Origin of the sequence: Leisingera sp. S232 (assembly GCF_049800895.1) — a bacterium.
In the GTDB taxonomy this organism is placed as follows: Bacteria; Pseudomonadota; Alphaproteobacteria; order Rhodobacterales; family Rhodobacteraceae; genus Leisingera.
Genome location: NZ_JBNAFX010000036.1, coordinates 1 through 46,143, shown reverse-complemented (window position 1 = coordinate 46,143; position 46,143 = coordinate 1). Strand labels below are relative to the sequence as shown.

Here is a 46,143-nt window from a genome sequence, read left to right as displayed (position 1 = left end):
CCCGCCGCCAAGGCGCGCAACGAGATACTGCGCGCTTCGCAACGCTTCGGCAGGGCGCTGTGGAAACGATGGAGTGGTTATCACATCCGAAGTCGCGTGGAGGCCAAAATGCTATGCCTCAAGGCATTCGGCGAACGCATCATGGCGAGGGACCCAGACAGACAAACCGCCGAAATCCACATCCGCATCGCTCTCATGAACCGATTCTCGGCCCTCGGCACCGCCGAGATCGTGTGTGATGGATGAATCCGCCGCGGAAAGGGGAAGCTCGTCCTCAAAACGAGTTGCGCAACAACGCCCGTTTGATGATAATTTGTTCCCTTTATGTTCTTCCGCAAGATGCGGAATGGAGAGGAGGACAGCAAACAGAAACACAAACGCCCCAGAGAAACACAGGTGGGGCAGAAAGAGGCAGACATGACCAAAACACCCCCAGAGTTTAACCCAGAAACGGCCCCGCCAAGGCTTGAGATTGATTGGGAAGCCTATCTGCCGTTCTTCGAGGATGAAGATATTTCGGAAGAGCATAAGCACGAGCTGATAGAGGCTCTATGGACCATCATGGTCAGCTTTGTTGATCTCGGTTTTGGCATTCACCCCATCCAGCAGGCCTGTGGAAAAGACGTGTCACTTGCTGAATTGCCCGCCTCTGATGTGTTAAACTGGGACAGAACCACCAAACATTTTGAACAAGCCGTAGCTCCGCAATCCGGCGGACCAGAGGAAAGGAGTCTTTGATGGAAGCAAAACAACAAGCAGTCATTTATTGCCGCGTCTCAAGCGTGGCGCAGTTGAAGAAGGGCGACGGTCTGGCCTCGCAAGAAAGCCGCTGCCGTGAATATGCCCGCTACAAGGGCTATGACATTCTTGAGATTTTCAATGACAACAAATCGGGTGGCGATGCTTCGCGTCCTGCCATGATGGCCCTGCTTGAATTCCTCTCGAGCCAGAAAGAAACCTGTGTTGTCATCATCGACGACATCAATCGTTTTGCGCGGGATGTTGTTGGCCACTGGCAACTGCGCGCCATGCTCGCTGAAGCAGGGGGCAAGCTGGAAAGCCCCTCCATCGAGTTTGGTGATGACAGCGATTCAATTCTGGTCGAGAACCTGCTGGCTTCGGTCTCACAGCATCAACGCCAGAAGAACGGCGAGCAGACCAAGAACCGTATGCGCGGTCGGGCGCTCACGGCTATTGGGTGTTCCGCGCTCCCATCGGCTATAAGTACGAACGCGTCTCGGGCCACGGCAACATGCTGGTACGCGACGAACCCATGGCCTCTATCATTCAAGAAGCGCTTGAGGGGTTTGCCACAGGCCGTTTTGAAACGCAGGCTGAAGTGAAGCGCTTCCTCGAATCCAAACCGATCTTCCCCAAGGATTTTCAAGACGGCACCATCCGATATGAGCGCGTGATACGGCTGCTGACCCGTATCCACTTCGCAGGCTATATCGAAATCCCTGAATGGGATGTCTCGCTGCGCAAGGGGCATCATGAAGGCCTGATTTCTCTTGAGACTCATGAATTGATTCAGCAACGGATCAAGGACGGGGCTAGAGCGCCCGCTCGCAAGGATATCAACGCAGATTTCCCTCTGCGGGGTTTTGTCTGCTGCGATGACTGCAATACGCTGCTGACGGCCTGCTGGTCCACCAGCAAGTCAGGTAAGAAACACCCGTATTATCTGTGCCATGCCAAGGGATGCCCCAGCTATCGCAAGTCGATCCGCCGCGATGTGCTGGAAGGAGAATTCGACACGCTTCTACATGATCTCACACCGTCTCAAAGCATGTTCGCGCTGGCCAAGAAGATGTTCAAGGATGCGTGGGGCCAGCGGTCCCATCAGATGGAGGCGGACAAACGTGTGATCCGTTCGGAACGCAGCAAACTGCAAAAACAAATCGACGGGTTGCTGGACCGCATCGTCGAAGCGGACAGCCCATCTATCATCACAGCCTATGAAAAACGGATTGAGAAAATGGAGCGTGAGAAGCTGATACTGGATGAAAAACTGTCAAAACAGCGCCCTAAGGCGCATACCTTTGAGCAATTGTTCGAACACGCCTGTGAATTCCTCTCAAGCCCTTGGAAGCTTTGGGAAAGCGGCGATCTGCTGGCGCGCAAAAAGGTGTTGAGATTGGCCTTTGCGGAGCGGATTTCGTATTCGCGCGCGGAAGGACTTCGAACACCAAAAACTACCTTACCATTCAAGGTGTTAGAGTGTCTTTATGGTCTAGAAAGTAAAATGGCGGAGAGACAGGGATTCGAACCCTGGAGACGGTCTCCCGCCTACACACTTTCCAGGCGTGCGCCTTCGACCACTCGGCCACCTCTCCGTTGAGGGGGCTTTTGAAGGATCGGCGGGGGAAATGCAAGAGCCGAAACTGCAAAAACTTCACTTCCCCCCGAAAACTTTTTCAGGGCTCCAAATGCAGGTAGACCCGGCGGTTCTGTTTGCCCTTTTTCTCAACCTTTCCAAGGCGGATGCGGCCGATTTCACCGGTGTGCCGGACATGGGTGCCGCCGCAGGGCTGCAGGTCGACCTGTTCGTCCGCAGTGCCGATCCGCACCAGCCGCACCTGACCTGCGCCACGCGGTGGCGACACCGACATGGTTTTGACCAGCTGCGGGTTGGCATCCAGTTCCGCGTCGGTGATCCAGTCCTCGGAAACCGCAAGGTCGCGGTCGATCAGCGCCTGCAGCTGGTCCTGCAGCGCCTGTTTATCGTCCGGCGCCTCGGGCATGTTGAAATCAAGCCGCCCCTTTTGCGCACCGATGGAACCACCGGTCACTTCCAGCGGAATGACAACAGACAGAAGGTGCAGCGCCGTGTGAACGCGCATGTGGCCGTAGCGGCGCTCCCAGTCGAGGGTTTGGGTCACCGTGGTTCCCACGGCAGGCAGGGTCTCGCCTTCATGCGGCAGCAGAATGACCGCGCCCTCTTCGCCCTTGACCGTGGTTGCAATGGAACATTGGCCATCCCCCCACAACAGCTGGCCGCTGTCACCGGGTTGGCCGCCGCCGGTGGCATAGAACAAGGTCCGGTCCAGAACGATCCCACCCTGATCGGAATGGGCCAGGACCTGTGCTTCGGTCATCCGTGCATAGGCGTCCTTGCGGAACAGCAGCTCACTTGTCGGCATCACCTTCTCCTCCTGCATCCTGCATATCGCCCAGATCCGGCTTCATCGGTGCCGCCGTGGGCTGCGGCGCCTGTTTGGCAGCTTCAGGTGTGCCGCTGGCCAGCGCCTCTGGATTGCGGATCCAGATATCGCGCTGTGCAAACGGGATCTCGATCCCTTCTTCCCCGAACCGGCGGGCGATTTCATAGTTCATGTCGGATTTCACCGACAGAACCCAGTTCACATCCCGCAGGATGGCGCGGATTTCGAAATCCAAGGAGTCGGCGCCAAAGCCCTGGAACACCACATAAGGCGCCGGGTTAAGCAGCACCATCGGATGCGCCTTGGCGATATCCAGCAGGATCGCTTCGATTTTGCGCGGGTCAGTGCCATAGGCAACACCCACCGGCACAATCACCCGGCCCACGGTATTGCCACGGGTATAGTTGGTGACGGTCCCGCTGATCAGGTCAGAGTTCGGCACAATGACGTCGGAGCGGTCGAAGGTCTCGATCCGGGTCGAGCGCACCGAGATATCGCGCACATAGCCCATCAGACCGCCGACCTCGATCCAGTCGCCCTTGGAGATCGGGCGTTCAATCAACAGGATGATGCCGGAAACAAAGTTCGACACGATGGTTTGCAGGCCGAAACCGATGCCCACCGACAGCGCACCGGCAACAATGGCCAGCGACGACAGGTTCAGCCCGGCAGTGGAGATGGCGATGACCGCAGACAGGAAGATACCAACATAGCCGAGGCCTGCGGTAATTGCGTTCTGACCACCTGGGTCAATCTTGGTCTTGGGCAGCAGCGAGTTGCGCAACGAGCCCTGCACCAGCCTGGTCAGCGTATAGCCGATGGCAAACACCACAGCAAAGCTGAGGAAGGCAGTGGGCGAAATGCGGGCATCGCCGATCTGGAAGCCTTCAAGGAACTTCGACCACAGCTCTGTCAGATCGGCGATCCGGGCCCCCCAGATCAGCGCCAGCATCGGTATCGCAAGCGCCACCAGTACAAAACCGATCAGCACGGAAAACAGCGAATCCCTGGCGGCAGAACCGGCGCCAGACAGCCAGCCATACACATCACCCAGAAAACGCTGGAACACCATCAGGGCCGCCAGCAGCGCGAGCGTCGACACCGCAGGGTAGATCAGCGCCTCGGCCGCATTCACATAGCCAAGCACCGCCAGAACGGGTGAAACGAACCCCAGCAGATAAGTGGCCCGGCGCACCAGTGTCATGAGGCGATTGGCGCCGACTGAGATGGCGCCGTCCTCCTCAGCAGTGGTACTGGTCTGTTTCTGCCGCTGCTTGACGCCAATCCGGTGCAGCCGCAGCAGCACCAATGCCGCCGCTGTGATCAACGGGAAACTGGCAACCGCATGGGCCTCGGCCGGGATGCTTTCGATCACGTCCAGCTGTCGGAGCGCATCCTGCAGCACCAGAATGACAGCCAGGATATCGACCATCAGCCGGGTTTCATTCAGGCGCCCTTCCTGAACCGGCACCAGATCGTTTTCGATCCGGCTGGAAAACAGCTGGTTGCCCAGCCAATGAAAAGACAGGATCAGCAGCGCCCACCCCGGCACATAGTCCAGCAAAAGGGTGCCCCGGATACCAAGGATGCCGGATAGCTCGACAGCAGCAGTCAGGCAAATGATGCCAATGAACGGCAGCACGACTTCAAGCAGCGAGACAACAAAACTCCAGACCCCGCGTCCGCTGCTGCCAAATCTGCGCAGATAATTGCCCGCCGCGCGCGCCCAGGACCGGCCACGCAAAATAAGAAGCGCAGCAATAGCCAGGAGGATCAGCAATACCGGCAGTTCGTGCCTGATACGTTCGGCCGTGGCCTGACTGGACAGCTTGTTGGCGGTTTCATTCCACAGCAGGCTGCCTGACCGGTTCAATGCGCGCAGAGCACCTGACCAGTTTTCCGGGTTCACCGGAGACGGACCGCGCTCCAGCAGAATCCGGGTCCGGCGCTCGCGAATGATTGTGTCGATTTCCGAGATCAGCCCGTCGGCACGGCTGTAAGCCTCTTCTGAAACGATGCGGGGAACCTTGAGATCGTTCAGCTGCTGTTCCAGCGAGGCACGCAGGTTCGCAATGTCTTCCGGCTCGCTTTCGCCGTCGCCCGGTGCAGGACCAAGGGCCGACAGCTGCCCTTCCAGCGTTATGATGCGGTCGCCGTTGCCGGTCCGCGCATCCAGAAAGTTCTGCCTGTAGGTGGTGAGTTCGACACGCAGCGTTTCCAGAGCGGCGCTGGAGGCGCGTTTGGCGTCAATGACCTCCTCGGCGCGGGCCGCGGTCTTGAGCCAGTCCTGATAGTAGGCCCGAGCGTCAGCGTTGAGCTGGGCAAGAGCAGGCAACGCGAGGCCGGCCACAAAGGCCAGCCCCAGCAAAACGGTCCGCAAAGCGGTCAGTATGGGTGTCATACGTCCTCAAAAACACCTGGGATCGACGCAGGTGTGTGGGTCATCCACTCTGGCACCGGCAGGTTCTTTTCACGCAGGAAATCAGGGTTGAAAAGTTTGGACTGGTAGCGGGTGCCATAGTCGCACAACACGGTCACAATGGTCTTGCCCGGGCCCATGTCCTTGGCCATCCGCACGGCACCGGCGATGTTGATCGCGCTGGAGCCGCCCAGCACCAGGCCTTCGTCATGCAGCAGGTCAAAGACATAAGGCACCGCCTCGGCATCCTGCACCTGATAGCTGAAGTCCGGGGTGAAGCCTTCGAGGTTCTTGGTGATCCGGCCCTGACCGATGCCTTCGGTGATGGAGCCGCCTTCGGAGGCCAGTTCGCCCGTGGTGTAGTAGGAAAACAGCGCCGCCCCCATCGGGTCGGCCAGCGCGATTTTCACCCCCTTGGGCTGCAGTGCCTCAGCCACACCGGCAAGGGTGCCGCCAGAGCCGACAGCGCAGACAAAACCGTCCACCTTGCCGCCGGTCTGTTCCCAGATTTCCGGGCCGGTGGTTTCCACATGGGACTGACGGTTGGCGACATTGTCGAACTGGTTGGCCCAGATGGCGCCATTGGGCTCGGTCTTGGCCAGTTTCTCCGCCAAACGCTGCGAATAGCGCACATAGTTGTTGGGGTTGCGGTATGGGGCCGCCGGAACCTGGACCAGCTGGGCGCCGGCCAGGCGCAGCATGTCCTTCTTTTCCTCGGACTGGGTTTCCGGGATCACAATCACCGTCTTGAACCCCATTGACGCGCCGACCAGCGCCAGGCCGATGCCGGTGTTGCCGGCCGTGCCTTCAACAATGGTGCCGCCCGGCTTCAGCGCGCCGCTGGCAATGGCATCCTTGATGATGTAAAGCGCGGCGCGATCCTTGACTGACTGGCCCGGGTTCATGAATTCCGCCTTGCCCAGGATCTCGCAGCCGGTCTCTTCGCTGACCCGGTTCAGGCGGATAAGAGGTGTTTGGCCGATGGCATCAGCCAGATCGCGTGCAATGCGCATGGTATCCCTTTCGATCGTTCCCCCAAGGTGTAGCCAAGCGATCCGGTGATCACAAGGCGGGAAGCGGGTCAGCTGCTGTCTTTGCGAATCCGTTCACGGTGCCGTGACAGCCACAGTGCCGCAGTGACCAGCGGCATGTCCTGATAGGTCTGCGCATCAATGCCCGCCATCAGCTCATCATAGCTGAGAATGCAGCTGCGGATATCTTCGCCTTCACCCGCAACGCCGCCACCGATGCCAACATCGGAAAGATCCGTTATGCCAATGAAAATATGTATATATTCCGCCAGGGCACCGCTGGACGGATAGCCGCGCGCCACAGTTTCCAGGCGCTGAATGGTGACGCCGGCCTCTTCGACCGCCTCGCGCCGGGCGGTTTCCTCTGCGGTTTCTCCGGGGTCGATCACACCGGCAACCGGTTCCCACATCCACGGATGCGCATCCCCCATGATGAACGGTGGTGCGCGGAATTGTTCCACCAGCAGCACCTGATCGCGGACAGGGTCGTAAGGCAGCACAACCGACGCATGCCCCGCCATAGCGGCAGACCGGTTCATCACCGGGCTCATACTGCCGTCAAACCGGCGGAACTGCAGATCCATCTCCTCCATTGCAAAGAAGTTCAGATGCGCCCGATTGTGACTATGGACAATCACATCTTTGGACAGATCGTGCACACCGTCCCCGGGCCGGGCCTGCCCTGCCAGCCATGCGGCGGCGCGGCGGCGCACGGAGGGAAAGCAACGGGCCACATCTTCCGCTGTCATCCGTCCGTGATAGGCCATCACCTCCTCAGCGGCGCGCAGGGACAGCGCCCCCCATTTGTCCGCCCAAGCGTTCAAGTCCCAAGGCTCGGCTGTCTGCCACAGGCCGGGTTCCGGAAAATAAACTTCGGCACCGGCTGCACTGCCATCCTCCAGCTGCACGGAAACCGGTTTCAGCGCATAGCCAAAGCCGCCTTCATAAAAATTCAGCGCGTCCAGATCTGTGGGTGACAAATTCTGTACCAGAACGCCATCCGCCGTGGCGCCCTGGCGCTCTTCGATCGCGGGAAACGGCTGCCCTGAAACCTGATACACACCGTGGCCGGGCAATTTGGCGGGCAGCACATTCAGCGCATCGCCGCTGCGGCCCAGAACCAGTTCAAGCAAAGGAACATGGCGCAGCGTGCCAAAGAAAAATAGATCAGCCACGGGATATAACCTGTTGTTAAGAAGTGTTTTAGCGCCAGCGGCGGGAGGCGTTTTCAGTGGCAAGGCCAGCAAGCACACCGCCAACGACCAGCGGCACCAGCACCGTCGGAACCGCGATAACAAAGAAATAGTCCAGCGCAATCACAAAAATCTGCGACAGCGCCTCAAACGGGCCATCGTAGCGGTGCCGCATGGCAAGCCGGAACATTTCCCAGGTGCCTTGGATGAACAAAGCCCACAGCACCATCACTGCCATCCCGGTCAGACCATTGTTGATGGCAGGAACCAAACCGCCGCCTGCCCGCCGCCCCATAAAGATCCAGCCGCACAGCAGCCCCAGCACCACGTTCACATGCACAAAGTAGCCAAAATCCGTGCCTTCAGGCATCTGTGGCATAACCAGAAAAGACACGATCAACGCCAGCAAGGCCAAGCACAATGCTGCAGTCAGTCGGGCTCCAGTGGGCATATTTTTCTATTTCCGTGGCGCAGTTCAATTACCGATGCGCAACTGTAATCTGCGTCACATCGCAATTTCCAGTCTTAAAGGCAGCTGCGCAGGAAGTGAGGTAAAAGTTCCACATCTTGTGAAATCGCTCATCAAATCCGAGCCCGGAAATCTGGTCCCAGCGGGCATTGAAGGTCTCGTGCCAGCGCCTGAGCGTCAGATCGTAGCTGCTGCCGAATTCGATAGATTTCACCACGCCCAGTCCGGCCCTTTCGACCTGCCCCCGCAACACAGAGGGGGACGGCAGCATGCCGCCGGGGAAGATATGCTTTTGGATGAAATCAACCCCTTTGCGGTAAATCTCCCAGCGCCGGTCGGCAACGGTGATGATTTGCAGCGTGGCCTTGCCGCCGGGTTTCAGCCGGTCACGAATGGCCCCAAAATATGTCGGCCAATATGCCTCTCCCACCGCCTCGAACATCTCAATCGAGGCGATGCCGTCGAACTGGCCGCGGCAGTCGCGGTAGTCCTGCAAGCACAGCTCTACCTGAGAAGACAATCCCGCGTTTTCAATGCGCTGACGGGCAAACCTTAACTGTTCCTTACTGATCGTAAGCCCCTTGACCTTCAGCCCCCGCTCTTTGGCGGCATATTCGGCAAAACCGCCCCAACCGCAGCCGATCTCCAGCACATGATCGCCGGGCTGCACCCCCATCTGATCCACCATGGAGGCATATTTCGCAGTTTGCGCTGCCTCCAGACTGTCCTGTCCGCTGCGAAACAGAGCACTGGAATAGGTCATCGTGTCATCCAGCCACAGGCGGTAGAAATCGTTGCCGAGGTCGTAATGATAGGAAATGTTCTTTTTGGCCTGGCGGCGATGGTTGCGGTGCAGCCAGAAGCGGAACCGTTCATAGGCGCGGGCCAGCCCCTGCCCCGGGAAACCGTCATAAACGGTTTCTGCACCCATATGCACCAGATCCATAAAGGCCTGCAGGTCAGTGGTGCTCCACCAGCCATCCAGATAGGCATCAGAAAAGCCCAGATCGCCCTCGCGGATCAGGCGCGCAAAACAGTCAGGGTGGTGGATGATCAGGTCGGCGGCAGGTCCTGGGTTCCTGCCCTTGGCTGTAAAGATGCGGCCGTCCGGCAGCTGTATATCCAGCTGCCCGATCTGCATGGCCTTGACCTTGGCAAACACTGCCGGGAAATAGCGCGGCAGGTTGTTTTGGCCCTCAACGGATGTGAGTTTCATTCGCTTCCCCCTCTGCGAGATACGGGCGTGGTATGCAAAACAGCTAGGCCGCAGGGGGCATTCAGGCAAGAAAACGGTACGTCAGCCGCTGTCACGGTATTTGCGATAGGCCGTGAGCGCACGCGCCCGCCCCGCCTGCAGGCTGATGACCGGTTCAGCCCGCGCAATGTCCGCTGACAGGTTCCAGGCGCGCGGCGCTGCATCGTGGAAATCCAGCGCGGTCTGCGGCGGGCAGCCCTGGCCTTCGGCAATCCAGCGGCGACTGTAGGCGCCTGACGGGTCGAATTTTTCCAACTGGGAAGACGGGTTGAAAATCCGGAAGAACGGCGCGGCATCGGGGCCGCAGCCCGCAACCCATTGCCAGCCCATGGCATTGGCCGCCGGGTCCCAGTCCACCAGCGTATCCGCGAACCAGTCCATTCCAATTTTCCAATGCGCCATCAGATGTTTGGTCAGGAAACTTGCGGTGACCATGCGGGCGCGGTTGTGCATCTTGCCGGTCACATACAGCTCTCGCATGGCGGCATCGACAAAGCCGTAGCCGGTCTGGCCGCGCTGCCACGCCTGAACCTGTGGCACAGCTTCCTGCGACCAAGGGAAGTCCTGCCACTCTGGCCGCCAGCTGCCGGTCAGGATGTGGGGTGAATGGTACATCAGATGATAGGCAAACTCGCGCCAGACGACCTCCTTGAGAAAGGTCTCGGCGCCTTGGTCGGCCTGTTCCATCGCCGCACGCCCCCGGTGCCACAACCGGTGCGGGCTGATTTCCCCCCAGGCGAGGTTTTCCGACAGGCCAGAGGTGGCGTCCTCCCCCGGAAAGTCGCGGCGGTCCTTGTAGGCCAAGACCTTGTCTGCCAGGAATTCGTCCAGCCGCGCCTGCGCCGCAGCCTCCCCCACGCGGCAATGGCGGGCCACAACTTCGGCGCCGCGGCGCATGGCAGCGCCCATGGTCCACGCAGCCAGATCATCACTGGCAGGCCATCTGTCCGGTGCGGCCAGTTTGTCCGGCGCGGGCAACAGGCCTTCTATGCTGCGCATACGCACGGATTTCCAGAACGGAGTAAAGACCTTGTACATGCCGCCGGTCTTGGTCTCGACGGTCCAGGGTTCAAACAGCAGCCGACCGCCATGCGATTGGACGGTTGTCCCCTGTGCCTTCAATTGCGCCTTGATGTCGGTATCGCGGCTGATGGCCTGCGGATCATAGAGGCGGGACCACTGCACGGCCCCTGCCCCGGTTTCCCCGATCAGATCCACAAGCACAGCAAGAGCCGGGCCACGGCGCAGGATCAGGCGGGAGCCGACCTGTTCAAGCACGCGCGCGAAATGCGACAGCCCCAATCCCAGCCGGAATTTGGGCGCCGCGCCCAGCGCCTCATCCTGCGGGTCCAGGATATAGACAGGAAGCACCGGCGCGCCGCTGTTCACAGCAGCCGTAAGAGCCGGATTATCTGCCAGACGAAGGTCCCGCCTGATCCACCAGATGACCGGGGCACGGCTGTTCATGTCATTTCCTTGCGCAGTTTCTGCTATAGCACCCGGTCCAAGACCTCGATCAGTTTGGCCATTTCCGCCTCTGACGTGTAGTGGGTGAAACTGATACGCAGCACGCCCTCGCTTGGATCAATGCCCAGCGCCTCCAGCGCACGCACCGCGTAGAAATCACCACCGCCAGCCATGATGCCATGCTCTGCCATCTGCGCCGCCACCGGTTCAGCTGCGCGGTTGAGGGCCAAGGCAACAGTCGGCGCGCGGTTTTCGGCAATCGACGGCCCCAGCAGGCGCAGATCATTGCGATCCGTCACCGCGTCCAGCAGCGGCTGCAGCAGCTTGATCTCATGCGCGCGCATCAGATCGTGGACAAAGGCACCGGTTTGCGCGGCAGTGCCGCCGCTGTGGCCGTGGTGCGCTGCCAGCGTCTCGACGTAGTCAACCATGCCTGCACAGGCGGCGACCTGGGCGTGGTCGGGACCTGCCGGGGTGAAGCGTTTATAGAGATCACTAGCGTTGAAGTAATGCGCCTGGTTCGGCAGCAGCTCGCCCAGCGCCCGGCGGATCACCATGACGCCCTGATGCGGCCCATAGGTCTTGTAGGAAGAAAACAGGTAGATATCGGCGCCCAACTCATCCACGTTGGGCAGCCCGTGCGGCGCATAAGAAACGCCGTCGACGCAGACAAAAGCACCGGCAGCATGCGCCAGCGCGGTGATCTCTGCGACCGGGTTGATCTCCCCCACCACATTGGAGCAATGCGGAAAACAGAGCAGACGGACATTTTCGTCCAGCAGGTTCTCTAGCTGCGCCGTGTCCAGATGGCCGGTCTGCGGGTCGATCTGCCATTCACGGATTTCGATCCCCTCTTCGGCCAGCCGTCGCCAGGGGCCGGTGTTGGCCTCGTGGTCCTGGTTGGTGACGATGATCGCCTCTCCGGGTTTCATCATTCTGCGGAAAGCCTGGGCCAGAACATAGGTGTTCTGGGTGGTGGAGGGGCCAAAGCTCAGCTCATCCGTGGCAACCCCCATCAGCGCAGCCAGACGCGCACGGGCTTCGTCCATTTCCGCGCCACCCAGACGGGAGGCCTCATATGGCGCATAAGGCTGCACCTTGCGCTGGGTGTAAAACCGGGTCAGCCGGTCTATCACTTGGTGGCAGGTATAGGACCCGCCGGCATTTTCAAAGAACGCCTGCCCCTCCAGGCTGGGTTCTGCAAAGGCAGGAAACTGTGCCCGGACGAAATCGATATCCAAAACACTCATCGCGTATCTCCTCAATCCCTGCGGTTCAGGGGCGGACCGGCCCATGCCAGGGATCGCCCCCAACATGGCAGGTCTTCCAGCCAAGCCGCGTTCCTGCACAAGGATTGAGGGATCGCAGGCAGCCCCGCAAGACGCAAACAGCCTGACCAGAGGCAAAAGCCGCAACGTACCGACAACAGTGCGGCCAGGCGCCCAGCCTGATGACGGAAACTGTCATGAGCTTACGGCAGTCTGGCAGCATCACATCAAGGAGGATGAGACATGGGATTTACCCCAAAGGATTTTCTGGTCTGGGCCGAGTTGCCTGTCACCGATCTGGATGCAGCTATCCGCTTTTACAGCCAGGTGACCGGCGCCAATCTGAGCATCGACAACAGCGGCCCGAACCCGATTGCAATGTTCAAACCGGCAGATGAGGCCACCGGCATTGCCTTGCATCTTTATCCAGGCAAACCTGCCGGCGACGGCCGCGGCCCAACTTTGCATCTGACCGCTGAAGGTGAACTGGAAGATATCATGGCGCGGGTCGCAGATGCCGGAGGCAAGGTGATGTCGGAGACCATCCAGATCCCGCCCGGTCGGTTCTTCTATGCCTGCGATCCGGATGGCAACTCATTGAGCTTCTTCAAATTCAATGAGTGACCCAGACAGGCCCCGTATGATCGGTGCCTGGGTAAATCGGGGCCTGTGCGACAGGGGCCTGAGTGATCGGAGCCTGTGTGGTCGGAGCCTGTGTGGTCGGCTTTCGGGCCGTCTGTTTTCAGGCCGTCTGACTGTCAGGCGTTGACGTCCACCACGACACGCCCCTTGACCTGCCCCTTGAGGATTTCCGCCCCCAGATGCGGCAGATCGCTCAGGGTGGCAGGCCGGACCATCGCCTCCAGCTTGGCCATTGGCAGATCATTGGCGATCCGCTGCCAGGCGCGAACGCGATTGTCATAAGGCTGCATCACGGAATCGATGCCTAGCAGGTTCACACCGCGCAAAAGGAACGGGATCACGGTGGCAGGCAACGCCGCGCCGCCCGCCAGTCCGACAGCGGCAACCGAGGCACCGTATTTCATCTGCCCCAGCACCCGCGCAAGCATGGCGCCACCAACGGCATCGACACATCCGGCCCAGGATTCGCTTTCCAGCGGGCGCTTGGTGGTTTCATTGATGTCTTCGCGGGCAACAATCTGGGTTGCCCCCAGGGACGTCAGATAGTCCGCGGTTTCCGGACGCCCGGTCACACCGGCAACCTCATACCCCAGATTGGCCAGGATCGCGGTGGCAACAGAGCCGACGCCACCCGCGGCCCCGGTCACCAGCACCGGGCCCTGACCGGGCTCCAGCCCGTGGTCCTCCAGTGCCATAACCGCCAGCATGGCCGTGAACCCCGCCGTGCCCACAGCCATTGCCTGGCGGCTGTCCAGCCCCTCCGGCAGCGGCACCAGCCAGTCGGCGCGCACATTGGCCTTCTGGGCATAACCGCCCCAATGGGCCTCCCCCACACGCCAGCCTGTCAGCACCACCTTGTCGCCCGGACTGTAGCGCGCGTCGGAGGACGCCTCGACGGTGCCGGCCAGATCGATGCCCGGCACATGCGGATATTTGCGCACCAGCCCGCCGCCCGGCCCGATGCACAGACCGTCCTTGTAATTCACAGTGGAATATTCGACCGCAACGGTCACTTCCCCCTCGGGCAGCTGATCCAGGCTGATCTGCTCCACCACCGCAGAGGTCTTGCCGCTGTCTTCGTCCTTGTTCACCACCAGTGCATTGAACATTGTGCCATCCTTTTCTGTACTGCGGCCCAGATCCCATTTTCTTCTGGCCCCAAATATCCCGGGGGAGCCGCGGCCTGCCGCGGCGGGGGCAGCGCCCCCTTCCGGTCACGTCCTATCAGCGCCAGAATTTCTCCTGAACCGTTGCAGGCCGCATGCCTGCCGGGGTCTCGGCTTCCAGCACGGTGCCGGGCGCCCAATGGGAGCGGTCCACCATGCCAATTGCCACATTCAGCCCGAACTCAGGCGAGAAGACAGCCGAGCCGATCTCACCAACCCGGCGCCCATCTGCATAAAGCGGCCAGGCATCCAGGCACGGCGGGATCTCTGCGCCGATCACCAGCGGCCGGATCTGGCGGGCCGGTCCATTTGCCGCCTGTTCTGCCAGCGCTGCCTTGCCGATGTAATCCTCGGGCGAATTGCAGAACCGGCCCAATCCACATTCATACGGCGTATTTTCGCGGGTCATATCGTTGCCATAGCTCAGCAATCCGCTTTCAACGCGCTCAATCGCATTGGGGCAGCCTGCCCGCACATGCAGGTCTTCGCCCGCGGCAAACAGCGTCTCCCACAAGGGCATACCCAGCCCGGAACCTTCGACATAGATCTCAAACCCGCCCTGCTTGGACCAGCCGGACCGGGCCACAACCAGATCCGCGCCCTGAAACTCCAGCCGTTTGTAGCGGAAAAAGCGGATGTCCCGGACCGCGTCGCCAAAAACCCGGGCCATCAGCTCATCTGCCTTGGGCCCCTGCACCGCCAGCGGCGACACGTCGGGTTCTGTGATTTCCACATCAAACCCTTTGGCGATGGCAAGGCCCAGCGCGAATTGAAGCAAGTCACCGTCTGCCAGCGACAGCCAGTAGTGATCCGCTGCCAGTTTCACCGCCACCGGATCGTTCAGCATGCCGCCATTATGATCGACAGTTGGCACATAGTAGCACTGATCATCAGCCATCCTGTCCATATCGCGCGGGCTGATCAGCTTCATCAGCCGCAGCGCATCCGGTCCCTTGATGCTGACCTGGCGCTCGCAGGAAACATCCCAGACCTGCACATGCTGCTTCAGATGGGCACAGTCGTTTTCCACGCTGTCAAACACAGTGGCCAAAAGCATGTGATTATAAACCGTGTAGCCTTTGACACCGGCGGCTTCGACACCGGGGGTAAAGGGCGTGCGCCGAATGCGCCGGGAAGGGAAGATGCTTGCCATGCTCAAGTCTCCGTTTGAGCGTTTCAGTGATTTGGCTGCATACGGCAGAATAGCTGCCGCAAAGATCTGATTGCAGCGGTCTCAGGCATTGCCCTCCCCCGACTCAGGTCTTAGATATTAAATGTCAGACTTTTAAATGTCAGACAAATGATTTCTTGCCGGCGGCGTTCCGGCGCAGTCACGTGACAGGACCCCGGGTATGAAAATTGACCCCAACAGCTCTGCCGACCTGTCGGTACAGATAGCCCAGGCCATCAAGGAAGCCATCATCTCTGGCAGATTGATCGTGGATGAGAGGTTGCCGTCTGAAGTGGAGCTGTCGGACCACTTCCAAGTCTCCCGCCCAACCGTGCGCGAGGCGCTGAAGAGGCTGGCAGCGCAATCGCTGATCCGCACCCAGCGCGGAGCATCCGGAGGCGCCTTTGTAAACCGGTTGAGCTTTGAGGATGCCTATGCGCAGCAGGTCACAACGTCGACGCTTCTCCTGAGCATGAACGCGGTGAGCTTTGATACGGCTTGCGAGGCGCGCTATGCACTGGAGCGTGCCTGCGCGCCGCTGTCAGCACAACGCCGCAGCGCCGATCATCTGGCAACAATGCGGGCAGAGACGTTCCGCCAGGGGCAGCCGGGGCTGACAGATGAGGCGTTCTGCGCTTCTGATGTTGCCTTTCACCGGGCGCTGGTGGACGGGGCCGGCAACCCGGTCCTGTCTTATCAACTGGCAGGCGCGGTGGAGGCGATGCAGCCGCTGATGAACATGATCACCTTCACCGCCCGCGACCGCGCAGTGATCACCGGCCTGCATTCAAGGATCGCTGATGACATCGAAGCCGGCGACGGCAGCGCAGCTGTTGCAGGCCTCCAGGACCTGGAGGATGAAACCCGCAAGCTGGCGGCCGACGTCTTTGCAGCACGGGCAAAGCGGTAAAGGCTTGCCAGCCGCAAACCGGGCGCAAACCGTACTGTTCCGTAACAAGGCCCCACTGCGCAAGCTGGTATGGCAGCGCCCTTTTCCCTCCCGGAAAAACAGCCGGAATCCTCGCAAGATTTCGGTTTCCCCTTTGCAACCGGAATGAAGCGGATTATATAGCCCCTGTTCCCTTGTGGAACTATGGACATAAACGCGCTCGTAATAAGCGGATCGGACCCGGGGGCGGTACCCGGCGTCTCCACCAAACCCGTTCATTTGGCGGCAATGGGGACGAAATAGGATCGACGGACGTCTAAAGGGGTTAGCTTTGTCTCGGCTGTCTGCCACCGTTACCGGCGAAACTTGTACAATTGCAAATGACAATCGTGCTCCGGCAATGGCTCTGGCTGCGTAAGCAGTTCGGGTCGCCGAAACTAAGTCCTTGTGCCTAGCAGCGTAAGGCGGGGTTCGCAGGTACCTGGCAACAGAAACCTGCACTTTACCTTTTCGCTGACATTATGCTTGCTGGACGCAGCCGAACGGGTGCCCATCGTCAGCCAGGCACGGCCGCTCAAAGGGGAAACATGATGAAGACCACCGACACATCAAAAGCCTCTCCGGGCCAGTCACCTCCGGCAGGCAGTGCAGCTGAACCCGCTGCGTGCGTCGCCCCGTGTATGGCCGCCCCATTTGACCCGGACACCACTGCCGGAATGCCGCTGGCACATCTGCTGCATTTCATGTTCCAAGAGATCTGGTGCAGGGGCAACCTGGGGGCCGTATCCAAGGTGATGACCGCAGAAACGATCGTCTCCGGAGCGGTGTCGGCGCTGGCCGGCCCGGATTGCGACTACGGCGAGGTGGTCGACACGCTGCGCAGCCTCGTGGGACCAATGAAAGTTCGCTTCACCCATGCAATGGAAACCCGCGACTGGATATCCGTGCGCCTACTGATAGACACCAGTAGTCCAAAGGGCGGAACAGCCTTTCACATCACCGGGCAAATCATGGCAAGGGTGGAAAACGGCAAGATTGCCGAACTGCATTCCAATATGGATTACTTCCAACTGTTCGAACAGCTTGGCCAACTGCCGGCTGAGGCTTTGGCCATCTGCATGACCGGGGAACGGTTGGGATGACATCCGCCTTTCGATGCGTGACAGGTGCTGCGCAAACGCGCCTGTAAGACGCCATGGGGAGAGACGCGAACGCCCCGCAAAGCGACAGCCCAAGGATCACATGTTGCCCCTGCCCGCGAGCGGCGCCCCCTGTGGGTAACCCGCCACAGGCCGAAAATTGACCGGATCGCGTGCCGCTGGCTGATCCGCCCCTTGGTCGATGCAAAAGCATGGCGCCTGTTTGCCCCCCTCGGACACTGCAAGCGTTGCTGAAGGGGGCGTTGCCACGCTGATTGACGTCGGGCCCCTGCTCTGGCCGCACCGCGGCGGGCATGGCATCTTTGGCATCATGCAGGTTGACTTAAACCACAGAACAGCGGCGCTTGACAGTCTGGCCCGGGCCGTGCGAGGCGCCGACACAATCCGGCATGATCCGGCTGGCCAAGACAGCGGGGACGTCTCGCACTCCCGGTTGGTCTGTCGCGCCGGTTCAAGGATGACCATCAACGGCTTGAGGCAGGCATGACATCATATGACGCGCTTTACCGCTGGGACCATGATGGCCACGGCAGGTGCCACGACCAGTCTGCGGAGCGCACATCATGACCCCCCCGAACTGGACCGAGATGTTCCGTGTCTTCGGACGCATTGGCGTGCTGAGTTTCGGCGGCCCCGCCGCGCAAATTGCGGTTATGCACAAGGAACTGGTCGAGGATCGCCCCTGGCTGAGTGACGAAAGTTTCCTGCGCGGCCTCTCCTTCTGCATGCTCCTGCCCGGGCCAGAGGCGATGCAGCTGGCGACCTATACCGGCTGGCGGATGCGTGGCACCGCTGGCGGGCTTCTGGCCGGCCTGCTGTTTGTACTGCCTGGTGCCGCGGTGATTGTTGCGCTGGTCTGGCTTTATGCACAATACGGCACGTTGCCCGCAGTCCAGTCGGCCTTTCTCGGGGTGAAAGCGGCCGTGGTTGTCATCATCCTGCAAGCCCTGCGGCGGCTTGCAGGCAAGGCGTTGAAGCACCCGCTTGACTGGGGCCTGGCCGGCGGCGGATTTGCGGCGCTTTTCCTGCTGAACCTGCCGTTTCCGCTGGTGGTGCTGGCCGCGGCCTGCATTGGCCTGATGCGCAAGGATGCCAGTGCTGCCGCAGCGGCCCACAGCCCGGCTGTGCACAATGGCAGCACATTGCGCACAATCATGGTCTGGGGCGCCTTGTGGCTGCTGCCATTGATTGCCCTAAGCCTTTTTGGCGCAGCGTTCCTGGCAGACATTGGCTGGTTTTTCTCCAAGCTGGCAGTGGTGACCTTTGGCGGCGCCTATGCCGTGCTGGCGTATATCAGCCAGACCGTTGTCACTCAATTCGGCTGGATCAGCGCAGGCCAAATGATCGATGCGCTGGGTCTGGCGGAAACCACACCGGGGCCGCTGATTCTGGTCACCCAGTTCGTCGCCATGTTGTCTGGATTGCAGGAGGGTGGATTCGGGCTGTTCTTCGCAGCGGGCGCGGTGGCGCTTTGGGCCACTTTCATGCCCTGCTTCCTGTGGATCTTCGCCGCCGCGCCCTATGTGGAGCGCATTGCAACACATCCGCGCCTCGGCATGGCGCTGAAAGCAGTCACCGCCACTGTCGCCGGTGTGATATTGAACCTGTCGGTGTGGTTCCTGATGCATGTGGCTTTTGCAGACACAAAGCTCTTCGAGGCTGGCCTCCTGCAGGTTCCCACTCCGGTCTGGAGCAGCATGAACACACCGGCTGTGCTGCTGGTTCTGCTGGCGCCGCTGGCTGCCTGGGCAGTGCGTGGTAATATGCTGTTCCTGCTAGCAGTGATGGCAGCGGCAGGTCTTGCCATAGCTGAATTCCCGTTTGCAATCAGCTGACTGCGCCGCATCGCCTACCTGCCGAGACACAAAATTTTATTGCACTGTCATCAAGGCTGCTCTTTTGTTTCCAGCAGAATCTCCTATGCTGAATAGCAAATGAACAAAGGGTGACTGCATGTCCCGTGAAATCGACTATGGCAACCTGATGCACTCAGCCATGCGCGGCCTGATCCGGACCGTGCTGCAGGACGTCTCCGATAATGGTTTGCCCGGCAACCATCACTTTTTCATCACCTTCGACACGGACCATCCCGACGTGGAAATTGCCGACTGGCTGTCAGACCGTTATCCCGGCGAAATGACCGTGGTCATGCAGCATTGGTTCGACAATCTGACCGTCGAAGAAGATGGGTTTGCCGTGACGCTGAACTTCGGCGATTCCCCTGAACCGCTTTATATCCCCTATGACGCCATCCGTACTTTCGTGGATCCCTCCGTGGAGTTCGGCCTGCGCTTTGAAAGCGCCGAGGAAGAAGCCGAAGGCTATGCCCCGGAAACCGACGACGAAGAGGCGGAAAGCGAAGAAGCTCCCGCAGAGGCCAAAAAGGACGCGGATGTGGTGTCGCTGGACAGCTTCCGGAAGTAATCCGCAATTTCACCTGAGATTGGCAGGGGCGGCCTGAACAGGCCGCCTTTTCTTTGCCTGTTCAGGCCGCTGGCAAAGAGAGGCAAGACCTGCCCTGCGCTATTGCCGGGCCAGAAACGTCTCCAGCCGACGTTTCGGCTCGCCATTCAGACGCGAGATATAGACCAGATCAAGCCCGCCATCGGCCAGTGTCCGGTCATACTGCTGCATCTCGTAGTCGCCGTTGGGATGGATAAAAAGCGAAAACACGGTCAGCGTGCCGTTGGTGACCCGCCCCCAGACAAAGGGCTCGCCCTCCATCGGGTTGAGCGGCACCGCATGACCGAACACATTGCGGGTCATCGCAGCCGCGAAAACACCGTTTCGCTCGCTCGGCACAAACTCGACCTCATAGCTCTTTGTTTTCTTGCGGCCGTCATCTTTTTCCGTGGTCGCGGTCCAGCTCACAACAAAGCCCTCGCGGGTTTCCTGGATTTTCACGCTCATATCCCGGGGGTCGATGTCGCCATCGGCTCTGACGATATCGACACTGCCGCGGTATTCGCCGGCAAAACGCGAAACATCGGCACGCGCCTGCAAGGGCAACATCAGCAAAGCGGCAGCCGCCAGCGCAGGCGCAATGGCCATTTGAAGATTACGCATGGCTTGCAAACGGATCAGCACGTTGATTTCCTTCCCGGATACTTTGTCCCCGTCCCGCAATGTAACAATAGCACATGAACAGACAATGGCCTCCACGCGATTGTGGCAAAACGGCACTATACCTGACCGTGCGATTGGCTATGCTGCGCGCGACTGGCTGATTGCGCCGCATTCACACACCGGCTAAACGGCATACAACCGCATACAACAGAGAGAGGCGACGGATGTCCGAGACCCGCACCGAAACCGACAGCTTTGGCCCGCTTGAGGTCCCTTCCAACAAATATTGGGGCGCGCAGACCCAGCGGTCGATCATGAATTTCCCGATCGGCTGGGAAAAACAGCCGGTTGCCATCGTGCGCGCGCTCGGCGTGATCAAGCAGGCCTGCGCCATGGCCAACAAGGACTCGGGCAAGCTGGACTCCCGGATCGGCGACGCCGTCATCCAAGCGGCCAGCGAAGTGGTGGCCGGCAAGTTTGACGACAACTTCCCGCTGGTGGTCTGGCAGACCGGTTCCGGTACCCAGTCCAACATGAACTCCAACGAGGTGATCGCCAACCGCGCGATTGAGATCCTCGGCGGCGTCATCGGCTCCAAGGACCCGGTGCACCCGAACGACCATTGCAACATGGGCCAGTCCTCTAACGACACTTTCCCCACCGCGATGCATATCGCCACCGCCATGATGGTGCGCGACGTGCTGGTGCCGGGTCTGACAAAACTGGCCGAAGGGCTGGAGGCCAAGTCGGAAGAGTTCAAGGACATTATCAAGATCGGCCGCACCCACACCCAGGACGCGACCCCGCTGACGCTGGGCCAGGAATTCGGCGGCTATGCGCATCAGATCCGTCAGGGCCTGTCCCGTGTCGAAGCAGCCATGCCCGGCATCTATGAGCTGGCACAGGGCGGCACCGCCGTCGGCACCGGCCTGAACACCCAGAAAGGCTGGGGCGAGAAGGTTGCCGCCAATATGGCCGAAATCACCGGTCTTCCCTTTGTCACCGCGCCCAACAAATTCGAAGCCCTGGCTGCGCATGACGCCATGGTGTTCCTGTCCGGCGCGCTCGCGACCATTGCGGGCAGCTGCTACAAGATCGCCAACGACATCCGCTTCCTCGGCTCCGGCCCGCGTTCGGGTCTGGGCGAACTGATTCTGCCGGAGAATGAGCCCGGCTCCTCGATCATGCCGGGCAAGGTGAACCCGACCCAGGCCGAAGCCCTGACCCAGGTGGCCGCCCATGTGATGGGCAACGACGCAGCAATCAAGTTCGCAGGCTCCCAAGGCCATTTCGAGCTGAACGTCTACAACCCGATGATGTCCTATAACCTCTTGCAGTCGATCCAGCTGCTGGGCGATGCGGCGGACAGCTTTACCGCGCGGATGCTGAACGGCATCCAGGCCAATGAGCCGCGCATCGACAAGCTGATGAACGAAAGCCTGATGCTGGTCACCGCGTTGGCGCCGACCATCGGCTATGACAATGCCACCAAGGTTGCCAAGACCGCCCACAAAAACGGCACCACTCTGAAGGAGGAAGCCATCGCCCTTGGCTTTGTCGATGAGGCCACCTTTGATGCCGTGGTCCGCCCGGAGCAGATGATCGGACCAAAAGACTGATGGCAAAGCCGGTCAACCTGAACCGGTACAAAAAAGAAAAAGCGCGGGCCGAAAAGAAGGCCCGCGCTGACGAAAATGCCGTGACCTTCGGCCGGACCAAGGCAGAGAAGGATTTGGACAAGGCGCGCAATGCGCAAGACGTCCGGCGGCTGGACGACCATAAGCGCGACGAATGAACGCCCGCCCCAAGAAGCACTCACTGACGCTGCGTGGACACCGCACGTCAGTTTCGCTGGAGGATGACTTTTGGCATGCCTTCCGCGAGATCGCAGCGCAGGACGGGCGGGCGATCAACGAGTTGGCCGCCGAGATTGATGACAGCCGCGGCGGAGACTGCGGGCTGGCCTCTGCAATCCGACTGTTTGTACTGCGGCGGTTAAAAGCGCAGTGACCACATCCCGGCACCATAAAAACACTGCGCAATATCGCATTTTCGCGGCTACCTGGGCGACAGCTGCAGCCAGATCCCGTTTTTTGACCGTACAGTCAGATGCGCCACTGGCACAGGTGCCCTGTCCGCGACGGGTTCAACCCGGAACCGGCGCAGGATCGTTGACAGCAGCAGCGGACCTTCCACCATCGCAAAACCCGCCCCGGTGCACACACGCGCACCCGCCGAAAACGGGATAAATGCATCGCGCTGGCACTGCTTGCCATTCTCCCTCTGCCACCGGCCCGGATCAAAGCCATCGGGATTGTCCCACAACCGCTCATGCCGGTGCAAATGCCAGGGGCTCAGAACCATTTGCGACCCTTTGGGAACGCGCCGGTTTCGCAACTGTTCCGGACCGGCGGCCTGGCGCACCATCATCGGAACAGGCGGGTAAAGCCGCAGGGTCTCGCGGAACACATCACGGCTGACCTTCAGCTTTGAAACTGCGGCAAAACTCTCATCCTCCAGCGCATCCGCCTCTGCGGCCAGCTTCTCCTGCCACTCCGGGTAAAGCGCCATCAGATACAGCGACCAGGCCAGAGCAGAGGCGCTGGTTTCATGGCCGGCAAGAAAGAAAATCGCCACCTGGTCCACCATCTCGGCCGCATCAAAGGTGCTGCCGGTTTCCGGGTCCCGGGTGGTCATGATCTTGGTCGCCAGATCGTCCGGCGCCTGCCCTGCCCCGATGGCCGCCATGCGTTCAGCCGTCAGCTGTGCGATCAGCGCCCGGATTTCCGCGGCATTCCTGCGGGTGCCGCGGCGGAAAAACCGCGGCATCCAGCGCGGCAGCGGCACAAAGGCCGCCAAATTCAGCAACGGCTGGCTGCGCTGATAATCCCGAAAGCCGGAAAAGACCTTTCCTGCCACCTCATGCTCGATCGGGATTGAAAACAGCGTGCGAAAAATCACATCCGCTGCCGCATGCGATGTTTCTTCTTCAATTTCGACAGGCCCCCGGCGCCCCTCCAGACGCGCAACAGCGGCCTTTGCTGCGGCCCGCATGGCCGGGTAAGCATCTTTCAAACGCCCGCCCTCAAAAGCCGGATCAATAATCCGCCGCTGACGCTTCCAGTCGTCGCCGTTGGTCAGGAAAACCGAATTTCCCAGCAGCGGCCTGAGCCCTTCTGCGATACGGTCGGATTTCGGAAAGTCGTCCGGGCGCTCCTTTAGCAGCAGTTTCACCAGATCCGGCTGATTGACCAGAAAAGAGCGAAAAAACGGCGTGCGGAACTCAGCCATCCAGGCACGGTACAGCTTGGCCGGCTGGGCGGAAAGAATGTCCTGGCGAAACAGCTTTGCATAACGCCAAAGCGAGACCCGCTCTGGTCGCGCGGGCGGTTTCGGCGGCATTGGGTGGCTCATTCTGCGGCCACCGACGTGAATTTGGAAATTGGCAGGTCGATCCGGGAGCGGGACGGATTGCGGTCCCTGTAGCGGTCAGCCAGCGTCAGCGGCCCGGCGGTGATGCGGAAATAGTCATAGTCGCCAGGCCGGTCAAAGGCGCATAGGTACTGAAAATGCAGCCGGAAGAACCGCCAGCGCAGCTGCCGCCACCGCTCCGGGCTGAGGGTCTGGGTGAAGGCGGCAGAGATCACCAGCGGCCAGCGCTTGCCTTTTGGTGCAACGCCGCTGACGGCCACAGGATCGCAAAGTGCAAAGGCACAGCCATCACCGGGGGCGGTTACGTCCACCCAGGCAAGTTCCTCTCGCTGACAGAGGTATTGCAGATCGGTTCGCAACCGCAAAGCCCGCGGCAGAAATGACACCATTGGCACGACCTGACCCAGGCTCAGAAATCCCAAAACCGGCCGGTCTGCGGGCAGCCCTGCGCGGATCAGATCCGCAAGGACAGACACCCCCAGATGCGCACCAGAGGAATGGCCAACGACCAGCACCTCGTCCAGTTCCTTGTCTTGCAGGGCCTCAGAGATCAGCTCACGGAACCGACGCATCCGGACCTCCAGCTCCGGCGCCATCTCCCCATGGTGGGCCGCCGTATGTGCGTAGTCATGCATCAGATAATACGCAAAAAACTTGCCGTCGCGTTTTTTGAACCAGTGCAGCAGCGCATATCCTGCCCCCAGCCCCGGCACGCTGCACAGGAGCGCTGCAAGGGAACCGCCCAGCCCAGCGAGACCGGCCAGCAGGCCCAAAGCCTGCGCCACGCCCCAGGCCAGAAGCAGCGCCAGAATCGCCTGCACCAGCAGCATGCCGACCGGGTAAAGTGCCGCTATCACCGGTCCCTTGCGAAGCCGCATCAGCCGCCGCAATGCACCGGAAGAGATATAGATCCAAGCGGTCCGCAGCAGCTGCCAGTAGGTGCCGGGAATCGTGGCCTCCATACTGCCGCGGACGATATCGGACCAGACCAGCACCTCGAGGTCAGTTTCCACCCGCATCCCGTCCATCTCTGCGGTGGCATGCCAGCCGTAGGGACCCCTGGTCCGTTTCGCGGCCAGAGCAAGGCTGTAGCCGGAAATCATGGCCTGCTCGGCCCCTTCCTTGCGGTACAGCTCGCGGTATCGGCGCGGATGAATCGGATCATAGCCGGGGATGTAAAACACCCGCCGCCTGCGCACCTTTTGTTGTTTGGAACCGGTTTGATCCACGCTGACCTGCTCTGCCTTTCTGCCGTCAGAATAGCAGTGCAATCCGGCAAGAGTAAGGCCGGGAAGCTACCGAAAAAAGAGGCCTTGCGGCCCCTTTGCATCGTTGCGTGTTACCCTAGCGCTGCCAGCGCCGGGAAAGTCTCCAACAACCACCAGGAGAAAGTGGTGAACAATCCGGTGACCAGCATGATGCCGACAACCAGCAGCAGGCCGCCCATCACCTTTTCGATCATCCCCATGTGGCGCTTCATCTTGTTCATCAGCGTCATTGACCGGTTGAGGAACATGGCAGCCAGCAGGAACGGAATGCCCAGACCGGCGGCATAGACGCCCAGCAGAATGGTGCCACGGCTGACCGAGGCCTCAGAGGCCGCCAGAGACAGGATCGCACCCAACTGCGGGCCGATGCAGGGCGTCCAGCCAAAGGCAAAAGCAAGGCCCAGCACATATGCGCCCAAGGCAGAGCCGCCGGATTCGCCTGCCTCCATCCGGGCCTCGCGATCCAACAGCGGAATGCGAAAAACCGACAGAAAGTGCAGCCCGAAGACAATGACCACAACACCTGAGATCTGGGCAAAAAGCTCCTGATTTTTCAGTACAAATGCGCCAAAGGCCGAGGCCGTGAACCCCAGCAGCAGAAACACTGTGGACAGCCCCATCACAAAGAACAATGCCGCGATGGTCGCCTTGCGGCGGGCCGCAGCGGTGCCTTGCATCTCGCCGATGGTGACGCCGCTCATATAAGCCAGATAAGGCGGCACGATCGGCAGGACGCAGGGTGACAGAAAGCTGATCACGCCGCCCAGCAGCGCCACCAACATGGCAGGGAGAAGCCCTGCGTCTATGATCTCGATTCCAAACATGTCCCAACACTTATGCCAGCTTCGGACCAACGTCACGGGGACGGCTGGTCACAACCTTGTGGACAGCATGAAACATCCCGATTATCTGGAAACCATGAGCGAGATCAAAGAGACACTGGATGCCATCGGGCTGCTGTGCCCCCTGCCCGTCCTAAAGGCCCGCAAGCGGCTGAAATCGCTGCAACCCGGCCAGATTCTGGAACTGTTGGCGGATGATCCTGCGGCCGTGATTGATGTGCCGCATTTCTGCCATGAGGCCGGTCATGAATTTTTAGGCCACAGCGACGGCGCGGGCCACCAGATCTATCTGATCCGCAAGGGTAGCTGACCACAAGCAGAGCCGGACTCCTCGTGCTGCGGGACGGTCGGAGGTTATTGCGAATTCCGGCTCGGGAAACACATGTTTTGCGAAGCTTTTCCTGTGCCGGGAAACGGCTGTAGCAAGCCAGGTTATCAATTTCAGCGCAGACGCAGCGCGCAAAGAAAAAGGCAGGCCCAACGGCCTGCCTTTTTCTTAACTTGTCTATCGGCTTCAGCCGCCCATCGACCACCAGCCGCGGCGCTTGGGCTTGGGCGGGGCAGCCGGTTCCGGCTGTGCTTCAGCAGCGGCCAGCGCAGGCTCAGGCTCAGGCTGCTTTTCCTGCGGTACCGCAGCAGGTTCAGCAGATGCTGCCTCCTCTGTGACAGGCTCCTCTGTGACAGGTTCGTCAGCGACAGGTTCGTCAGCGGCGGGCGCATCGGCTTCATCAGCGACGGGCTCTGCTTTGACCTCAGACACTGCCTCGGCAGCTTCTTCTGCGCTCTCTTCAGAGGCGCCTTCAGCCTCTGCAGGAGCTTCCAGCTGCACCGGGGCCTCCTCTTGCACAGTTGCCGCTTCGGCCTCTTTGGTGACCTCAGATGCAGCAACGGATCCCGATGCAACTTCTGCGGCCTCTGTCACTGGCGCTTCAGCGGCATCAGCAGCTGCGGCTGGTTCCTCAGAAGGTTCAGTCGACACGGCCTCTTGGGTTGCGGCCTCTGCGGCTGCGGCGTCTTCACCGGTAGCGGCTTCTGTCTCCGCAGGCTTGGCCTTCGGCTTGCGCGAACGGGTACGGGTGCGCGAGCGTTTCTTCTCCTTCACCTCTTCCGCAGGCGCGTCCTCGCCTTCAGCAGCGGCCTCGGATGGCTCGGCAGCCTCTTCCTTGGTCTGCTTCTGATCATCAGATGTCTCGTCACCGCTCTCACTGGTCTCGCCGGTCTCACCGTTCTGAGACTGCTCACCATTGCCGCCCTTCCGACGGCGCCGACGACGGCGCTTACGCTTCGGCTTATCGTCCTGCGCGGCCTCCTCAGCTGGGGTTTCAACCTCTGCAACAACAGCGGTCTCTTCCTCGTCCTGGCTGGCTTCCTCTGCGTCCACCTGATCCATGATCGACGTATCCACAGAAACCACCGGCGCAGTCGCCACCGGGATGGTACGCGAAGCGGTCTTGAATTTCTCCAGAACGAAGTCCGGGCTGACCAGATGCGCGTCACCTTCGATGCGCACGGACAGGCCATAACGCGCCTCGATCTGGGCGATATGCTCGCGCTTCTGGTTCATCAGGAAATTGGCGATGGAGACCGGGCAGCGTACCAGCACTTCGCGGGAGCGGCGGCGGGTGCCCTCTTCCTCGATCTGGCGCAGGATCGACAGCGCCATTGAATCGTCCGAGCGGATCAGGCCGGTGCCGTGGCAATGGGCACAGGGCGCCGTGGTCGCCTCGATCATGCCGGGGCGCAGGCGCTGACGCGACATTTCCATCAGGCCAAAGCCCGAGATGCGGCCCACCTGAATGCGGGCGCGGTCGGTCTTCAGCTTGTCCTTCATCCGCTTTTCAACGGCGGCGTTGTTCTTGCGCTCGTCCATATCGATGAAATCGATGACGATCAGACCGGCAAGGTCGCGCAGACGCAGCTGGCGCGCCACTTCTTCAGCGGCTTCCAGGTTGGTGTTGAGCGCGGTTTCCTCGATCGAACCCTGTTTGGTGGCCCGGCCAGAGTTTACGTCAATGGCCACCAGCGCTTCGGTCACACCAATCACGATGTAGCCGCCGGACTTCAGCTGCACGGTCGGGTTGAACATGCCTGCCAGGTAGCTTTCGACCTGAAAGCGTGCAAACAGCGGCAGCGCTTCCTGGTAGTGTTTCACATTCTTTGCGTGGGACGGCATGATCATTTTCATGAAGTCCTTGGCGATGCGGTAACCGCGGTCGCCTTCCACCAGCACCTCGTCGATCTCGCGGCTATAAAGATCGCGGATCGAGCGTTTGATCAGGTCGCCCTCTTCATAGATCTTTGCCGGTGCAATGGATTGCAGAGTCAGCTCGCGGATCTGTTCCCACATGCGCTGCAGGTATTCATAGTCGCGTTTGATCTCGGACTTTGTGCGTTTGGCACCGGCAGTCCGCACAATCAGGCCCGCGCCGGTCGGAACGTCCAGCTCGGTTGCGATATCCTTCAGCTTCTTGCGGTCCGCAGCGTTGGTGATCTTGCGGGAAATACCGCCCCCACGAGCGGTGTTCGGCATCAGCACGCAGTAACGGCCTGCCAGCGAAAGATAAGTGGTCAGGGCTGCGCCCTTGTTGCCGCGCTCTTCCTTGACGACCTGCACCAACAGGACCTGGCGGACCTTGATGACTTCCTGGATCTTGTAGCGGCGCGGGCGCGGTTTGCGCGGCGGGCGGATGTCGTCGCTGTCATCTTCGTCAGCAACCGACTCGATGTTTTCATCCTTGGAGGTGGCATCGGCGCGGCGCGCGACATCGCTGTCGTCGTCGTCGCCATCGTCGCTGTCACCCGATGGCGCAGAAGCTTCAGCGTCCGCAGTTTCATCAGCCGCAGTTTCGCTGGTTTCAGAAGCACTTGCTTCGGCCTGTTCCGCGCTTTCGGTTTCTGCATCAGCAGCAACGTCTTGCGCAGGAGCGGCGACGTCTTCGGCGTCGGCCTCTGATGCGTCGGCTTCAGCAGGCGCGTCTGCAGCTTCGACTTCCGCCGCCTTGGCAGGAGCTTCTGTCTCTTCCGGTTCTTCCACCGGTGTCTCTGCCACAGTCTCCATCGGCGAAGATCCCTCAGGAACTTCTGCCAGATCCGCTGCCGGATCACCGGTGGCTTCGGTGCTGTCGGTCAGGTCAATGGTTTCCATTCCGGCAATTTCTGCCGGCTGGCCATCCGCAGCTTCGACTTCCTTGGTCTCGACCACATCATCTGATGTTGCCTTGGCCGCTTTGGCCGAAGATTTGGACCGGCGGGCCCGTTTCGGCTTGGCCGGTTTGGTCTCTTCTTCCTCGTCGCGGGCACGCATCGCCTCGGCATAGGCGCGCTCTTCTTCCATCAGCGCTTCACGGTCGGCAACCGGGATCTGGTAATAATCCGGGTGGATTTCCGAAAACGCCAAGAAGCCATGGCGGTTGCCGCCATAGTCCACAAAGGCCGCCTGCAAAGACGGTTCGACGCGGGTTACTTTTGCAAGGTAGATATTGCCAGCAAGCTGGCGTTTGTTTTCGGATTCAAAGTCAAATTCCTCAACCTTGTTTCCGTCGACCACCACAACGCGGGTTTCTTCCGCGTGGGTGGCATCGATAAGCATTTTCTTAGCCATGTTTCCTTGGTGCACCTGCCCTGTGCGCCCGCAAGCTCTCTGCTTCCAGGCGGCCGCGCGCGTTTCGGGTGGTGTCTTGTCAGGGCGATCTTGGACGGCGCGGTGCAGCAGGTGGTCCCTGGGACGCAGCAGGTGGTCCCGGGTTTCACGCCCGGCCTTCCTGCCTCAGTGCTCATCGCTCTCGCGCGCGTCATCGCGGTTCTTCTCCGGCAGGCGGGTGTATCCCGGGCCTACCCTATTATCCCTTCACCAGATAGAGACCGGTTTGGGCGCTAAACTGCCCCCTGGTTCAGAGGGCCAATCGGCCTGGCTGCAGCTTTCTCGGATCGTGCCGGACAAAAGCCAAAACCAGCGAAACTCATCAGAACGGGCGAAACCAAATGCCGGTTTCCGGCCCGTTTGGTCAGCATAAGGCCTGTGGATAGGTAATGACAATGGCCATTCGACTCTGCAGTGCCTTAAAATGCAAACAGCTCGCCTGTAGCAGGCAAGCTGTTAATTTCAGGTTATAATTTCAGGCAGGACCCGAAAATGATGCAGGCTCTGGCACGCTGTTCAGGCGGGTTTCCCGCTGCAGGGCGCGCCGGAGCGCAAAGCCATCAGGCTCAGGCCAGATAATCTGAGCGCTGCAGGCCGTATTTGGCCATCTTCTCGTTCAGCGTCCGGCGCGGCAGGCACAGCTCATCCATCACGCTGGCGATTGAGCCCTTGTGGCGGCGCATGGTGTTGTCGATCAACATGCGTTCAAAGGCTTCCACATATTCCTTCAGCGGCTTGCCTTCTGTGGTCATCACCGGCTGCATCTCTTCGTGATCGGACATCAAAAGCGAGGCGATGGTGCCTGAGCCGCGGCGCGACTGAAGCACCGCACGCTCGGCAATGTTGATCAACTGGCGCACATTGCCCGGCCAGGGGGCCTGCAGCAGCTGGGCGGCCTCCTGCGCGCTCACCTGCGGTGCGTCACAGCCGTATTCCTCGGAGAACTGCTCGGAAAGCCGGGTAAACAGCGTCAGAATATCCTCGCCCCGCTGACGCAGCGGCGGCACAGTGATGCGCAAGGCCGCCAGGCGGTAGAACAGGTCCGGGCGCAGCGCGTCCTCGCAGGTCTTGCCTGCTTCCTGCAGGTTCGAGATGGCGACAATCCGGGTCTCTGCCGGAGTGCCCTGCTCGTTGATCACGCTCAGCAGCTTGGCCTGCAGGCTTTCGGACAGCGCATCGATGTCTTCCAGAACCAAGGTGCCGCCGCGGGCTTCCTCGATCGCAGGCAGCATGCTGTCTTCCGGCTGCATCGGGCCGAACAATCGTTTGGCCAGGGCTTCCTCCTCCAGTGCGGCGCAGGAGATCAGCACGAATTTCTTGCCCGCCCGGCTGCCAACCGCATGCAGCGCATGGGCCACCAGCGTCTTGCCAGTGCCGGTCTCACCGTCGATCAGAACATGGCCATCAGCCTGCCCCAAGTCGAGGATATCTTCGCGCAGACGCTCCATCACCGGGCTCTGACCGATCAACTTTTTCATGATCTGGCCGCCGTCGGACAGCTCGCGCCGCAGCGCCCGATTGTCCAGCGTCAGGCGGCGGGCGCCAGTGGCGCGTTTGGCCAGCTCTGACATGCGGTCCGGGTTAAAGGGTTTCTCCAGGAAATCGAAAGCGCCGACGCGCATCGCCTCAACCGCCATCGGCACATCGCCATGGCCAGTGATCATGATCACCGGCAGCGCAGAGTCGCTGCCCATCAGCTTTTTCAGAAACTGCATGCCGTCCATGCCGGGCATCTTGATGTCTGAAATCACGATCCCCGGATATTCCGGTCCAAGCACCTTGAGCGCCTCTTCGGCGCTGGAAAAGGTTTCGGTGTCATAGCCTGACAGCGCCAGCCACTGGCTGATCGACTGCCGCATATCCTGTTCATCATCGACGATCGCGATTTTCATAGCCTGTGCCATCCGCGTCCTCTCCTAACTCTTGCGGGCTGCGGTCACTCCGCCGCCTCGATGCCGTCCGCCAGGACCGGCAATTGCATCTCAAAGACCGCGCCGCCGCTCTGGCCATTGCGGGCGGTCAGCCGTCCCCCAAGGTCGTTGACGATCCCCGAGGAGATGGCAAGCCCCAAACCCACCCCGTCGCCGGGCTGCTTGGTGGTGTAAAAAGGCTCGAACAGTTCATCGAAGTCCTTGATCCCACCCCCGTTGTCGCGCACCGAAAGGGTCGCGGTCTCACCGGCGGCCAGCAGGATTTCCACCTCCGGGTCGGCCACCGATTTGGTGGCGTCCAGCGCGTTGCGCAAGAGGTTGACCATAACCTGTTCCAGCCGCATCCGGTCGCCCATCACCATAACAGGTTCTTCCGGCAATATCCGGGTGATTTTCACATGCCGCTGACGCAGCTGCGGCTCCATCATCGACAGGCTGGAAGCCAGCGCATCACCCAAGTTTACAGGGCTGAACGCATCGCCGCCCTTGCGCGCATAAGACTTCAGCTGGCGGGTGATGGCGCCCATTCTCTCAATCAGATCATCAATGCGGCCAAAGGAGGCCAGTGCTTCATCCGGACGGTTGCGATTGAGCAGCAGCCGGGCGCCGGCCAGATAGGTTTTCATCGCCGCAAGCGGCTGATTCAATTCATGACTGACAGCCGCCGACATTTCGCCCAGAGCAGCCAGTTTCGAGCTTTGCGCCAGGCTTTGTTCCGCCACCGCGAGGGTCTTTTGCATCCGTTCCCGCTCGGCGATTTCTCGCTGCAGGCGAACGTTCAATACGCGGAGCTCTGCCGACTCGCGCTGAAACAGCGCCATGCGCAGCGCGGTTTTCCGGCTGAGCGCATAGAAGGCCAGCGCCAGAAGAATGGCGAATCCCATGATTTCCAGTGCAAGCACCGCGTTCACCCGTTCGCGCACCGAGGCGTAGGTGGTGAATGACGCCATACGCCAGCCCTGGAACGGCACCCGCGTTTCCAGCCGCATCACGGCCTCGCCTTGCAGATAGGCGTCCGGCGGCAGCGCGGTCCAGTCGGTGGTGGCACGGATTGCCCGCTGGATCGCGCCTTCGGGAGTCTGCAAGGTCAGCGCGTCGCCCTCCTGCAGCCCGCGCCAGCGCGCTTCGGTCGCCAGGATGATATTACCGGTGCTGTCCGTCACCAGAACCGCGTCGGAAATTCCCGCCCAGGCGCGTTCAAACTTCTGCAGGTCCACTTCGACAACAATCGCCCCCAGCACACCGGTGACATCCACAATCCGCCGCGAATAGGTGAACCGGTAGCCGCCGACTTCGCGCGCGATCACAGAGAACACAGTCGACTTGGCCCGCACCGCATCGACAAAATATGCGGCATTGCGATGGTTTTCGCCCAGCCGGTTGCGGTCGGTAGCCGCCACCGTGCGCCCGTCCCGTGCCAACAACATGATCGAAGCGGCGCCGATTTCATCCACGAATGAAATCAGCCGCTGCGTGGACAGGGAAAAATCATTGGATTGCAGCGCTGAGATCAGCGTCTGATCTCGCGCCAGCAACTGCGGCACGATGGCGTGCTGGCGCAGCTCACTCAGAAGATTGCCCGAATACAACGCCAGCCGCAGCTCGGCCCGGTTGCGGGTGCTTTCTGTAAATCTATGGGTCAGCGCCCGGTTGGTGGTCCAGACGGTGACCGCAGCTGCCGCCATGAACAGCACAAGCGCCAGCCTTGCGCGCCACGAGATCGTGCGCGAGCCGGTCTTGGGTTTCTTTGCAGTCAGGTCAAAGCGCGGGGCGGTCATAAACAATACCTATTGCGCCCGCCCCGGCTTCTCAAGTCAGGCTGCCGTGACCATGCCCGCCAATGCGCGGAACATGGCCGTTCCATCTGTGCCGCCATGCCCTTCGTCGGCCGCGCGCTCCGGATGCGGCATCATGCCGAGAACACGGCGGTTTTCGGACAGGATGCCCGCAATGTCAGCCATCGAACCATTGGGATTATCTTCATAGGTGAAGGCCACCCGGTCCTGATCCTGCAGCGCCTTGACGGTTTCTGCATCAGCAAAATAGTTGCCATCGTGGTGGGCAATCGGCACCCCGATCACATCGCCGGCGTTATAACCTTGAGTGAACACGCTATCGGATGTCGTCACTTTCAGGTCTACCGTGCGGCAGATGTATTTCAACCCCGCATTGCGCAGCAGTGCGCCCGGCAGCACGCCGGTTTCGGTCAGAATCTGAAAGCCGTTGCAGACGCCAATGGCATAGCCGCCGCGGTCTGCGTGCTCGATGACTGCCTTGCAGATCGGGGACTGTGCCGCGATGGCGCCGCAGCGCAGGTAGTCACCATAAGAGAACCCGCCCGGCACGCCAACAATGTCGACGCCTTCGGGCAGCGCGCTGTCCTTGTGCCAAACCATCGACACATCGAACCCGGCCTGTTCAAACGCCACCGCCAGATCGCGGTCGCAGTTCGAACCCGGAAAAACAACAACCGCCGCCTTCATCAGGCCATCTCGATGCTGTAGGATTCGATCACTGTGTTCGCCAGCAGCTTTTCGCACATGGCAGTCACATCGGCCTCGGTGGCACCTTCAGACAGATCCAGGTCGATCACCTTGCCCTGACGGACGCCTTCGACCTTGTCAAAGCCCAGGGCTCCCAGCGCGTGGCGCACAGCCTCGCCCTGCGGATCCAGAACCCCGTTCTTCAGCATCACATGCACCCGTGCCTTCATCGCATCATCCCTCAGGTTTTCGATGGCGAAGCCCTGCCGGGCTTCATCTTTCCAAAAATACTCAAAGACCCGCAGCGCGGCAGGCGCAACGGGTCCTGTCTCAGTTCACCAGCGTCGGCTTGCCCGGCGCCGGCGGGTTGTTCGGCATCACGCCCAGACGGCGTGCAACTTCACTGTAAGCATCCGTCAGGCTGCCCAGATCCCGGCGGAACACGTCCTTGTCCAGCTTCTCGCCCGAGTTGATATCCCAAAGACGGCAGCTGTCGGGGCTGATCTCATCTGCGACCACCAGGCGCTGGAAGTCTCCATCGTAGATGCGGCCGATCTCGATCTTAAAGTCGACCAGACGGATACCAACAGCCAGGAACATGCCGGACAGAAAGTCATTCACCCGCAGCGCCAGGCTCAGGATATCATCCATGTCCTGCTGGCTGGCCCAGCCGAAAGCCGCGATATGCTCTTCAGTGACCAACGGGTCACCCAGGGCATCATCCTTGTAGCAATACTCAACAATCGGGCGCGGCAACTGTGTGCCTTCGTCAATGCCAAGGCGCTTGGAGATGCTGCCCGCCGCATAGTTGCGCACGATCACTTCCAGCGGCACGATCTCGCAGCTGCGCACCAGCTGCTCCCGCATGTTCAACCGCTTCAGGAAATGGGTTGGCACACCGATTTGCCCCAGTCCCAGCATGAAAAATTCGCTGAGAATGTTGTTCAGAACCCCTTTGCCCTCAATCACGTCGTGTTTTTCGGCGTTGAAGGCGGTGGCGTCATCCTTGAAATACTGCACGATGGTGCCGGGCTCTGGGCCCTCATACAAAGTCTTGGCTTTGCCTTCGTAAATCTTCTTGCGACGCGCCATTGGGAACCTTTCGGGTCAATGCCGGGAATCCGGCCCTGCGATGTGCCGCTCTCATAGTGCAAGGGGGCCTCAGCCGCAAGCGTGCTGCATGGCTCAGCTGTACAGAACCTGTGGCCAGGGCGGCGGCCTCCTGCGCCTGCAGCCCGGCCCCTTCCTGCGCAAACGGCTTGCGCAGCACTGCAAGGGCCTTACTGCGCACAATTTTTTCTTGCCCTGAACAGTGATCAGGCTCTTATCATATAGAGATGTGCAACAGCTTACATGAGGACGCGATATGACGACATTCGACGAGCGTGAACAGGCCTTTGAAGCGAAGTTCGCGCATGATGAGGAGATGCAGTTCAATGCACAGGCACGCTGCAACAAGCTGCTGGGCCTTTGGGCGGCGGACCTTCTGGGCCTGGATGGAAAGGATGCAGATGCATTTGCCGGATCCATCGTGGCCGCTGATCTGGAAGAAGCAGGCCACGAGGACGTGGTGCGGAAGTTGGAAGGCCAACTGCAAGGCAGAGCCTCAGCTGATGACATCCGGGCAAAACGCGCTGCGCTGTTGGCTGCAGCCAAAGACCAGATCCTGAGCGAAGCCGACTAAGCCACAGGGCCGCCTGGGCAGACCGGTCTTGCTGCTGACAATTGTCATTACTTTTCCGCCTCCGGCACGGCAGCTCCCGCCCGGTAGCATGCCGCCTTTGTGCTGTTATCGGCAGCAATGCGGCAGAGTGTCGGCATCCTCATAATGAAGTTGAAGAAAATGAAATTGCCCTGGCAGGCCCAGCGTGACAATGCGGAGGGAGACCAATTTGCTGTCCGCTGCGCCGGACCAGCCTGCGCATACGGAATCCGATCAATGACAAACACCTTCGAACAGCTCCTGAATACCAAAGACGTGCTGCTGGCGGATGGGGCGACTGGCACCAACCTGTTCGCCATGGGGCTGCAATCCGGCGATGCGCCGGAGTTGTGGAATGTCGATGAGCCCAAAAAAATCCTGTCCTTATACCAGGGTTCTGTCGATGCGGGCAGCGACCTGTTCCTGACCAACAGCTTTGGCGGCACGGCGGCACGGCTGAAACTGCACGATGCGCAGGGGCGTGTGCGTGAATTGAACCGCATCGCAGCCGAACTTGGCCGCGAAGTGGCCGACAAGGCAGAACGCAAGATCGCAGTCGCTGGCTCTGTCGGCCCGACCGGTGAAATCTTTGAACCGGTTGGCGAAATGTCCCACTCTCTGGCGGTCGAAATGTTCCACGAACAGGCTGATGCCCTGAAGGAAGGCGGCGCCGACGTGCTGTGGGTTGAAACCATCTCTGCCCCTGAAGAGTTTCGCGCCGCAGCTGAGGCCTTTAAGCTGGCGGATATTCCCTGGTGCGGCACCATGAGCTTTGACACCGCCGGGCGCACCATGATGGGGGTGACCTCCGCAGATTTGACTAAGCTGGTTGAGGAGTTCGAAAACGCGCCGCTGGCCTTTGGCGCGAATTGCGGAACCGGCGCCTCGGACATTCTGCGTACCGTTCTTGGCTTTGCCGCTCAAGGCACTGAACGCCCGGTGATTTCCAAAGGCAATGCCGGCATCCCCAAATATGTCGATGGCCATATCCACTATGACGGCACCCCCGAGCTGATGGCCGAATATGCGGTTATGGCCCGCGATTCCGGTGCCAAGATCATCGGCGGCTGCTGCGGCACCATGCCGACACATCTGCGTTCCATGCGCGATGCGCTGGACAGCCGCCCGCGCGGTGACCGCCCTGCGCTTGAACAGATCGTCGAAGCCCTGGGCCCGTTCACCTCCGACAGTGACGGCACCGGAGAAGATGCCGCTGCGGGCGATGAACGCCGCGGACGCCGTGGACGCCGCCGCGCCTGACAGCTTCTTCCCATGGTCATTCTTTAAAACGGCGCTGCAACGCATTTTGCAACGCCGTTTTTCTTTTGTCTTACCGATCCCAGCCGGTGATGATGAAGCCATCGATCCCGGGCACAGGGTCCGTTTTCTGTGTCAGCGCATCCTTGACCGAGGCCGCCATATTCGCAGCGCCGGCTGCTGGCCCAAATGCGGAATGCCACATCTTGCACCGCCCCCCATAAAACACACTTTGACAGCAGCAAAAGCCATTGCATGCCCCCCCACCTTGTGCCCTGCGGATGACCTGCCTGTGACAAAACGCCGGAGCGGCAGATCGGGAACACATCAGAAAAGCGCCAACTGATCGCCTGGCTGCGGCGGCCGGGCGAACAAATCGCACCGCAACGCTGCGCTCCGCTCCTGCAGGCCCAGCCGCTTGCAGGCGGCCTGGAACCGCTGTGCGATCACCTCGGCATAACGCCCCTCTCCGCGCATCCGGTGCCCCCAGCGCGGATCATAGTCGCGCCCGCCATGCATCTCCCGCAACCGCGCCATCACCTTGGCAGCCCGGCCAGGCGCATGTTCCGCCAGCCACTCCTGCCAAAGCTCCGATACTTCCCGCGGCAACCGCAGCATGATCCAGCTGGCCGCATCGGCGCCCGCATCCGCACCGGCAGCCAAGAGCGCTTCCAGTTCATGGTCTGTCAGCCCCGGCACCACAGGCGATGTCATAACCCGCACCGGCACGCCTGCCTCTGTCAGGCGCCGGATGGCAGCCAAACGCCGCGCAGGAAGCGGTGCGCGCGGCTCCATCCTGCGGGATAGATCCGGATCCAGGGTGGTCACGGAAATTCCAACCCGCACCAGCCCTTTAGCAGCCATCGGTGCCAGAATGTCCAGATCCCGCTCGACCATGGCACCCTTGGTCACAATCGCCACAGGGTGGTTAAACTCCTGCAGCAGCTCAAGACAGGCGCGGGTGATTCCATAGTCCCGCTCGCAGGGCTGGTAGGGATCCGTATTGGTTCCCAGCGCCAGCGTTGCCACCCGGTATTTCGGCGCCGACAGCTCCTGGCGCAGCACTTCAGCCGCATTGGGCCGCGCCACCAGCCGGGTTTCAAAATCCAACCCAGGCGACAACCCCAGGTAAGCATGGGTCGGCCTGGCAAAACAGTAGATGCAACCGTGCTCACACCCCCGGTAAGGATTGATGGACCGGTCAAACGGCAAATCCGGCGACCGGTTGTAGCTGATCAGAGATTTCGCCGCCTCCTCCCGCACCTCGGTGGGAATCACCGCCGGATCCAGCTCCTGAAACCAGCCGTCATCAACCGGATCCCGCGCCATTTCATAGCGGCCTGTCGCATTGCTGAGACTGGCGCGCGCTTTGCGTCGCATCGGTTGGGAGGCATCATGATAAAGCATGCCTCATGATGCACCCGTCAAAAGAACAAATAAAGAACAAATGCGCGGAACTGATGATTTTCATGCATAATCCGCATTACCAAATCATCGAATTTCCTCCTATACGTCGGTTCGGGTAACAGCAATGTCGCAAACAATGCAGTCGAGCGGCGGCATTCTGTCACAAAAGTTCCAAAACTAGGCCAACACGAGGCATCCCGCCCCGTAAGCAAGGATTAAGCGAATGTCGGACGAAGAAGACATCATCCTCTCTGAACTCGATGACGAGGAACTTGTTCAGCAGATGTTTGATGACCTCTATGATGGTCTCAAAGAGGAAATCGAAGAAGGCGTGAACATCCTTCTCGAGCGCGGCTGGACGCCCTACGACATTCTGACCAAAGCGCTGGTTGGCGGCATGACCATCGTCGGCGCCGACTTCCGCGACGGCATTCTGTTCGTTCCGGAAGTGCTGCTGGCGGCCAACGCGATGAAGGGCGGCATGGCCATCCTGAAGCCGCTGCTTGCCGAAACCGGCGCGCCGCGCGTGGGCTCCATGGTCATCGGCACCGTCAAGGGTGACATTCACGACATCGGCAAGAACCTGGTTTCCATGATGATGGAAGGCGCAGGTTTCGAGGTCGTCGACATCGGCATCAACAACCCGGTCGAGAACTATCTGGAAGCCATGGAAGAGCACAAGCCCGACATCCTGGGCATGTCCGCTCTGCTGACCACCACCATGCCCTACATGAAAGTGGTTATCGACACCATGGTCGAGCAGGGCCTGCGCGACGACTACATCGTGCTGGTTGGCGGCGCACCGCTGAACGAAGAGTTCGGCAAGGCCATCGGCGCCGACGGCTACTGCCGTGACGCAGCCGTGGCCGTGGAAATGGCCAAGGACTTCGTTGCCCGCAAGCACAACTCGATGAGCGCCTGATTTGGCACGCAAAGGACGTGCAGCCCGCTTGACTGAGCGGGCTGCCTTCCGCCCCCCCACCGGTCGGACGCTTGAGGAAACATCCCTCACCGAACAGGGCCTGGCTGCCCCTGAAAAGAAAACTGGCCGCATTCTGCTGATTGCCTGTGGCGCACTTGCGCGCGAGATCCTTGCCATCAAGGACGCAAACGGCATGGATCACATCGATCTCACCTGCCTTCCCGCCAAGCTGCACCTCTACCCGGAGCAGATCATCGACGCGGTCGATGGCGCCGTAGCCAAACATTCAGCCGTCTATGACAAGATCTTCGTCGTCTACGCGGATTGCGGCACCGGCGGCGCGCTGGAGCGCAAATGCGCCGAACTCGGCGTCGAGATGGTGGCCGGCCCGCATTGCTATTCATTCTTCGAAGGCAACGAGACCTTCGCAGCGCATGCGGATGCAGGCGAAATCACCGCCTTCTATCTGACTGACTTTTTGGTCAAGCAGTTCGACGCCTTCATCTGGCGCCCTATGGGTCTCGACAAGAACCCGGAACTCAGGGACATGGTGTTCGGCAATTACACCAAACTGATCTACCAGTCGCAGATCAGCGATCCGAAACTCATGGAAAAAGCGCAAGCATGCGCGGACCGCATGGGTCTGGAATTCGAGCACCGCCATACAGGATATGGCGATCTGGAAACCGCCATGATGAACTGGGCCGGATAGCCCCTTCATCTTTCCGAAAATACTCCGGGGAGCGCGAGGGGCCGGCCCCTCGCCCATGTGCGTCAGGCCTGTGCCATCGCAGTTTCACGAACCCGCTCGATCATCGCCCGCAAGCCGTTGGAGCGTTGTGCGGACAGATGCTCGTTCAACCCCAGCCGCCCCAGTTCAGCTTTGACATCCACTGCCGCCACGTCTTGCACCGGCAGGCCATTGTAAAGACAGCGTAGCACTGCAATCAGCCCGCGCACAATCATTGCATCGCTGTCCCCGTCAAAGCGGAACACGCCGTTCTCAACAGCCGCGTGCAGCCAAACCTGGCTGGCGCAGCCATCCACTTTGGTTGCAGGCACCTTCAGCGCCTCGTCCAGCGGTTCCATGGCTTTGCCCAAGTCGATCACGTGGCGGTAGCGGTCCTCCCAGTCCTCCATGAACTCGAAGTCTTCCACGATCTCTTCAAAGGCAGCTGCAGCCATCGTTTATCTATCCTCAAACCCGCTTCCGGTGCAGATCAGCACCTAAGCCCCTGCCCGCGTCTTTTCAACTGCTTTTCAAGCTGCGGCCAATCAGGTAATCCGTTGCAAAGACATTTTGAATGGGCGGGGACAGATGCAAAAACCATTGGCTCTTACATTGGCCTGTGCGCTGGTGCTTTCAGCATGCGGCTGGCGGGACTCTCGACTGAACCCCAGCAATTGGTTCGGCAGCTCTGAACCGGCTGAAATTGAAGTAACGGAAGCCGTAAATCCGCTCCTGCCACAGGAAAGCAACGCACGCGGCATCTTTGCAAAGAAACCGCCCAAGGACAAAAGCGTTCTGGTGAGCCAGATTGCAGATCTCCGGATCGAACGCACCTCCACAGGGGCCATCATCCGGGCGGTCGGTATCGCAGAGCGCCAGGGCGCCTTCCAAGTGGAACTGCGCCCGGTTGAGGAGCCCGGAGAGGGCATTCTCGCTTACGACTTCCGCATCGTCTACCCAGAGCAGCCGACGATCACCGGCAGCGAATTCAGCCGCACCCTACACGCAGCCCGCACGCTGTCGAACCAGGATCTGCAGGACATCCAGCTCGTGCGGGTGAATGGTGAAACAAACGCTCGGGAAAGCCGCCGCCGCTAACCCTGGCCGCTGGCCGACAAAAAACGCCCGCATGTGCGGGCGTTTTTTTGCTGGCTTCATTTCTGATACAGCTGTTTACAGTTCAACAACCATCACATCCTGCCCCTTGGCTGCCAGGCCGATCTCGCCCTCGCACAGCCGCAGCGCATCTGCCCCAAAGACCTCGCGGCGCCAGCCGCTGAGAGCCGGCACATCGCGCATTCCGGCTGCTATGGCATCCAGATCGGCGCTCGGCGCGATCAGTTTGGCGGCAACCCCTTCGGCCTCCGTTTTGGCCTTCAGCAACACCCGCAGCAGGTCTGCCAGCGCCGGATTCACCTGCAGCTTTTCCTTGCTGCGGTCCATCTTGGGGTGTTTGTCTGCAGGGCAGGCAACACCTTGAGCCACGGCCTCCAGGATACCCTCGGCAATCGCGCCCTTACGTGCTTCGCGCAGCAGAAGGCGGGAACCGCCCAGCTCGCCGCCGCTGCGCGGTTTGGTCGATGCAAGCTCCACCAGCGCATCATCCTTGAACACCCGGTTGCGCGGCACGTTGTTGCTCTGGGCATAGATCTCGCGGAACGCTGCCAGTTCTCGCACCACAGCCAGGAACTTTCCGGAATTGGTGCGGGTTTTTACACGTTTCCACGCGTCTTCCGGCTTGATATCATAGGTCTCCGGGTCGGTCAGAACCTGCAGCTCCTCGGCCACCCAATGAGACCGGCCGCTTTTGTTCAGCTCGGCCGCCAGAAACTCATAGATTTTGCGCAGGTGGGTCACATCCGCCAGCGCATATGTTTTCTGCGCTTCGCTTAGGGGACGGCGCGACCAGTCAGTGAAGCGCGAAGTTTTGTCCAGACCCTGTTTGACGATCTTGCGCACCAGCGTCTCATAGCCAGCCTGCTCACCAAAACCGCAAACCATTGCCGCCACCTGAGTGTCAAACAACGGCTTCGGGAACACCTGTGCATCAACCCAGAAGATTTCCAGATCCTGACGCGCAGCGTGGAACACTTTGACCACATTCTCGTTGCGGAACAGCTCGTAAAGCGGCTCCAGCGAAATGCCATCAGCCAGCGGGTCCACCAGAACCGCATCATTTTCCCCGTCGCCGGCAAAGGCCAGCTGGATCAGGCACAGCTTGGAATAATAGGTACGCTCCCGCAGAAACTCGGTATCCACCGTCACATATTCGTGCTGCGCTGCAGCTTCGCAGAAGGCCTGCAGTTCATCGGTAGAGGTCAGAGTTTTCATAAATTACGGCTTTTTCTTTAACGCTGGGACTGGGCCGTGATACGCGCTTGTCCCGGTCAATGCAAACAGGTGCCAGGCCGCGCAGACCATTCTGCCAGCGGTGTTGCGGCTGGCGGCACAGCTGTGCCAAAAAGCTTCAATATTTGTTGGCCTGAACGCCTCAAACATTCATTTTCATTATGAATTCGATCCTCTTAGCTTGGTGGCACACCGTCACAGGAGGACAATTGATGACCATACTTGATCTTTCTCCCGCAAAAACCCATGGCCTCACAGTGTCTCGCGGACTGATTCCGGTGCTGGCGGCAGTTCTGTTGCTGTTGCTGCTTGGCCTGCCCGCGCTGATGGCACCTGACTCTAAGGCAAAACCGCTGGACTGGCACGGCAACAGCGCGGCTCTGACGGCCCCCCGTTAACCCAGCACTACAGGTGTTTTATCTCCGGCGGCAAAGCGGCGCAGTACGGCCGGATACAGCTTGTGCTCCTGCTCCAAGACACGGGCCGCCAGCCCATCCGGCGTGTCCCCTGGCTTCACCAGCACCCGCGCCTGCCCTAGAATAGGACCATCATCCAACAGCGGCGTTACTTCGTGCACGGTGCAGCCATGCTCTGTGTCGCCGGCTTCCAGCGCTCGGGCGTGGGTGTGCAAGCCTTTGTATTTCGGCAGCAAAGAGGGGTGGATATTCAGCATCCGCCCCTCGAACTGCGAGACGAACCCAGCCGTCAGCACCCGCATAAAGCCAGCCAGGCAGACAATGTCGGCACCGGCTTTGATAATGGGTTTCACCAGTTCTGCTTCAAAGGCCTCCCGGTCCCCATGGAACGGTCGGTGGTCGACAACAGCAGTGGCGACACCTGCAGCCGCAGCCTTGGCCAGCCCGCCAGCATCGGCGTTGTTGGACAAGACCAGGCAGGGGCGCGCCGGGTGGTCCCCGGCCATGCTTTCCAGCAGCGACACCATGTTGGAGCCGCCGCCGGAAATCAGGATGGCGACGTTCTTTTGGCTCACAGTAGCTTGCCCGAATAGCGCATGCCGGCGCCTGCGGTCACGGTGCCCAGACGGGTCACGGTCTCACCTTCTGCAGCCAGCACTTCGGTCAGAGCATCCGCACGATCGGCCGAGACAGACAGGATCATGCCGATGCCGCAGTTGAAGGTCTTCAGCATTTCCGCTTCGGCGATATTCCCGGTCGCGGCCATCCATTTGAACACGGGCGGCAGTTCCCATGCGCCCAGGTCAATGTCTGCCCCCAGATCTTCAGGCAGCACACGCGGCAGGTTCTCTGTCAAACCGCCACCAGTGATATGCGCCAGCGCATGCACACCCCCTGCCCGCACAGCCGCCAGGCACTGCTTGACATACAGACGTGTCGGGGTCAGCAGCGCTTCGCCCAGCGCGCCCTCGCCGAACGGGCAGTCCGCGTCCCAGCCAAGGCCCGACACCTCGACCAGTTTGCGCACCAGCGAATAGCCGTTGGAGTGCACGCCATCGGACGCCAGCCCCAGCAGCACATCGCCCTCGGCCACGCCTTCGGGCAGCGCGGTGCCGCGTTCCATGGCGCCAACCGCAAAGCCTGCAAGGTCAAAATCGCCTTCCGGATACATGCCCGGCATCTCGGCAGTCTCGCCGCCGATCAATGCGCAGCCAGAGCGCACGCAGCCCTCGGCGATGCCTTCGATGATGCGCGCGGCAACTTCGGTTTCCAGCTTGCCGGTGGCGAAATAGTCCAGAAAGAACAGCGGCTCGGCGCCCTGGCAGACCAGATCGTTCACGCACATCGCCACCAGGTCGATGCCAACGCCGTCCACCACGCCAGTGTCGATGGCAATCCGCAGCTTGGTGCCGACACCATCGGTCGCTCCAACCAGAATCGGGTCGTTGTATCCTGCGGCTTTCAGATCGAACAATGCACCGAAACCGCCCAGCCCGCTGGCTACGCCGGAACGGTTTGTCCGCTTGGCGGCCGGCTTGATCCGGTCAACCAGGGCGTTGCCCGCATCAATGTCCACACCTGCATCTGCATAGGTCAGGCCGTTCTTGCCGTCGCTCATATCTATCCCCTGAATGGCGCTGCTGATCTGTCGCGCCTGCGATAGCCCAAGCAGGCGACAGAGTCCACGCCCAGACCGCCCACTTGCCTGACTGAACCCGCATTTGCGGCAGAGGGGGCCGGTGGATTGTTTGAAGGCGTTCCCAAGTGGCGGACCGCGCAGCAGCTATGGATTTCGGGATTGTAGGCTCGCGGACATAGGTTCGCTGGCCGCCGCGAGGATGCAGCTGCGCCGGATCGGCGGCCACAAGGGGACGCTGACGGTCTTGGCAGTGCTGGGCGTTGCCTTTCTGCTGCTGAAGTCTCTTCTTTTGCGCCGACCCGCAATGGAACAGTTCCCTATCCCTTGACGCCGCTGTGATTTTTGCTAGCAAGGGCGCATGGCGGGCCTGTAGCTCAACGGTTAGAGCAGAGCGCTCATAACGCTTTGGTTGCGGGTTCAAATCCTGCCGGGCCTACCAATCCACCGAAAAGACACAATATTTTCAAAGATTTAGGTGCACCGCCCGCGCAAATACCGCCTCATAAGTTTCAATGAGTTATGAGAAATGTGTACCGCAGTTTAAGCAGCGGAATACCCAAAAGCCGGCTCGAAATCTTGGTGACTGAGAAAGGGAAAAGATTGGTGCTGGTTATCCAAATCGAATGCGCTTGCGGGCATTACGATACCGTCTCCGACGAGCGGGCGATTGAGCGATTGAAACAGGCTGAAGCATTAAATTTCTGTTTAGTAGCACAACTTCCGTTTGACGTCTTTAATACCTGAACTATCTAGGTGTTTGATCCCATGGTTTGATGGTGCGATCTGTTCTTTGGAATGGAAGGAAGCACTATGGGACAAGTTCGTCACGGGAGCGCCACGACCACGCACGCTGTCAGAGCAGCAATACAGCGATCGCAAGCTTCGATCGCGGCGCTGAGCAAGGAACTCGGGATCAACCCGAAGACTGTTGCCAAGTGGCGAAAGCGCGAGACCGTTGAGGATCGCAAAACAGGGCCGAAAGAGCCTCGCTCAACCATTCTCAGTCAAGCCGAGGAGGCCATGATCGTCGCATTTCGGCGGCATACGCTACTGCCGTTGGATGATTGCCTCTATGCGCTCCAGCCCTCGATCCCGCATCTGACGCGGTCAGCGCTGCATCGGTGCCTTCAGCGGCATGGCATCTCGCGCTTGCCGGATGTCGGGGGCGACAAGCCTAAGCGGCAGAGGTTCAAGCGCTACCCCATCGGCTTTTTTCATATCGATATTGCCGAGGTGCAGACTGCGGAGGGCAAGCTGTATCTTTTCGTTGGCATTGACCGGACCAGCAAGTTTGCAGTCACCCACCTCGTCGACAAGGCAGATCGCAAGACCGCCTGGGAATTCCTCGAACATTTGCTCAAGGCGGTCCCTTATCGCATCCATACGATCCTGACCGATAACGGTATCCAGTTCGCCGAACAGCCACGAAACCGGAACAGAGTATACTCCCGGCAGATGCGCTTCGACATGATCTGTGAGGCCAACGGGATCGAGCATCGCCTGACCAAACCGAACCATCCGTGGACCAATGGCCAAGTCGAGCGGATGAACCGCACGATCAAAGAGGCGACAGTGAAGCGATACCACTACGAAAGCCACGATCAGTTACGAACACATCTCGGCGACTTCATGGCTGCCTACAACTTTGCCCGCAGACTCAAAACTCTCAGCGGCCTCACGCCCTACGAATACATCTGCAAAATCTGGACTTCAGAGCCAGATCGTTTCATCATCGATCCGATCCACCAGATGCCGGGACTGAACA

44 protein-coding genes, 2 tRNA genes, 1 other RNA gene and 1 pseudogene are annotated in these 46,143 nt (G+C 60.2%); 22 read left to right on the top strand and 26 right to left on the bottom strand.

The genetic code is table 11. The features are described from left to right. From ACP151_RS17820 to ACP151_RS17810, 3 genes and pseudogenes are all read left to right on the top strand, one after another. A pseudogene (locus ACP151_RS17820) lies at window positions 1–246 on the top strand (IS5/IS1182 family transposase); the annotation flags it as partial. A gap of 171 nt (window positions 247–417) precedes the next feature. Then, window positions 418–738: a hypothetical protein gene (locus ACP151_RS17815; RefSeq protein ID WP_424980244.1), complete on the top strand. Its 321-nt coding sequence runs from the start codon at window positions 418–420 to the stop codon at window positions 736–738. Next, window positions 738–1,343, top strand: a complete 606-nt coding sequence (locus ACP151_RS17810) for a recombinase family protein (RefSeq protein WP_424980243.1) — start codon at window positions 738–740, stop codon at window positions 1,341–1,343. The genes ACP151_RS17815 and ACP151_RS17810 overlap by 1 nt, the downstream gene beginning before the upstream one ends. A 903-nt stretch (window positions 1,344–2,246) precedes the next feature. Here the strand turns inward: ACP151_RS17810 and ACP151_RS17805 are convergent. From ACP151_RS17805 to ACP151_RS17765, 9 genes are all read right to left on the bottom strand, one after another. Beyond that, a tRNA-Ser gene (locus ACP151_RS17805) sits at window positions 2,247–2,336 on the bottom strand. 81 nt (window positions 2,337–2,417) lie between these two features. Next, window positions 2,418–3,143 (bottom strand): alanyl-tRNA editing protein, encoded by a 726-nt coding sequence (locus tag ACP151_RS17800; protein ID WP_424980242.1) that lies wholly within the window; start codon window positions 3,141–3,143, stop codon window positions 2,418–2,420. Further along, on the bottom strand, window positions 3,130–5,565 hold the full coding sequence (locus tag ACP151_RS17795; RefSeq protein WP_424980241.1) for a DUF3772 domain-containing protein: 2,436 nt from the start codon (window positions 5,563–5,565) through the stop codon (window positions 3,130–3,132). The genes ACP151_RS17800 and ACP151_RS17795 overlap by 14 nt, the downstream gene beginning before the upstream one ends. Continuing rightward, window positions 5,562–6,596, bottom strand: a complete 1,035-nt coding sequence (locus ACP151_RS17790) for a cysteine synthase A (RefSeq protein WP_424980240.1) — start codon at window positions 6,594–6,596, stop codon at window positions 5,562–5,564. Before ACP151_RS17790 ends, ACP151_RS17795 begins: the two co-directional genes overlap by 4 nt. Before the next feature lie 68 nt (window positions 6,597–6,664). Continuing rightward, complete coding sequence (locus ACP151_RS17785; RefSeq protein WP_424980239.1) at window positions 6,665–7,789, bottom strand: NUDIX domain-containing protein; 1,125 nt, start codon at window positions 7,787–7,789, stop codon at window positions 6,665–6,667. Between the two features lie 28 nt (window positions 7,790–7,817). Beyond that, a complete protein-coding gene (locus tag ACP151_RS17780; RefSeq protein WP_424980238.1) occupies window positions 7,818–8,258 on the bottom strand; it encodes a TrgA family protein in 441 nt (146 codons plus the stop codon). A 28-nt stretch (window positions 8,259–8,286) separates the two neighbouring features. Then, window positions 8,287–9,492 carry a class I SAM-dependent methyltransferase gene (locus ACP151_RS17775; protein WP_424980237.1) on the bottom strand — a complete coding sequence of 402 codons (1,206 nt, stop codon included), beginning with the start codon at window positions 9,490–9,492 and terminating at the stop codon, window positions 8,287–8,289. Window positions 9,493–9,573: 81 nt separating this feature from the next. After that, window positions 9,574–10,998 carry a cryptochrome/photolyase family protein gene (locus ACP151_RS17770; RefSeq protein ID WP_424980236.1) on the bottom strand — a complete coding sequence of 475 codons (1,425 nt, stop codon included), beginning with the start codon at window positions 10,996–10,998 and terminating at the stop codon, window positions 9,574–9,576. Window positions 10,999–11,021: 23 nt separating this feature from the next. After that, window positions 11,022–12,248, bottom strand: a complete 1,227-nt coding sequence (locus tag ACP151_RS17765) for an aminotransferase class V-fold PLP-dependent enzyme (RefSeq protein ID WP_424980235.1) — start codon at window positions 12,246–12,248, stop codon at window positions 11,022–11,024. Between the two features lie 261 nt (window positions 12,249–12,509). On the opposite strand from ACP151_RS17765, the gene ACP151_RS17760 reads away from it, so the two are divergent. Continuing rightward, window positions 12,510–12,890: a VOC family protein gene (locus ACP151_RS17760; RefSeq protein ID WP_424980234.1), complete on the top strand. Its 381-nt coding sequence runs from the start codon at window positions 12,510–12,512 to the stop codon at window positions 12,888–12,890. A 134-nt stretch (window positions 12,891–13,024) separates the two neighbouring features. On the opposite strand, the gene acuI is transcribed toward ACP151_RS17760, so the two are convergent. Continuing rightward, window positions 13,025–14,017: an acryloyl-CoA reductase gene (acuI, locus tag ACP151_RS17755; RefSeq protein ID WP_424980233.1), complete on the bottom strand. Its 993-nt coding sequence runs from the start codon at window positions 14,015–14,017 to the stop codon at window positions 13,025–13,027. 115 nt (window positions 14,018–14,132) lie between these two features. After that, on the bottom strand, window positions 14,133–15,227 hold the full coding sequence (locus ACP151_RS17750) for a dimethylsulfoniopropionate demethylase (protein ID WP_424980232.1): 1,095 nt from the start codon (window positions 15,225–15,227) through the stop codon (window positions 14,133–14,135). Between the two features lie 199 nt (window positions 15,228–15,426). Here ACP151_RS17750 and ACP151_RS17745 point away from each other — a divergent pair, with 199 nt between their 5' ends. The 6 genes from ACP151_RS17745 (at window position 15,427) to ACP151_RS17720 (ending at window position 19,718) form a co-directional block, all read left to right on the top strand. Beyond that, entirely contained in the window at window positions 15,427–16,155 is a 729-nt protein-coding gene (locus ACP151_RS17745) for a FadR/GntR family transcriptional regulator (RefSeq protein ID WP_424980231.1), read from the top strand. Between the two features lie 128 nt (window positions 16,156–16,283). Then, window positions 16,284–16,636: a transfer-messenger RNA gene (ssrA, locus tag ACP151_RS17740) on the top strand. Window positions 16,637–16,814: 178 nt separating this feature from the next. Next, the gene (locus tag ACP151_RS17735) at window positions 16,815–17,276 is read left to right on the top strand and encodes a nuclear transport factor 2 family protein (RefSeq protein ID WP_424980230.1); all 462 of its coding nucleotides are present in this window, start codon (window positions 16,815–16,817) and stop codon (window positions 17,274–17,276) included. 24 nt (window positions 17,277–17,300) lie between these two features. Further along, on the top strand, window positions 17,301–17,528 hold the full coding sequence (locus ACP151_RS17730) for a chromate resistance protein ChrB domain-containing protein (protein WP_424980229.1): 228 nt from the start codon (window positions 17,301–17,303) through the stop codon (window positions 17,526–17,528). A gap of 329 nt (window positions 17,529–17,857) precedes the next feature. Further along, a complete protein-coding gene (chrA, locus tag ACP151_RS17725) occupies window positions 17,858–19,129 on the top strand; it encodes a chromate efflux transporter (RefSeq protein WP_424980228.1) in 1,272 nt (423 codons plus the stop codon). Between the two features lie 118 nt (window positions 19,130–19,247). Then, a complete protein-coding gene (locus ACP151_RS17720) occupies window positions 19,248–19,718 on the top strand; it encodes an SspB family protein (protein WP_424980227.1) in 471 nt (156 codons plus the stop codon). Between the two features lie 99 nt (window positions 19,719–19,817). On the opposite strand, the gene ACP151_RS17715 is transcribed toward ACP151_RS17720, so the two are convergent. Continuing rightward, window positions 19,818–20,360 (bottom strand): hypothetical protein, encoded by a 543-nt coding sequence (locus ACP151_RS17715; protein ID WP_424980226.1) that lies wholly within the window; start codon window positions 20,358–20,360, stop codon window positions 19,818–19,820. Window positions 20,361–20,584: 224 nt separating this feature from the next. On the opposite strand from ACP151_RS17715, the gene fumC reads away from it, so the two are divergent. From fumC to ACP151_RS17700, 3 genes are read left to right on the top strand one after another with little or no spacing between them, the layout of a single operon-like run. Next, window positions 20,585–21,979 carry a class II fumarate hydratase gene (fumC, locus tag ACP151_RS17710; RefSeq protein WP_424980225.1) on the top strand — a complete coding sequence of 465 codons (1,395 nt, stop codon included), beginning with the start codon at window positions 20,585–20,587 and terminating at the stop codon, window positions 21,977–21,979. Next, entirely contained in the window at window positions 21,979–22,155 is a 177-nt protein-coding gene (locus ACP151_RS17705) for a DUF4169 family protein (protein WP_424980224.1), read from the top strand. The genes fumC and ACP151_RS17705 overlap by 1 nt, the downstream gene beginning before the upstream one ends. Continuing rightward, window positions 22,152–22,370, top strand: coding sequence for a ribbon-helix-helix domain-containing protein (locus ACP151_RS17700; protein WP_424980223.1), 219 nt, complete (start codon window positions 22,152–22,154; stop codon window positions 22,368–22,370). The genes ACP151_RS17705 and ACP151_RS17700 overlap by 4 nt, the downstream gene beginning before the upstream one ends. A gap of 48 nt (window positions 22,371–22,418) precedes the next feature. On the opposite strand, the gene ACP151_RS17695 is transcribed toward ACP151_RS17700, so the two are convergent. From ACP151_RS17695 to ACP151_RS17685, 3 genes are all read right to left on the bottom strand, one after another. Continuing rightward, window positions 22,419–23,774 (bottom strand): cytochrome P450, encoded by a 1,356-nt coding sequence (locus ACP151_RS17695; protein ID WP_424980222.1) that lies wholly within the window; start codon window positions 23,772–23,774, stop codon window positions 22,419–22,421. Continuing rightward, window positions 23,771–24,991 (bottom strand): hypothetical protein, encoded by a 1,221-nt coding sequence (locus tag ACP151_RS17690; RefSeq protein ID WP_424980246.1) that lies wholly within the window; start codon window positions 24,989–24,991, stop codon window positions 23,771–23,773. The genes ACP151_RS17695 and ACP151_RS17690 overlap by 4 nt, the downstream gene beginning before the upstream one ends. A gap of 140 nt (window positions 24,992–25,131) precedes the next feature. Further along, a complete protein-coding gene (locus ACP151_RS17685) occupies window positions 25,132–25,884 on the bottom strand; it encodes a cytochrome c biogenesis CcdA family protein (protein WP_424980221.1) in 753 nt (250 codons plus the stop codon). 94 nt (window positions 25,885–25,978) lie between these two features. Between ACP151_RS17685 and ACP151_RS17680 the strand changes: the two genes are divergently transcribed. Beyond that, the gene (locus ACP151_RS17680; RefSeq protein WP_424980245.1) at window positions 25,979–26,212 is read left to right on the top strand and encodes a sulfurtransferase TusA family protein; all 234 of its coding nucleotides are present in this window, start codon (window positions 25,979–25,981) and stop codon (window positions 26,210–26,212) included. A 204-nt stretch (window positions 26,213–26,416) separates the two neighbouring features. Here the strand turns inward: ACP151_RS17680 and ACP151_RS17675 are convergent, their stop codons facing one another. The 6 genes from ACP151_RS17675 to purC all read right to left on the bottom strand — a co-directional run bounded on the left by ACP151_RS17675 (window position 26,417) and on the right by purC (window position 35,048). After that, window positions 26,417–29,503 carry an Rne/Rng family ribonuclease gene (locus tag ACP151_RS17675; protein ID WP_424980220.1) on the bottom strand — a complete coding sequence of 1,029 codons (3,087 nt, stop codon included), beginning with the start codon at window positions 29,501–29,503 and terminating at the stop codon, window positions 26,417–26,419. 605 nt (window positions 29,504–30,108) lie between these two features. Then, window positions 30,109–31,446 (bottom strand): sigma-54-dependent transcriptional regulator, encoded by a 1,338-nt coding sequence (locus ACP151_RS17670; protein ID WP_424980219.1) that lies wholly within the window; start codon window positions 31,444–31,446, stop codon window positions 30,109–30,111. 32 nt (window positions 31,447–31,478) lie between these two features. Next, a complete protein-coding gene (locus tag ACP151_RS17665) occupies window positions 31,479–33,251 on the bottom strand; it encodes an ATP-binding protein (protein WP_424980218.1) in 1,773 nt (590 codons plus the stop codon). A 36-nt stretch (window positions 33,252–33,287) separates the two neighbouring features. After that, on the bottom strand, window positions 33,288–33,956 hold the full coding sequence (gene purQ / locus ACP151_RS17660; RefSeq protein WP_424980216.1) for a phosphoribosylformylglycinamidine synthase subunit PurQ: 669 nt from the start codon (window positions 33,954–33,956) through the stop codon (window positions 33,288–33,290). Then, entirely contained in the window at window positions 33,956–34,186 is a 231-nt protein-coding gene (gene purS, locus ACP151_RS17655) for a phosphoribosylformylglycinamidine synthase subunit PurS (protein WP_424980215.1), read from the bottom strand. The genes purQ and purS overlap by 1 nt, the downstream gene beginning before the upstream one ends. Window positions 34,187–34,286: 100 nt before the next feature. Further along, window positions 34,287–35,048, bottom strand: a complete 762-nt coding sequence (gene purC, locus ACP151_RS17650) for a phosphoribosylaminoimidazolesuccinocarboxamide synthase (RefSeq protein WP_424980214.1) — start codon at window positions 35,046–35,048, stop codon at window positions 34,287–34,289. A 274-nt stretch (window positions 35,049–35,322) separates the two neighbouring features. Between purC and ACP151_RS17645 the strand changes: the two genes are divergently transcribed. Both ACP151_RS17645 and bmt read left to right on the top strand, forming a co-directional pair. Then, on the top strand, window positions 35,323–35,640 hold the full coding sequence (locus tag ACP151_RS17645) for a DUF1476 domain-containing protein (RefSeq protein ID WP_424980213.1): 318 nt from the start codon (window positions 35,323–35,325) through the stop codon (window positions 35,638–35,640). A gap of 255 nt (window positions 35,641–35,895) precedes the next feature. Further along, entirely contained in the window at window positions 35,896–36,918 is a 1,023-nt protein-coding gene (gene bmt, locus ACP151_RS17640; RefSeq protein ID WP_424980212.1) for a betaine--homocysteine S-methyltransferase, read from the top strand. Window positions 36,919–37,242: 324 nt separating this feature from the next. Here the strand turns inward: bmt and ACP151_RS17635 are convergent, their stop codons facing one another. Further along, a complete protein-coding gene (locus ACP151_RS17635) occupies window positions 37,243–38,295 on the bottom strand; it encodes a PA0069 family radical SAM protein (RefSeq protein WP_424980211.1) in 1,053 nt (350 codons plus the stop codon). 250 nt (window positions 38,296–38,545) lie between these two features. On the opposite strand from ACP151_RS17635, the gene ACP151_RS17630 reads away from it, so the two are divergent. Beyond that, the gene (locus ACP151_RS17630; RefSeq protein ID WP_424980210.1) at window positions 38,546–39,244 is read left to right on the top strand and encodes a corrinoid protein; all 699 of its coding nucleotides are present in this window, start codon (window positions 38,546–38,548) and stop codon (window positions 39,242–39,244) included. Window position 39,245: 1 nt separating this feature from the next. Continuing rightward, window positions 39,246–39,956: a DUF1638 domain-containing protein gene (locus ACP151_RS17625; RefSeq protein WP_424980209.1), complete on the top strand. Its 711-nt coding sequence runs from the start codon at window positions 39,246–39,248 to the stop codon at window positions 39,954–39,956. A 62-nt stretch (window positions 39,957–40,018) separates the two neighbouring features. Here ACP151_RS17625 and ACP151_RS17620 read toward each other — a convergent pair whose 3' ends face one another. Next, window positions 40,019–40,429, bottom strand: coding sequence for a SufE family protein (locus tag ACP151_RS17620; protein WP_424980208.1), 411 nt, complete (start codon window positions 40,427–40,429; stop codon window positions 40,019–40,021). A 133-nt stretch (window positions 40,430–40,562) separates the two neighbouring features. On the opposite strand from ACP151_RS17620, the gene ACP151_RS17615 reads away from it, so the two are divergent. Continuing rightward, window positions 40,563–41,072, top strand: a complete 510-nt coding sequence (locus ACP151_RS17615) for a hypothetical protein (protein ID WP_424980207.1) — start codon at window positions 40,563–40,565, stop codon at window positions 41,070–41,072. 75 nt (window positions 41,073–41,147) lie between these two features. On the opposite strand, the gene rnd is transcribed toward ACP151_RS17615, so the two are convergent. Further along, the gene (gene rnd / locus ACP151_RS17610; protein ID WP_424980206.1) at window positions 41,148–42,305 is read right to left on the bottom strand and encodes a ribonuclease D; all 1,158 of its coding nucleotides are present in this window, start codon (window positions 42,303–42,305) and stop codon (window positions 41,148–41,150) included. A gap of 230 nt (window positions 42,306–42,535) precedes the next feature. On the opposite strand from rnd, the gene ACP151_RS17605 reads away from it, so the two are divergent. Next, window positions 42,536–42,721: a hypothetical protein gene (locus ACP151_RS17605; protein ID WP_424980205.1), complete on the top strand. Its 186-nt coding sequence runs from the start codon at window positions 42,536–42,538 to the stop codon at window positions 42,719–42,721. On the opposite strand, the gene purN is transcribed toward ACP151_RS17605, so the two are convergent. Together purN and purM are read right to left on the bottom strand one after the other, a co-directional pair. Then, window positions 42,718–43,314: a phosphoribosylglycinamide formyltransferase gene (purN, locus tag ACP151_RS17600; protein ID WP_424980204.1), complete on the bottom strand. Its 597-nt coding sequence runs from the start codon at window positions 43,312–43,314 to the stop codon at window positions 42,718–42,720. The genes ACP151_RS17605 and purN overlap by 4 nt on opposite strands. Continuing rightward, window positions 43,311–44,357: a phosphoribosylformylglycinamidine cyclo-ligase gene (gene purM / locus ACP151_RS17595; RefSeq protein ID WP_424980203.1), complete on the bottom strand. Its 1,047-nt coding sequence runs from the start codon at window positions 44,355–44,357 to the stop codon at window positions 43,311–43,313. Before purM ends, purN begins: the two co-directional genes overlap by 4 nt. A gap of 384 nt (window positions 44,358–44,741) precedes the next feature. Between purM and ACP151_RS17590 the strand changes: the two genes are divergently transcribed. Beyond that, a tRNA-Ile gene (locus ACP151_RS17590) sits at window positions 44,742–44,817 on the top strand. Window positions 44,818–45,188: 371 nt separating this feature from the next. Further along, window positions 45,189–46,143 (top strand): IS481 family transposase (locus tag ACP151_RS17585; RefSeq protein ID WP_424980202.1); only part of this gene is annotated, 955 nt, incomplete at its 3' end.

Excerpts from the sequence above, each read along its gene's own strand:
- ACP151_RS17815 (WP_424980244.1), top strand. The coding sequence starts at position 418 with ATGACCAAAACACCCCCAGAGTTTAACCCAGAAACGGCCCCGCCAAGG.
- ACP151_RS17810 (WP_424980243.1), top strand. The coding sequence starts at position 738 with ATGGAAGCAAAACAACAAGCAGTCATTTATTGCCGCGTCTCAAGCGTG.
- ACP151_RS17800 (WP_424980242.1), bottom strand. The coding sequence starts at position 3,143 with ATGCCGACAAGTGAGCTGCTGTTCCGCAAGGACGCCTATGCACGGATG.
- ACP151_RS17795 (WP_424980241.1), bottom strand. The coding sequence starts at position 5,565 with ATGACACCCATACTGACCGCTTTGCGGACCGTTTTGCTGGGGCTGGCC.
- ACP151_RS17790 (WP_424980240.1), bottom strand. The coding sequence starts at position 6,596 with ATGCGCATTGCACGCGATCTGGCTGATGCCATCGGCCAAACACCTCTT.
- ACP151_RS17780 (WP_424980238.1), bottom strand. The coding sequence starts at position 8,258 with ATGCCCACTGGAGCCCGACTGACTGCAGCATTGTGCTTGGCCTTGCTG.
- ACP151_RS17775 (WP_424980237.1), bottom strand. The coding sequence starts at position 9,492 with ATGAAACTCACATCCGTTGAGGGCCAAAACAACCTGCCGCGCTATTTC.
- ACP151_RS17770 (WP_424980236.1), bottom strand. The coding sequence starts at position 10,998 with ATGAACAGCCGTGCCCCGGTCATCTGGTGGATCAGGCGGGACCTTCGT.
- ACP151_RS17765 (WP_424980235.1), bottom strand. The coding sequence starts at position 12,248 with ATGAGTGTTTTGGATATCGATTTCGTCCGGGCACAGTTTCCTGCCTTT.
- ACP151_RS17760 (WP_424980234.1), top strand. The coding sequence starts at position 12,510 with ATGGGATTTACCCCAAAGGATTTTCTGGTCTGGGCCGAGTTGCCTGTC.
- acuI (WP_424980233.1), bottom strand. The coding sequence starts at position 14,017 with ATGTTCAATGCACTGGTGGTGAACAAGGACGAAGACAGCGGCAAGACC.
- ACP151_RS17750 (WP_424980232.1), bottom strand. The coding sequence starts at position 15,227 with ATGGCAAGCATCTTCCCTTCCCGGCGCATTCGGCGCACGCCCTTTACC.
- ACP151_RS17745 (WP_424980231.1), top strand. The coding sequence starts at position 15,427 with ATGAAAATTGACCCCAACAGCTCTGCCGACCTGTCGGTACAGATAGCC.
- ACP151_RS17735 (WP_424980230.1), top strand. The coding sequence starts at position 16,815 with ATGGCCGCCCCATTTGACCCGGACACCACTGCCGGAATGCCGCTGGCA.
- chrA (WP_424980228.1), top strand. The coding sequence starts at position 17,858 with ATGACCCCCCCGAACTGGACCGAGATGTTCCGTGTCTTCGGACGCATT.
- ACP151_RS17720 (WP_424980227.1), top strand. The coding sequence starts at position 19,248 with ATGTCCCGTGAAATCGACTATGGCAACCTGATGCACTCAGCCATGCGC.
- ACP151_RS17715 (WP_424980226.1), bottom strand. The coding sequence starts at position 20,360 with ATGCGTAATCTTCAAATGGCCATTGCGCCTGCGCTGGCGGCTGCCGCT.
- fumC (WP_424980225.1), top strand. The coding sequence starts at position 20,585 with ATGTCCGAGACCCGCACCGAAACCGACAGCTTTGGCCCGCTTGAGGTC.
- ACP151_RS17705 (WP_424980224.1), top strand. The coding sequence starts at position 21,979 with ATGGCAAAGCCGGTCAACCTGAACCGGTACAAAAAAGAAAAAGCGCGG.
- ACP151_RS17700 (WP_424980223.1), top strand. The coding sequence starts at position 22,152 with ATGAACGCCCGCCCCAAGAAGCACTCACTGACGCTGCGTGGACACCGC.
- ACP151_RS17695 (WP_424980222.1), bottom strand. The coding sequence starts at position 23,774 with ATGAGCCACCCAATGCCGCCGAAACCGCCCGCGCGACCAGAGCGGGTC.
- ACP151_RS17685 (WP_424980221.1), bottom strand. The coding sequence starts at position 25,884 with ATGTTTGGAATCGAGATCATAGACGCAGGGCTTCTCCCTGCCATGTTG.
- ACP151_RS17680 (WP_424980245.1), top strand. The coding sequence starts at position 25,979 with ATGAGCGAGATCAAAGAGACACTGGATGCCATCGGGCTGCTGTGCCCC.
- ACP151_RS17675 (WP_424980220.1), bottom strand. The coding sequence starts at position 29,503 with ATGGCTAAGAAAATGCTTATCGATGCCACCCACGCGGAAGAAACCCGC.
- ACP151_RS17670 (WP_424980219.1), bottom strand. The coding sequence starts at position 31,446 with ATGGCACAGGCTATGAAAATCGCGATCGTCGATGATGAACAGGATATG.
- ACP151_RS17665 (WP_424980218.1), bottom strand. The coding sequence starts at position 33,251 with ATGACCGCCCCGCGCTTTGACCTGACTGCAAAGAAACCCAAGACCGGC.
- purQ (WP_424980216.1), bottom strand. The coding sequence starts at position 33,956 with ATGAAGGCGGCGGTTGTTGTTTTTCCGGGTTCGAACTGCGACCGCGAT.
- purS (WP_424980215.1), bottom strand. The coding sequence starts at position 34,186 with ATGAAGGCACGGGTGCATGTGATGCTGAAGAACGGGGTTCTGGATCCG.
- purC (WP_424980214.1), bottom strand. The coding sequence starts at position 35,048 with ATGGCGCGTCGCAAGAAGATTTACGAAGGCAAAGCCAAGACTTTGTAT.
- ACP151_RS17645 (WP_424980213.1), top strand. The coding sequence starts at position 35,323 with ATGACGACATTCGACGAGCGTGAACAGGCCTTTGAAGCGAAGTTCGCG.
- bmt (WP_424980212.1), top strand. The coding sequence starts at position 35,896 with ATGACAAACACCTTCGAACAGCTCCTGAATACCAAAGACGTGCTGCTG.
- ACP151_RS17635 (WP_424980211.1), bottom strand. The coding sequence starts at position 38,295 with ATGCGACGCAAAGCGCGCGCCAGTCTCAGCAATGCGACAGGCCGCTAT.
- ACP151_RS17630 (WP_424980210.1), top strand. The coding sequence starts at position 38,546 with ATGTCGGACGAAGAAGACATCATCCTCTCTGAACTCGATGACGAGGAA.
- ACP151_RS17620 (WP_424980208.1), bottom strand. The coding sequence starts at position 40,429 with ATGGCTGCAGCTGCCTTTGAAGAGATCGTGGAAGACTTCGAGTTCATG.
- ACP151_RS17615 (WP_424980207.1), top strand. The coding sequence starts at position 40,563 with ATGCAAAAACCATTGGCTCTTACATTGGCCTGTGCGCTGGTGCTTTCA.
- rnd (WP_424980206.1), bottom strand. The coding sequence starts at position 42,305 with ATGAAAACTCTGACCTCTACCGATGAACTGCAGGCCTTCTGCGAAGCT.
- ACP151_RS17605 (WP_424980205.1), top strand. The coding sequence starts at position 42,536 with ATGACCATACTTGATCTTTCTCCCGCAAAAACCCATGGCCTCACAGTG.
- purM (WP_424980203.1), bottom strand. The coding sequence starts at position 44,357 with ATGAGCGACGGCAAGAACGGCCTGACCTATGCAGATGCAGGTGTGGAC.